56 protein-coding genes (1 of these 56 running past the window's edge) are annotated in these 57,126 nt (G+C 53.5%); 18 read left to right on the forward strand and 38 right to left on the reverse strand.

Annotation, left to right across the window (positions count from 1 at the left end; translation table 11 throughout):
* The 4 genes from DFO56_RS17315 to DFO56_RS24835 all read right to left on the reverse strand — a co-directional run.
* On the reverse strand, positions 1–1,517 hold the 5' end (the start) of the coding sequence (locus DFO56_RS17315) for a filamentous hemagglutinin N-terminal domain-containing protein (protein ID WP_045512200.1). It extends 2,248 nt beyond the left edge of the window; only the first 1,517 of its 3,765 coding nucleotides appear in the window; the start codon lies at positions 1,515–1,517; its stop codon lies beyond the left edge, outside the window.
* A gap of 682 nt (positions 1,518–2,199) precedes the next feature.
* Complete coding sequence (gene pstS, locus DFO56_RS17320; protein ID WP_370447820.1) at positions 2,200–3,231, reverse strand: phosphate ABC transporter substrate-binding protein PstS; 1,032 nt, start codon at positions 3,229–3,231, stop codon at positions 2,200–2,202.
* Positions 3,232–3,681: 450 nt separating this feature from the next.
* Complete coding sequence (locus DFO56_RS17325) at positions 3,682–5,238, reverse strand: MFS transporter (RefSeq protein ID WP_045512197.1); 1,557 nt, start codon at positions 5,236–5,238, stop codon at positions 3,682–3,684.
* Between the two features lie 422 nt (positions 5,239–5,660).
* Positions 5,661–5,828 carry a hypothetical protein gene (locus tag DFO56_RS24835; RefSeq protein ID WP_020455223.1) on the reverse strand — a complete coding sequence of 56 codons (168 nt, stop codon included), beginning with the start codon at positions 5,826–5,828 and terminating at the stop codon, positions 5,661–5,663.
* A 165-nt stretch (positions 5,829–5,993) separates the two neighbouring features.
* On the opposite strand from DFO56_RS24835, the gene DFO56_RS17330 reads away from it, so the two are divergent.
* Positions 5,994–6,686 (forward strand): class I SAM-dependent methyltransferase, encoded by a 693-nt coding sequence (locus tag DFO56_RS17330; RefSeq protein WP_082071792.1) that lies wholly within the window; start codon positions 5,994–5,996, stop codon positions 6,684–6,686.
* A 4-nt stretch (positions 6,687–6,690) separates the two neighbouring features.
* Here DFO56_RS17330 and DFO56_RS17335 read toward each other — a convergent pair whose 3' ends face one another.
* From DFO56_RS17335 to budA, 4 genes are all read right to left on the reverse strand, one after another.
* On the reverse strand, positions 6,691–7,458 hold the full coding sequence (locus DFO56_RS17335; RefSeq protein WP_045512194.1) for a class I SAM-dependent methyltransferase: 768 nt from the start codon (positions 7,456–7,458) through the stop codon (positions 6,691–6,693).
* A gap of 130 nt (positions 7,459–7,588) precedes the next feature.
* Positions 7,589–8,359, reverse strand: coding sequence for a (S)-acetoin forming diacetyl reductase (locus tag DFO56_RS17340; RefSeq protein ID WP_020455226.1), 771 nt, complete (start codon positions 8,357–8,359; stop codon positions 7,589–7,591).
* Between the two features lie 16 nt (positions 8,360–8,375).
* Complete coding sequence (gene alsS / locus DFO56_RS17345; RefSeq protein ID WP_020455227.1) at positions 8,376–10,055, reverse strand: acetolactate synthase AlsS; 1,680 nt, start codon at positions 10,053–10,055, stop codon at positions 8,376–8,378.
* A 22-nt stretch (positions 10,056–10,077) separates the two neighbouring features.
* Complete coding sequence (gene budA, locus DFO56_RS17350) at positions 10,078–10,857, reverse strand: acetolactate decarboxylase (protein ID WP_045512191.1); 780 nt, start codon at positions 10,855–10,857, stop codon at positions 10,078–10,080.
* A 107-nt stretch (positions 10,858–10,964) separates the two neighbouring features.
* Here budA and DFO56_RS17355 point away from each other — a divergent pair, with 107 nt between their 5' ends.
* Positions 10,965–11,837: a LysR family transcriptional regulator gene (locus DFO56_RS17355; RefSeq protein WP_045512188.1), complete on the forward strand. Its 873-nt coding sequence runs from the start codon at positions 10,965–10,967 to the stop codon at positions 11,835–11,837.
* 31 nt (positions 11,838–11,868) lie between these two features.
* Here DFO56_RS17355 and DFO56_RS17360 read toward each other — a convergent pair whose 3' ends face one another.
* Genes DFO56_RS17360 through DFO56_RS17370 form a run of 3 tightly spaced genes read right to left on the reverse strand, consistent with a single transcriptional unit; the run spans position 11,869 to position 12,930 of the window.
* Positions 11,869–12,225: a DUF1971 domain-containing protein gene (locus tag DFO56_RS17360; protein ID WP_020455230.1), complete on the reverse strand. Its 357-nt coding sequence runs from the start codon at positions 12,223–12,225 to the stop codon at positions 11,869–11,871.
* A gap of 23 nt (positions 12,226–12,248) precedes the next feature.
* Positions 12,249–12,587 carry a DUF1869 domain-containing protein gene (locus DFO56_RS17365; protein ID WP_045512185.1) on the reverse strand — a complete coding sequence of 113 codons (339 nt, stop codon included), beginning with the start codon at positions 12,585–12,587 and terminating at the stop codon, positions 12,249–12,251.
* 10 nt (positions 12,588–12,597) lie between these two features.
* Positions 12,598–12,930: a DUF1971 domain-containing protein gene (locus DFO56_RS17370; protein WP_045512182.1), complete on the reverse strand. Its 333-nt coding sequence runs from the start codon at positions 12,928–12,930 to the stop codon at positions 12,598–12,600.
* 210 nt (positions 12,931–13,140) lie between these two features.
* On the opposite strand from DFO56_RS17370, the gene DFO56_RS17375 reads away from it, so the two are divergent.
* Complete coding sequence (locus tag DFO56_RS17375; protein WP_020455233.1) at positions 13,141–13,728, forward strand: flavin reductase family protein; 588 nt, start codon at positions 13,141–13,143, stop codon at positions 13,726–13,728.
* Positions 13,729–13,766: 38 nt separating this feature from the next.
* Here DFO56_RS17375 and DFO56_RS17380 read toward each other — a convergent pair whose 3' ends face one another.
* Both DFO56_RS17380 and DFO56_RS17385 read right to left on the reverse strand, forming a co-directional pair.
* Positions 13,767–14,843, reverse strand: a complete 1,077-nt coding sequence (locus DFO56_RS17380; protein WP_045512179.1) for a pectinesterase family protein — start codon at positions 14,841–14,843, stop codon at positions 13,767–13,769.
* A 10-nt stretch (positions 14,844–14,853) separates the two neighbouring features.
* Positions 14,854–16,437, reverse strand: coding sequence for a rhamnogalacturonan acetylesterase (locus DFO56_RS17385; RefSeq protein ID WP_045512176.1), 1,584 nt, complete (start codon positions 16,435–16,437; stop codon positions 14,854–14,856).
* Here DFO56_RS17385 and DFO56_RS17390 point away from each other — a divergent pair.
* Positions 16,436–16,663: a hypothetical protein gene (locus DFO56_RS17390; RefSeq protein ID WP_045512173.1), complete on the forward strand. Its 228-nt coding sequence runs from the start codon at positions 16,436–16,438 to the stop codon at positions 16,661–16,663. The genes DFO56_RS17385 and DFO56_RS17390 overlap by 2 nt on opposite strands.
* Before the next feature lie 13 nt (positions 16,664–16,676).
* Here the strand turns inward: DFO56_RS17390 and DFO56_RS17395 are convergent, their stop codons facing one another.
* The 3 genes from DFO56_RS17395 to DFO56_RS17405 are packed head-to-tail and all read right to left on the reverse strand — an operon-like array spanning position 16,677 to position 20,325.
* Positions 16,677–17,711, reverse strand: a complete 1,035-nt coding sequence (locus DFO56_RS17395; RefSeq protein WP_045512169.1) for an ABC transporter ATP-binding protein — start codon at positions 17,709–17,711, stop codon at positions 16,677–16,679.
* A gap of 1 nt (position 17,712) precedes the next feature.
* Positions 17,713–19,287 (reverse strand): iron ABC transporter permease, encoded by a 1,575-nt coding sequence (locus DFO56_RS17400; protein ID WP_045512164.1) that lies wholly within the window; start codon positions 19,285–19,287, stop codon positions 17,713–17,715.
* A gap of 21 nt (positions 19,288–19,308) precedes the next feature.
* The gene (locus DFO56_RS17405; RefSeq protein WP_045512161.1) at positions 19,309–20,325 is read right to left on the reverse strand and encodes an iron ABC transporter substrate-binding protein; all 1,017 of its coding nucleotides are present in this window, start codon (positions 20,323–20,325) and stop codon (positions 19,309–19,311) included.
* Positions 20,326–20,666: 341 nt separating this feature from the next.
* Here DFO56_RS17405 and DFO56_RS17410 point away from each other — a divergent pair, with 341 nt between their 5' ends.
* Positions 20,667–20,894: a hypothetical protein gene (locus tag DFO56_RS17410; RefSeq protein WP_020455240.1), complete on the forward strand. Its 228-nt coding sequence runs from the start codon at positions 20,667–20,669 to the stop codon at positions 20,892–20,894.
* A gap of 311 nt (positions 20,895–21,205) precedes the next feature.
* Positions 21,206–23,395 carry a TonB-dependent siderophore receptor gene (locus tag DFO56_RS17415; RefSeq protein ID WP_020455241.1) on the forward strand — a complete coding sequence of 730 codons (2,190 nt, stop codon included), beginning with the start codon at positions 21,206–21,208 and terminating at the stop codon, positions 23,393–23,395.
* A 284-nt stretch (positions 23,396–23,679) separates the two neighbouring features.
* On the opposite strand, the gene DFO56_RS17420 is transcribed toward DFO56_RS17415, so the two are convergent.
* On the reverse strand, positions 23,680–24,159 hold the full coding sequence (locus DFO56_RS17420; protein ID WP_233500414.1) for a hypothetical protein: 480 nt from the start codon (positions 24,157–24,159) through the stop codon (positions 23,680–23,682).
* Positions 24,160–24,595: 436 nt separating this feature from the next.
* On the opposite strand from DFO56_RS17420, the gene DFO56_RS17425 reads away from it, so the two are divergent.
* The 4 genes from DFO56_RS17425 (at position 24,596) to fucR (ending at position 27,921) form a co-directional block, all read left to right on the forward strand.
* Positions 24,596–25,153, forward strand: a complete 558-nt coding sequence (locus DFO56_RS17425; protein ID WP_020455243.1) for a thioredoxin domain-containing protein — start codon at positions 24,596–24,598, stop codon at positions 25,151–25,153.
* 66 nt (positions 25,154–25,219) lie between these two features.
* Positions 25,220–26,083, forward strand: a complete 864-nt coding sequence (gene yghU / locus DFO56_RS17430; protein WP_020455244.1) for a glutathione-dependent disulfide-bond oxidoreductase — start codon at positions 25,220–25,222, stop codon at positions 26,081–26,083.
* A gap of 132 nt (positions 26,084–26,215) precedes the next feature.
* The gene (locus tag DFO56_RS17435; protein WP_045512155.1) at positions 26,216–27,202 is read left to right on the forward strand and encodes a sensor domain-containing diguanylate cyclase; all 987 of its coding nucleotides are present in this window, start codon (positions 26,216–26,218) and stop codon (positions 27,200–27,202) included.
* Positions 27,199–27,921, forward strand: coding sequence for an L-fucose operon activator (gene fucR, locus DFO56_RS17440; RefSeq protein ID WP_045512152.1), 723 nt, complete (start codon positions 27,199–27,201; stop codon positions 27,919–27,921). The genes DFO56_RS17435 and fucR overlap by 4 nt, the downstream gene beginning before the upstream one ends.
* On the opposite strand, the gene hybG is transcribed toward fucR, so the two are convergent.
* The 11 genes from hybG to yghX form a co-directional block, all read right to left on the reverse strand.
* Positions 27,912–28,166, reverse strand: a complete 255-nt coding sequence (gene hybG, locus DFO56_RS17445) for a hydrogenase maturation factor HybG (protein WP_017457498.1) — start codon at positions 28,164–28,166, stop codon at positions 27,912–27,914. The two genes, fucR and hybG, sit on opposite strands and share 10 nt — an antisense overlap.
* A gap of 7 nt (positions 28,167–28,173) precedes the next feature.
* Positions 28,174–28,512 (reverse strand): hydrogenase maturation nickel metallochaperone HypA, encoded by a 339-nt coding sequence (gene hypA / locus DFO56_RS17450; RefSeq protein ID WP_045512150.1) that lies wholly within the window; start codon positions 28,510–28,512, stop codon positions 28,174–28,176.
* The gene (gene hybE / locus DFO56_RS17455) at positions 28,505–28,984 is read right to left on the reverse strand and encodes a hydrogenase-2 assembly chaperone (RefSeq protein WP_045512147.1); all 480 of its coding nucleotides are present in this window, start codon (positions 28,982–28,984) and stop codon (positions 28,505–28,507) included. The genes hypA and hybE overlap by 8 nt, the downstream gene beginning before the upstream one ends.
* Positions 28,974–29,471: a HyaD/HybD family hydrogenase maturation endopeptidase gene (locus DFO56_RS17460; protein WP_045512143.1), complete on the reverse strand. Its 498-nt coding sequence runs from the start codon at positions 29,469–29,471 to the stop codon at positions 28,974–28,976. The genes hybE and DFO56_RS17460 overlap by 11 nt, the downstream gene beginning before the upstream one ends.
* The gene (gene hybC, locus DFO56_RS17465) at positions 29,471–31,174 is read right to left on the reverse strand and encodes a hydrogenase 2 large subunit (RefSeq protein WP_045512141.1); all 1,704 of its coding nucleotides are present in this window, start codon (positions 31,172–31,174) and stop codon (positions 29,471–29,473) included. The genes DFO56_RS17460 and hybC overlap by 1 nt, the downstream gene beginning before the upstream one ends.
* The gene (hybB, locus tag DFO56_RS17470) at positions 31,171–32,343 is read right to left on the reverse strand and encodes a Ni/Fe-hydrogenase cytochrome b subunit (RefSeq protein WP_020455251.1); all 1,173 of its coding nucleotides are present in this window, start codon (positions 32,341–32,343) and stop codon (positions 31,171–31,173) included. Before hybB ends, hybC begins: the two co-directional genes overlap by 4 nt.
* Positions 32,333–33,310 (reverse strand): hydrogenase 2 operon protein HybA, encoded by a 978-nt coding sequence (gene hybA / locus DFO56_RS17475; RefSeq protein ID WP_020455252.1) that lies wholly within the window; start codon positions 33,308–33,310, stop codon positions 32,333–32,335. The genes hybB and hybA overlap by 11 nt, the downstream gene beginning before the upstream one ends.
* Before the next feature lie 2 nt (positions 33,311–33,312).
* Positions 33,313–34,431: a hydrogenase 2 small subunit gene (gene hybO / locus DFO56_RS17480; RefSeq protein WP_045512138.1), complete on the reverse strand. Its 1,119-nt coding sequence runs from the start codon at positions 34,429–34,431 to the stop codon at positions 33,313–33,315.
* Positions 34,432–34,671: 240 nt separating this feature from the next.
* On the reverse strand, positions 34,672–34,959 hold the full coding sequence (locus tag DFO56_RS17485) for a DUF2623 family protein (RefSeq protein ID WP_025263833.1): 288 nt from the start codon (positions 34,957–34,959) through the stop codon (positions 34,672–34,674).
* Positions 34,960–35,027: 68 nt separating this feature from the next.
* Positions 35,028–36,677: a methyl-accepting chemotaxis protein gene (locus tag DFO56_RS17490; RefSeq protein WP_045512135.1), complete on the reverse strand. Its 1,650-nt coding sequence runs from the start codon at positions 36,675–36,677 to the stop codon at positions 35,028–35,030.
* A gap of 992 nt (positions 36,678–37,669) precedes the next feature.
* Complete coding sequence (gene yghX, locus DFO56_RS17495) at positions 37,670–38,557, reverse strand: YghX family hydrolase (protein WP_045512131.1); 888 nt, start codon at positions 38,555–38,557, stop codon at positions 37,670–37,672.
* A gap of 166 nt (positions 38,558–38,723) precedes the next feature.
* On the opposite strand from yghX, the gene DFO56_RS17500 reads away from it, so the two are divergent.
* Positions 38,724–39,764 (forward strand): aldo/keto reductase, encoded by a 1,041-nt coding sequence (locus DFO56_RS17500; RefSeq protein WP_045512128.1) that lies wholly within the window; start codon positions 38,724–38,726, stop codon positions 39,762–39,764.
* 41 nt (positions 39,765–39,805) lie between these two features.
* Here the strand turns inward: DFO56_RS17500 and DFO56_RS17505 are convergent, their stop codons facing one another.
* The gene (locus tag DFO56_RS17505) at positions 39,806–40,300 is read right to left on the reverse strand and encodes a TIGR00645 family protein (RefSeq protein ID WP_017457486.1); all 495 of its coding nucleotides are present in this window, start codon (positions 40,298–40,300) and stop codon (positions 39,806–39,808) included.
* An 87-nt stretch (positions 40,301–40,387) separates the two neighbouring features.
* Positions 40,388–40,894, reverse strand: coding sequence for an ESA_00282 family adhesion-associated protein (locus DFO56_RS17510; RefSeq protein ID WP_017457485.1), 507 nt, complete (start codon positions 40,892–40,894; stop codon positions 40,388–40,390).
* Positions 40,895–40,996: 102 nt separating this feature from the next.
* Between DFO56_RS17510 and DFO56_RS17515 the strand changes: the two genes are divergently transcribed.
* From DFO56_RS17515 to DFO56_RS17525, 3 genes are all read left to right on the forward strand, one after another.
* Positions 40,997–41,401, forward strand: a complete 405-nt coding sequence (locus DFO56_RS17515; RefSeq protein ID WP_020455259.1) for a hypothetical protein — start codon at positions 40,997–40,999, stop codon at positions 41,399–41,401.
* Positions 41,394–41,837 (forward strand): hypothetical protein, encoded by a 444-nt coding sequence (locus DFO56_RS17520; RefSeq protein ID WP_045512126.1) that lies wholly within the window; start codon positions 41,394–41,396, stop codon positions 41,835–41,837. The genes DFO56_RS17515 and DFO56_RS17520 overlap by 8 nt, the downstream gene beginning before the upstream one ends.
* A gap of 116 nt (positions 41,838–41,953) precedes the next feature.
* Positions 41,954–42,850, forward strand: a complete 897-nt coding sequence (locus DFO56_RS17525) for an SDR family oxidoreductase (protein WP_020455261.1) — start codon at positions 41,954–41,956, stop codon at positions 42,848–42,850.
* Positions 42,851–42,899: 49 nt separating this feature from the next.
* Here DFO56_RS17525 and exbD read toward each other — a convergent pair whose 3' ends face one another.
* A complete protein-coding gene (gene exbD / locus DFO56_RS17530) occupies positions 42,900–43,325 on the reverse strand; it encodes a TonB system transport protein ExbD (protein WP_045512123.1) in 426 nt (141 codons plus the stop codon).
* Positions 43,326–43,331: 6 nt separating this feature from the next.
* Positions 43,332–44,063, reverse strand: a complete 732-nt coding sequence (gene exbB, locus DFO56_RS17535) for a tol-pal system-associated acyl-CoA thioesterase (protein WP_044489488.1) — start codon at positions 44,061–44,063, stop codon at positions 43,332–43,334.
* Between the two features lie 251 nt (positions 44,064–44,314).
* On the opposite strand from exbB, the gene metC reads away from it, so the two are divergent.
* Complete coding sequence (gene metC / locus DFO56_RS17540; protein ID WP_045512121.1) at positions 44,315–45,502, forward strand: cystathionine beta-lyase; 1,188 nt, start codon at positions 44,315–44,317, stop codon at positions 45,500–45,502.
* Positions 45,503–45,618: 116 nt separating this feature from the next.
* Positions 45,619–46,278, forward strand: a complete 660-nt coding sequence (locus DFO56_RS17545; protein WP_020455265.1) for a DedA family protein — start codon at positions 45,619–45,621, stop codon at positions 46,276–46,278.
* Positions 46,279–46,313: 35 nt separating this feature from the next.
* Here the strand turns inward: DFO56_RS17545 and DFO56_RS17550 are convergent, their stop codons facing one another.
* Entirely contained in the window at positions 46,314–47,213 is a 900-nt protein-coding gene (locus tag DFO56_RS17550) for an AraC family transcriptional regulator (protein ID WP_017457477.1), read from the reverse strand.
* Between the two features lie 195 nt (positions 47,214–47,408).
* Here DFO56_RS17550 and yqhD point away from each other — a divergent pair, with 195 nt between their 5' ends.
* Positions 47,409–48,572 carry an alcohol dehydrogenase gene (yqhD, locus tag DFO56_RS17555; protein ID WP_045512118.1) on the forward strand — a complete coding sequence of 388 codons (1,164 nt, stop codon included), beginning with the start codon at positions 47,409–47,411 and terminating at the stop codon, positions 48,570–48,572.
* A 101-nt stretch (positions 48,573–48,673) separates the two neighbouring features.
* On the forward strand, positions 48,674–49,501 hold the full coding sequence (gene dkgA, locus DFO56_RS17560) for a 2,5-didehydrogluconate reductase DkgA (RefSeq protein WP_020455267.1): 828 nt from the start codon (positions 48,674–48,676) through the stop codon (positions 49,499–49,501).
* Between the two features lie 89 nt (positions 49,502–49,590).
* Here the strand turns inward: dkgA and DFO56_RS17565 are convergent, their stop codons facing one another.
* The 5 genes from DFO56_RS17565 to DFO56_RS17585 form a co-directional block, all read right to left on the reverse strand.
* Positions 49,591–51,774, reverse strand: a complete 2,184-nt coding sequence (locus tag DFO56_RS17565) for a YgiQ family radical SAM protein (protein ID WP_045512115.1) — start codon at positions 51,772–51,774, stop codon at positions 49,591–49,593.
* 121 nt (positions 51,775–51,895) lie between these two features.
* A complete protein-coding gene (gene ftsP / locus DFO56_RS17570) occupies positions 51,896–53,308 on the reverse strand; it encodes a cell division protein FtsP (RefSeq protein ID WP_020455269.1) in 1,413 nt (470 codons plus the stop codon).
* Between the two features lie 71 nt (positions 53,309–53,379).
* Positions 53,380–54,117, reverse strand: a complete 738-nt coding sequence (gene plsC / locus DFO56_RS17575; protein ID WP_020455270.1) for a 1-acylglycerol-3-phosphate O-acyltransferase — start codon at positions 54,115–54,117, stop codon at positions 53,380–53,382.
* Positions 54,118–54,359: 242 nt separating this feature from the next.
* Complete coding sequence (gene parC / locus DFO56_RS17580; protein ID WP_020455271.1) at positions 54,360–56,618, reverse strand: DNA topoisomerase IV subunit A; 2,259 nt, start codon at positions 56,616–56,618, stop codon at positions 54,360–54,362.
* Positions 56,619–56,736: 118 nt separating this feature from the next.
* Entirely contained in the window at positions 56,737–57,126 is a 390-nt protein-coding gene (locus DFO56_RS17585) for a YgiW/YdeI family stress tolerance OB fold protein (protein ID WP_020455272.1), read from the reverse strand.

Genomic DNA, 57,126 nt, shown 5'->3' on the forward strand with positions numbered 1-57,126 from the left:
TTGACCGAGACCTCCACGCCTTTCTTGCCGCCGATGCCACCGTAGTCATTACGATAGGAGTCGCCCTTCACAATCACTTTGCTATTGGAAAGAAGATTGCCGGAATCGTTATTGACCAGCCCCTTGCTGTTTAGCGAAACATCGCCATTTGATGCGATCTGACCACCGCTGTTATTGATGCTATTAGCATTGATCTCCACACTGGTATCGCCCGCGATGCCTAAGGAGTCGGAACTGACGGTATCCGCTGTTTTGGTGCTACTGTTGTTAACCGCGCCACCAGCAGCGATTTTGATATGGCCGCCAGCAGAGCGGATTAAACCTTTGTTGTTATCGATGTTGCCAAGGCTGGCAATATCCATGTCGCCTGATGTTTCCAGAATACCGCTATTGTTGTTAATCGCGCCGGTATCCAGCCCCAGATAGCCACCATGTATCTGGCCGTTACTGTTATTTAACGTACCCGTTTTTAAGGTGACAATCCCCGCTTCAATGCCGACATTGTTCCCTTTACCGGCATTGGTAAAGGTATTGTTATTGGTATCGACGGCCAGCATACCGCTGGCGGCAATTTTGCCGTTGGTGTTATCAAATGCGCCGCTATTAACGTAGATATCTGCCGTAGTGGAAATCGTACCTGAACGGGCATTAACAATTGCGTTCTTATTGGTATCGAGATAAATAGCACCAGCAGAAGTAATAACGCCCGTAGTGTTATCCAACTTGCCGTTGGTATTAATCTTTGTTGAACCGATCGATTGAATCTGCGCATTACTGTTCAGTAGCTGGCCATTGGCATCAATGCTGATGCCGCCAGTACCACCGGCAATAACCCCCTGATTACGCACACCGACGCCGCTTTCGGTACTGATAAGATTAATTTTGTTCGCGTACATACCGCCAACTTGCGCAACGTCAACGCTATAGCTGTTACGTGAACCTGACGCAGTGACAGTGCCGGTCACCTGGCCGTCTGTATTAACGTAGTTATTACCCGCAACAATATTCAGTTCGTCAGCGGTAACTTTCCCGCTTAGCACTACATTGCGTGACAGAATTTCAGTTGGACTGGCGTTATCCAGTTTACTGATAGTAACGGTGCCGCCGTTTACGGAATAACCCGCAAGTTTGTCGTTCTGAATATCTGGCGTGCCGGTGGTCAGTGTGAGTTTATCGGTATTGATCGTACCGCCACCATTAACCGTAATGCCATTAGGGTTGGCGATAATCAACGCGGCTTTATCGCCCGCCACTTCCATCATGCCGTTGATCGTCGATGCATTTTTAGAGGTGACTTCATTGAGAATAACTTTTGCCGACCCGGATGTCAGATTGCTGTTACCCTGGATGGTGCCGCCCAATACTGTATTGGATGCTGAACCGCTGTTATTAAAAATAACACCGTTTTTATCGACGTTCAGGTTGTCCCAGACATTATGTGACAGGCCATTGCTGTTAGGCTTATTAATATCCACGACCGGCACGCCATTCGCATTATATAGCGTGCCATTTTTCATATTTAAACCAGCGGAATGCGCAGCAGCAGGTAATGCCAATATCATTACTACCGTCAACGGGGCCAACTGAGTTCTCACAAGGCGTTGAACTTTCTTTTCCGTATTAATCACGCTTTTGCTTCCCTTTAATTAACTTTCAGAACCAATTTGAAATAAAACGTTCTCGACCTTGCTTCATGAACCAGGATTGTATTTTATTTATTCGAACAAATTCACCGGTAAACAACACTATGGATACCAGTTCGGAATAAAAGTGGAAACCTGGCACCTCGCAAGAAATCTGAATTTCTATAAAGCCTGTGAAAGCAAAAGCATCAGGATTGAATAGAACAGTACCCGCAAGCAGGGGAATAAAACAAGGCCGCGTGAGAAAATAACAGGGGTTGAGAACCAGAACAATACACGACACTTCAAAATCAGAGGATTCAGCTAGCGTGTCGGGTGATAAATAAACATTCAACGCGCATCATTTAGAATATTTTTAAAAGCATTAAGAGAATGGAAATATCGATACAGAACTGTCTTTTAAGCCAATATAAGAAACGTCAATATTAATAACCTCCTTAATACAACTCTTCATCGATTAACTTAATAAAATAAACAACGTTACGTAAGAAAATAGCTGCGGGCTAATAAAAAAAACCCGGTAGCGTACCGGGTTTATTTTTAAGAGATAGTGAGATTAGAACAGCGGTTTACCAGAAGCGTCCTGTACATTGGCTTTCCATGCAGCGCGAACCTGAGCGGTAACGGAATCCGGCAGCGGCGCGTAATCCAGATCGCTGGCGATGGTGTTGCCATTTTTGTAAGACCAGTCGAAGAATTTCAGCACTTCGGCGCCTTTCGCTGCATCATCCTGTTTTTTATACACCAGGATAAAGGTAGTGGACGAAATCGGCCATGCATCTTTGCCTTTCTGGAAAGTGAGATCCTGAGCGAACGATTTGCTCCAGTCTGCCCCTTTGGCACTGTTGCTGAAACTCTGCTGCGACGGCTCAACCACTTTGCCATCGGCGTCAAACAGCTTTGTCCAGGTCAGGTTGTTCTGCTTAGCGTAGGCGTATTCAACATAGCCAATGGAGCCCGGCAGACGCTGCACAAACGCGGCAACACCATCGTTACCTTTGCCGCCTAAGCCAACCGGCCAGTTCACCGTTGAGCCTTTACCCACTTTGCTTGCCCAGTCAGCATTCACTTTTGATAAATAGCTGGTGAAAACAAAAGAGGTGCCGGAACCATCTGCGCGGCGCACCACGTTAATATTCGTATCCGGCAGTTTGACTTTCGGGTTCAGTTTGGTGATTTCCGGGTCGTTCCACTTTTTAACGTTGCCCAGATAGATATCGCCCAGCGTTTTACCGTCCAGCGTCAGTTCGCCGGATTTTACGCCAGGGATATTAACCGCCAGCACCACGCCGCCAATGACGGTCGGGAACTGAAACAGGCCATTTTTCGCCAGATCATCATCACTCATCGGGGCATCGGAAGCGCCGAAATCCACGGTTTTCGCAATAATCTGTTTGATGCCACCGGAAGAACCGATCCCCTGGTAGTTCACCTGAGATCCTGTCTGTTTCTGGTATTCAGCTGCCCATTTTGCATACACAGGCGCCGGGAAAGTACCACCAGCACCCGTCACATTCGTTGCCGCGAAAACAGTAGTCGTAGAAAGTGCAAGAGCAGCAGCCATCAGGCGAACTGACGCATTAAGCATTGCCATAGTCTCTCCGAATCGAAATAGTGATTAAATTTTTGAATAATATTAAGAGCCACGGCAGCATAGAGCGAATTTGTGACAATTTTGTGTCAACGGTGAAAAATAAAAAAAGGCGGCACAACAAGCAAAAAAAGACCTCCGGATCGCAATCGGGAGGTCTAAGCAAACCTTATAAAGATGAATTAACCTAACGGTTAAAATTTGCAACTCTGCGCGCTCTGAAGGAACGCACTGAGTTACAGTAGCCACGGCTATTAAACACGAAAACCGCAGCCCTCATATGACAGATATGCAACATTATGTAAGTTATTTTTTCTACCCACTAAATTACCCGCACCGAGAATTTTCCGCTGACTCAAAACGATATTGCTTCATCAATGAATGACTTTGAAAAATAGCCAATCCGTTTTTAAAGACATCAGCACAATATATAGCGAAAAATTAATCTTATTTCGGCATATAACTTTTACTTAATCCGGCAGTGGATATCACCTCACCGTCTACTGTTGCATCAGTCCAAAGCGTGTCGTAACGGTAACCTGTCAAATCTTCGACAACTTTACGTGCTTCAGGCGTCACACTCTGTTTATTTCCGTTAGCTTTCAGGCGGTCAAGTTCATCGACAAAAATACGGTGCGTGCGCTTATTGAGATGGAAGGTCAGCGCTTGCCACATTGCCACCAGCAGAAGCCCGGCGGTGCCGATAAACAGCAGCATCACAATGGTAGTGATTGCTTCCTGAGGCTGTTGCAGACTGCCTTTCACAAAACCGCCGCTCTGCAATAGTAACCCCACGGCAAAGGTTGCAATTGCTACCGTAGTTTTACGTGAAAACGTCATCACGGCAGCAAACAGCCCTTCGCGGCGTTGACGCGTAACCATTTCGTCAATGTCCGGAATAAACGGGAACACGTTCCACGGCGTGAATTCCAGAACGCAGCGCCCAACCTGGTAAAGCCCGGCAAGGATCACCAGCAGCACCACTTTGTTTTCCGGGGGGAATTGATACACCAGGAAGAAACCGCCCAGGCACAGCAACATCATGCTGTAGGCAAAAACATAAAGCCGGGATGGGCCATATTTAATAATGGCGAAGCCCGCGGCGAGCGTTACCGGCAGCCCGACGATGCTCATTGACAGCAAGGTTCCTGCCAGAGAAGACGAGACATGCAAACAATAGACACAGAAAAAGACAAACACCGTGTTATAAATGTCTTTCGCCGTGAAAGAGAAAAGATAAATAGCCAGATGCTTGCGGAACGCACGAATTTTCAGCGTCGAGGCATAATCCTTAAATAACTTAATCACGCCGGTAAGTGTTTGCGCCGCATTGCCAGTTTGACGTTTTTTCTCCATCTCCTGCATCATTTCTGGTATTATTTCGCGCTCCCAGCTTACTTTCCAGGAAATAAATACACAGACCATAAACAACACAGCAAAGACCACACCGTTAATCAAATAAGCATCGGCGTTTTTTTCGCCCAGCCAGCCGATTAGCACACCGGGAATAAAGGTCGCGAGAAACGTGCCGGACGCAGAAAGAAACATGCGGCAAGTGGAAAGCTTGGTGCGATCGTTAAAATCTTTGGTCATTTCCGAGGGCAATGTTTCCCACGGGATTAAGACCATGGCAGCAATAATTTCAAACGCCAGGTAAACGGCGAGATAAAACCAAAAATTCATGCCATTAAGCCATAACAAAATATAAACCAGCATCAGCGGCGCGCCGATAAGCAAAAAGAAACGGCGGCGGCCAAATTTCTTGCCTAAAAAGTTCTTATAAAAATGATCGGTAAAACTGCCCATAAACAGGCTCACGATAGCATCAACAATCCTTGCAATCGCGACAATGGACGCTGCCTGAATCGGTGATAAACCGACAAAGGTGGTGTAATAAAATAGCAGCCAGGCACCAATTACCGTAAAAGCGCCACCGCCCATTATGTCTGTCATGCCATAACCAATGCTGACAGGAATCGTCACTTTTCTGTTTTTACGGGTCATAGCCACCCCCCGCAACTGCTCAGCTTTATAAGCCTCTCAGGCTGTAAATGTTCTTTATTTATCATGGACATAAAAACTCCACAGAGAATTATTTGTGCCAGAACGGCTCCGCTAATAACGGCCGCCTGTTGCCACCGGAAAACATCGCAGTCTTCACGTTATATCCCTTGGGGAATTTATGTCTACTACCATACAAGTTGAATTGTCGAAAATGTGACCTCAGGCATAAGCCAGAAAAAATCGCCTTCGCAAATTCTAAAAAAGTGAGAAATGGGATCGAAAGAACAGTTAAAAAAATACACTTGTGAAGTGACGAAAATCCTGCGCAGCGCAAACAAAAAACCCGTCTGATATCAGGCGGGTTTTACGCTTCAGCGCACAGTTCATTCCAGTAGCTATAGCGCATCACCAGGTGAAAGCGCTCATTTTTCATCGTAAATCCATACAGAAGGATGATAATCAAGACCATAAAGCAGGCCGAACGGGATCAGCAGCGCAACATGGCGCCCCGAGTCATATTCCCCCTCTTCTGTCTGTAATGGCAGCGTCGGGGTAAGGCGATTAAGCCACTGTTGCAGCAATGTCTTCATCAGCGCGTTCTCCAGCAAAGGTTGACGAGCTCAGTTAAACGCAAAGCGCGCCATAACCAAAACGATCATTTTTGCACTGGTTTGCCGAAAAACGCATTTGGCTTGCGCAATCCCATTTCATGTAATATTTTAAGTTACATGATAGACAGCTATCCCGGAGATAACGTGGCGCAGAATACGAACGACATTTTTAACAGCGAATTCTCGCGCCAGTACGATGCTTACAACGAGCGGCTGGGCGAAATTGCCAATAATCTGCACCTGCTTATCTCTTTGTTGCTGAAAAAAATGCCGCATCAAGCGCGAATTCTCTGTGTTGGTGTCGGCACCGGCAGCGAAATCATCCGCCTTGCGCAGCACCATCCACAATGGCGCTTTACCGGCATTGATCCCTCACCGGATATGCTCGCAGTCTGCCAGCAAAAGCTCGACCAGGCGGGCATTGCCGACCGCTGCACATTACATGAAGGTTATCTTAATGAGCTTCCCGCCAGCGGCGATTATGATGCGGTACTCTGTCTGCTGGTGACTCACTTTATTCAACATCCGCAGCGCGATGGCATCTATTCACAAATGGCGAGCCAGTTAAAACACGGTGGACGTGTGATCACGGCAGAAATCGCCGGAGACATGCACAGCCCGGCGTTTGATGAACAGCTCGAAGTGTGGACATCCATGCACGAAACCGCCAGCCAGGCACCACGCGATATGGCGGAAATCAAAGCGCAACTGTCGCAGCGCCTGCTGCTGTTGCCCGCAGAAACCACGGAAGCACTGATTGAACAGGCTGGTTTTACCCCGCCACAGCGCTTTTTCCAGTCGCTGCTGATCCATGGCTGGACGGCACGCAAAAGCTGAGGTGTTACGCCTTGCGCGAACAGCAGGCAATGTAGTTTAACTGGCGGCGATTTGCGCGGAAAAAGCGGAACATGCCGAGAAAACGCATCCGGTTATCACGTGTCCGTAAGCCATTAAAAACTATGCGCAGCGTACGCGCGAAACCTTCATCACGGATCAGCCCAACGGGCGACATCAACGACATTGCCCCGTGGCGCGTATCTACCGCGGCAAAACCATTGTCGATAAACAATGTTTTCCATGCCGCTTCTGTCAGCGGGCTGACATTCGATTTCACGACCTGCTCCAGTTGTGACTGGTTATCTGTCGCCAGCCCGCTGCGCATAAACATAATGTCGTGCGTCAATAAACGGCCGCCGGGTTTCAGCACGCGATAATATTCGCTGATGAGTTTTGCTTTCGCTTTGTCCACATACATGGTCAGCATTGCTTCGTTAATCACCACATCAAAGGTGTTATCGTCGAACGGCAGCTTATTCGCATTGGCTTCGCTAAGATGTATAGAGTTGTCGAGACCGGCAGAAATCACATTTTGCCGCGCCTGTGCGAGCGCGTTTTTATCCATGTCGATGGCGTCGACCATACAGCCAAAACGCTGTACCAGTTCAATCGAGGTGGTGCCCATATTGCAGGCGACTTCCAGCACCCGGCTCTGCTCATTTAGCGGTACCTGGTTAAACAACCATTCGGTTGCTTCCACCCCGCCGGGGCGCAAACGCGTTTTCCCGAGGCTCGCCAAAAAGGTATGCCCTGCTTTATCACTGTCGGCCATCGGACTCTCCTCACCATAACATGCATTTTACATGCAACTTATCACAACAGTGTGGAGATGAGAATGGCTTTCATCAACAAAAAAGCCCCTGCGTTTTCGCAAGGGCAAGGCTGTGTCCGAGCCATAAAAATTAGTTAAAGACCATACCGCCATCGATCAGCAAAGATTGACCGGTCATATAGTCGGAATCCGGCCCGGCGAGGTACGAGACGCAGGCGGCAACGTCTTCTGGTTCCGAAAGACGCCCAAGCGTAATGCGTTTGGCAAACTCCTCCGTGCCATACCCCAACGGTTTACCGGCCGCTTCCGAGACCTGGCGGTCAATCTCCGCCCACATCGGTGTTTTCACGATGCCCGGGCAGTAGCCATTAACGGTAATGCCAAGCGGCGCGAGATCCCGCGCGGCGGTTTGCGTGAGCCCCCGTACGGCGAACTTGCTGGAACTGTACACGGCCAGTTCCGGGTTGCCGACATGCCCGGCTTGTGAACAGGCGTTGATAATTTTGCCGCCGTGTTTTTCCGCTTTGAAGGCTTTTACCGCTGCCTGGATACCCCAAATCACGCCTTTTACGTTGATGTTATAAACCTTATCCACCACTTCTGGCGTGATGGACTCAATCGGTGTCGAAGGCGCAACACCGGCGTTATTCACAATCACGTCAAACCCGTTCAGTTTGGTTCTGGCCTCCTCTACCGCCGCAAACACTTTGTCGCGGTCAGAGACATCCACCGTCACCGCAATCGCGCTGCCATTGCTGCTATTAATTTCGTCAGCCACCGCTTTTGCCGTTGCGGCGTTGTAATCGGCAACAGCGACGGCAAAGCCATCTTTCGCCAGACGCAACGCAATGGCTTTACCAATTCCCTGACCCGCTCCGGTCACGAATGCAACTTTTTTCATCATATCTCCTTGGTTTTCAAAGAATCTGGCTAAGATTGAGCTGGCCCATCAGCAGAGGGTTATCGCTGTAATCAACCGGGATGGCGACCACCGCCGGGCCGTCCGTATCCATTGCCGCACGTAGCGTGGGTTCCAGTTCTGCCGTGCTTTCGACCGCGAACCCTTTAGCGCCAAACGCTTCGGCATAGGCTTTAAAATCGACCGGACCAAAATTAACGCCAGAAAGGCGCTGGTATTTTTTCTCTTCCTGAATGGCCACCATGTTGTAGGCGTTATCGACCCAGATGATATGCAGCACATTCGCCCCGAGGCGCACAGCGGTTTCCAGCTCCATGCTCGATTGTAAAAAGCCACCATCGCCGGAAACCGACACCACTTTGCGCCCCGGGTTGACCAGCCAGGCGCCAATCGCCCATGGCAGCGCAACGCCCATGGTTTGCTGACCGTTGGAAATCATCACCTGACGGGCGCGGAAGCTATAGAGATAGCGCGCAATCCAGATATGGAAACTGCCCATATCGACGGTCAGCGTGACGTCGTTATTCACGATGTCCTGCATCGCCCGCACAATACGCAGCGGGTGAATAGCGAACTGGCAGAGCTGTGCGCCCTTACGGCTGAGTAGTTCCCGCTGGTTGCGGCGCTCAATCAGGATTTCTGAGGCGCGCGGCGTGAGGATCAGCGGTTTTTCGATTTTCGCGGCCAGTTTGTCGAGCGTGCTGGCAATGTCGCCAACCAGTTCGCAATCCGGCACGTAATTGCGTTCTTCATAAGCAGGAAGCACATCGATATGGACCAGTTTCGCGTCACCGGTGTTCCACATTGATGGCTCATATTCCACCGGGCTGTAACCAATACAGATAATCAGATCCGCCAGGTGCAGCAGCCGATCCCCGGCCTGGTTATTAAATAACCCCACGCGTCCGGCAAAACGGGTGAAATGTTGCTGATTAACCGCGCCTGCCGCCTGATACGTGCTGGTAACCGGAATATGGCTTTTTTCCAGCAACTGATGCAGCGCCGAAATATTCTCTTCACGGCTTGCCATCAACCCGAGCAAAAACACCGGGTTTTGCGCCTGCGCGATAAGTTTCGCCACCTCGTCAATCGCCGCATCCGGCGCGGCACCTAACTGCGGCACACCGCTGGCGGGCAAGATAGTGCCGCTCGCCGGTTGGTCGGCAATATCTTGCGGCAGACTGACAAACGCGCTGCCCGGCCGCCCCTGCTCGGCGGCGCGAAATGCATTGGAGACCACTTCGGCAATCGCGTCGGAGGAGGTTATTTCTACCGCATATTTAGTGACGGGGTTAAACATCGCCACCGTGTCCATGCTCTGGTGCACCAGCTTGGCTTTATCCGCGCGTTTCACCGCGCCGCCCAGCGCCACCACCGGGTCGCCTTCGCTGTTGGCGGTCGCCATACCGGTAATCAAATTGGAACAGCCGGGGCCGGAAGTGACCAGCGCGACGCCAGCTTTACCGGTGATACGCCCGACCGCCGCCGCCATAAATGCCGCGTTCGCTTCGTGGCGCACCGGAATAGTTTGAATGGTTGAATCAAGAAGCGAATCAAACACTTTGTCAATTTTGGCACCAGGAATGCCAAACACATGTTTCACTCCCTGCGCTTCCAGTTGTGCCACCACCATATCCGCACCGTGCGACCATTGATGTTTACGGTTTTCTTTGTTCATCATTTACTCCTTTAAATGGCTCTCAGCTCTCAACCGAACGGATGGCAGCATCCAGATTATCCGGGTGTAAATTCGCGCGAAGAAACGCCGCATCTGCAGGCAGGTCGATCATCAAATGGTGGATTTCTCCAAATGTCAGCGTGCCGCTTTCAAGCTGGTAATCCAGCAGGTGTCCGCCGCCGTGACGATCGTCCGTAATAAAGTGCTCGTGATAGCCTGCCACATTAATGCCCTGCATATGCTGGGGTGTGCGGAACCCGACCAGCACGCCATCGCGCCCGTTAAAACGGAACACCGGTTGATCATCAAGCACATCGGTCATAGCGCGATAAGGCGGCGTCTGGCGTGGAACGGTACGGGTATGCGCATGGCGAAAATGGCCATCAATACGCAGCGCGCAGAAAATGTTATCGGAGGGGATCGCTTTATCGATGATGTCGTGCAGTTGCTGGCGGCTGGCTGGTTTGTCGAGCTCAACGCGATGCTGCGGTTTAAACCAGGTCATTACCGCGAACGGCGTTTTTTGCTGTGGGCTAGCCTCACGGGCACTGCCATCAGCACGCAACTGGTAAACCTCACTGTTGAACGCAATTAATTCGCCATCCAGCTCGTTAAAGGTGCCAAGACCAAAATCACCGTGATTAAGTAAATCCTCAATCGTGGTATTTCCTTCGTAAACACCGCTTAATAGCGCACTCATTAGCGATGTTTGATATATCACACATTCTGGGCGAGTTTCTGAAAAGGCACGAAATGTTTCCCGTAGACTTTCCTCGCAAGAACAACCGGTTAGATGACTCATTATCCTTTACCTCGCTGAGCAGTCGTTTAGAAAAGCTGATTAATTATTGACGCGATTCAGCGATAGATTCCAATATACAAAGCATCAGGGTTTGAGATGTTTTTAATATGGAACTCCGTTATCTACGCTATTTTGTTGCCGTTGCGCAGACGCAACATTTCACCCGTGCCGCAGAAATGCTGGGCATGTCGCAACCGCCATTAAGTCAGCAAATTCGTCGTCTTGAGCAGGAAGTGGGCACACCGCTTTTTTACCGGCAAACTCGCGGCGTTGAGCTCACCGAAGCGGGTGAAGCGTTTTATGAAGATGCCTGTCAAATCATCGCATTGAGCGATGCGGCAATGGAAAAAGCGAAAGGAATTGCGCGGGGAATTAATGGAAAATTGTACCTTGGCGTGACCAGCTCCAATGCGTTTCACACGCAGATTTTTTCCGCGCTTCGCCAGTTTCAGCAAAGCTATCCGCAGGTGGCGCTGTATCAAAAAGAGGACAATATGGCGACGCTGATGCAGGAGCTGGAAGAGGGGCTGATTGATGTCGCCTTTGTGCGCCTGCCATGCGAAAACAGCAAAATGTTCAACCTGAAATTGATCGATGAAGAACCGATGGTGCTGGCGTTACACCGCTCGCATCCGCTTGCTGCAAAAGCAGATATCTCGCTTAACGAATTGCAGCAAACACCGTGCATTATCTTCCCTCAGCAGGTCGCACCGGGTCTGTATGAACTGGTGTACAACGCCTGTCTGCGCGCGGGTATTGATATGGAAAATCAGCAACAAGCGTCGCAGTTCTCCTCTTCGCTGAGCATGGTGGCCGCGGGTTTCGGTTTCGCTATCGTTCCGCAATCCATGGCCTGTTTCAGCCACCCGCAAGTGACATTTCACCGGATGGCGGAACAGACATTAAAAACGGATGTGGCGCTGGCGTGGCGCAAATTCGAGCGATCGCCTGCTGTAAAACGGTTTATTGAGAACTTTTAAAAACGCCCGCCGCAAAGCGGGCGTGAACTGTTTAGCTGCGATGGGTATTCACAACCTGGCCAATCCCCTTCCCTTCCAGCGCTTCGTTGGGGTCGGCAAAGAAATCGATATTGAAGTAGGTGTCATCGGTTAACAGTTCAATATGGTGCCAGTATTGCGGCGGGCTAATGCCAAAATGCCCGGCTTCAATCACCACTTCCACTTCCGGCGTGGTGTCATGCTCACTGGCAAAACCAAAATATTTCACGGCCCCCTGCATCACCGACAAACGGCCATAGACCCCTTTTTTGGTGTTGTGATGGGTGAGCAGCGCCTGTGGAACCGTCTCTTTCGTCCAGAAAGGCGTTGAGCGGGTATGACGGAAATGAACAGGAATTTGATGCGCCATAATACCTCCTGAGGCCGCTTCGATTACCAGCCGCACACGTTAGTTTCTTCGTCCGATTCATAGCCGCGAACGATATTAATCAACTCTTTCACCGCGTCTGCGGCATTAAGCGGATCTTTCAGCTCATTAAGCGAGGAAAACTCTTTATCCACTGAAACCCCGTTATTATTGTTAGTCACCGTCAGGATAAATTCACTGGAACTTTCTTTAGCGTCAGTAAGACCCGCAATCAGTTCCGCAACCGCCTGTACAGCAACATCAGGAACATATAACGACATTGGCTTGAGATAGACCTTTTCCTGCGTCTCATTGTTAGCACGGTTAGAAACTGCTAAAGAATAACCTTTGTTTTCAGTCGTCATCAGAATTACCTCAGCCTTCAATCAAAATTTTCGGGTCAACATAGAAATCGACGCTAAATATCGTATCGTCGCTTAATGCTTCAATGTTGTGCCATTTTTCCGGCGGGAAAACGCCAAATTCACCGGCATTAATCGTTAATGTCTCTACCGGTTGCGGGCTGGTTTCATCGGCGTAACCGTAATAGCGGATCGCCCCTTGCAGCACACTCAAACGCGGGTAGACGCCCTGGCGTGTTCCGGCATCGAGATGGCGTTTCCAGATGGACGCCGGGGCGGTTTCTTTGGTCCAGAACGGCGTCGAACGGGTGTGGACATAGTTCGCGGGTATCGCAATTCGTTGCATGTTTCATCCTCTTTGTGTCTCAGCAAAGCAGGTTTGCCGGGAGGGGGAAAAGCATTTGTTGCATATGATATACCTGTTTTATAATTTGTGGACTACTTTTTTTAGGGGTTATTTCCGCTGAATTTTATTACTCAGAAAGGGTTATTGATAAATACACCATGACGGGGGAAAAATGACAGATAATTATTTATAAGCAGGAATCAACGCGCAATGAAAAGCAAATCCAAACTCAATTCTTTTTATTATGGCTTTCCCGTTTTTTTAGTCACCACGCAAGATAAAGATGGCAACACAAATATTTCAGCGGCATCCTCCTCTATTTCTCTGGGCGAGAAACTGATTATTGGCATCAGCAAAGGCGGTAAAACCTACAATAATTTATTGGCCGGTTCAGACGCCGTGATCAATATTCCCGATCACACGCTTTGGGAAAAAGTGGAGCAAATCGGCAAACTTACCGGCGGCGATAGCCTGTCGGAAAACCAGACCAAGTGGGGCGTTGAAATCTGCCACGATAAATTCGCCAAAGCCGGGTTACACACAGAAGCCTCTGTCGATGTCGCGCCGCCGCGCGTTGCCGAGTGCCCAATCCAGGCGGAATGCCGCTTAGTCTCCACCAGCGATAAAGGCCGTTTTATGTTGGCTGAGCTGGATATCGTGAACTTATGGGTTGAAAACGCGCTGTTAAATGAAAATGGCATTGTTAATTCAGGCAAATGGAAACCGCTGATTTTCAATTTCCGTGAATACACTACCGTTGGCGATACGCTCGGGTTTAACGTGAAATACGGCAACTGATCTTCATAAATTGCCCCCGCTCACGGGGGCATAATCCTTTACTCCAGCAGCGCGTTATCCCAGCCGCTGAAAATCGCCGCCAGATTATATTGCGCGGCGTCCGCCTTGCTTAACTGGTATTTTGTACCGCCCTGTCCGGCGCCCGGACCACGGTTATCAAACTCATAAAAACGGCTGTCTTCCGGATAAAACCAGATCTTCTCCCCGGCTTTATCTTTGCCGGACATTTTATCCCAGCCATAAATATGGTCGTCGATTTCGCAGTTGATAAATGCCGCCAGGCCAATGGCGTTCGGATCGGCATAGCGCCCGTCGCTGAATTGTGTTGTCGGATGCCACGGGCGACCCAGCGCGAAACTTTTCGCCGGAACGCCCGCTTCTTTGCTGAGCTTGCTGTTGATGATCAACAAGCCAAACTTCTCATCTGCCTGCGTCGCGGGCGCGGTGATATAGCCATACGGCGGGGCAATATCATTGCGGTTACGGGCGATAATCTCGCAGCGGTCAAACACCGCAATGCCGGGGCCAAAGATAAAGTCAACGTGCCCGCTCACTTCGCAATCGGTGAAATAACTGCGGCTTCCGCTCTTGCTGTAAAAGGTGTCCTGGTAACCTTCGAGCCGGACATGGCGGAAACGCGCTTTATCGACATTTTCCGACACCATCAGCGCCACCGCCTGCGTGTCTTTCAGCTTCTTCGCATCACCATCCGCCAGCGCGGCATTGGCCGGGAAATCAAAGCTATTGCGAATGGTCAGGTTTTCAATGGTCACGCCAGAGGCACGCACTTCCACCGTGCTGGTACGCCCGGTGCCAAGCTTCTGCCCGTCACTGCCTAATGCACCGGCGGGCGTATTCGCTTCAATCTGCGTTTGCTCTCTGGATTGCCCCACCAGCGTGACCGGTTTTTCAATCACCAGCCGTTCGTTCCAGCGCCCCTCTTTGACCAGGATCCGCCACGGCGTACCGCTGTCAGGCGCGGCGGCCAGCGCCTGGCTGATGGTGGCGAACTCACCGGCTTGCGGCGCGGTGGAGACAATGGCGTTCCACTCGCTCGCCTGAGCGGAAACGCTGATACACGCCAGCAACAGCGCGGAATAGTGCAGTGTTTTCATCGGTCTCTCCTTAGGGTTTTAGTTTGTCAGCAAGCGAGGTCAATTCAGGTGTGGTCCGGATTAGATCAGCTACCATCGATGCGACAGCTTCTGCACCTTGTTGCTGGAAATGGGTGGTATCAGGATTGCTGCGAATCCCGGAAGTTTGCGTTTTATACCAGGAGTAGCGCGGGTCGTTCACATCCACAGCCAGCCAGTAATTCATCCAGTTACTGGCGTGCGCATTGGCGAAATCGATGGTCGCTTTTTCCAGATCAATAAGCGGCACGTGGTTGCGTTGGGCGGTCTGTTTGATGGTGTCGATGTAGTTTCCGGCAAAGCGGTAACCCGGCTTTTTCACCGTGTAATGACTGCTGACCACCACATCGTCGGCACCCTGCTGAAAAGCCGTTTTCCCGGCGCGGTTTTTTACCCGCGTGGTTGGTGTCAACAGCACCGGCGTCGCGCCCGCTGCACGCGCCAGCGTGATATAGCGCTCCAGCGAGTGCTGGAACGACAACAATGGTTCCCCCGGCGGAAACTGCGGATTGCCGCTGGCATCATTGGGATAGGTGCAGAGGTTTTTCACGTCGGCCGCGCCGCGCACCGCTTTATCGCCATCGCAATTTTGATCGTTATGACCATGGGCGATAAAGACATAGTCGCCAGGGCGCAAATCACGCGCCATTTGCTGGTACCAGCCTTCGTTGTAGAAATCGCGGCTGGAGCGCCCGGAACGCGCACCGTTAAGCACCACAACGCCGCTGTCGGCGCGAAACGCGTGCTGGAAAACTTGCCCCCAGCCCATGCGCGGTAAACGGGCGACTTCATAGGTGGCGGCGGTGGAGTCACTGACCAGCAAAATACGCGTTTTCGCGCTACTGATAGCCTGCCGGTCGCGTAGCGCACGCGGCAAATCTAACGGTTCCCACGGCCCGCTGTTCTGTAAACCGACAATCGGACGAAAGGCGCTGTCGGTCAGCACTGCCGCGCCCGCCTCGCCGCTGTTGTTGTCATAGTTACGATTGTGGTTAATCACCGACAAAATCCGCGCCATACCGTTGCCGGTGCGAATGGGGGTCTGCACCGGATCGGCGGTTTGCGCACTCAGGCCAGATAAACGCAACGCGTCGGCCATGCCATGCCGAAAGTTAGCCAGCGGCCCGGCCAGCAAACCGGCATTCAGCTTGCGGTTATCACCGCGTTCAACCCACTGCTGTGGGCCGATATAGCCCAACTGACCGGCCACTTCGGAGACTAGTCTGTCGGTAAAGGGGGTGATATTAGCGGTATTACGACGCTCTTTTTGCAGCGTAATCCGTAGCGAGGCCATGCAGCGTGCACGCGGTTCATCGCTTCGCAAACACGACTCAGCGCCGCCCGTGCTCTGAGTCGTGGAAAGGGTTAACGGCGGTGTGAGGGCATCAACCGCCAGCGAATAGCGTCCATCGCTGCGCGTTTTGGTGGTAAGGCGCTTGCCTGAACTGTCGGTCACCGTTACCGGAGCGCCCGCCAGTGGCGCGTCGGCGAAAACCGCGCCTTCAAGTATCGTTGCCGCATTCGCCATCGCTGGCAGGCAACAAAACAGCACACTAAGTCCCAGAGGGTATTGCATGGATCATTCTCCTGAAACAGGTTCTCCCGGCAGGCTGCACCGGTGTAATCGCGCGTTTCTGTTTCTGGAAAATGTGGCCAAGAGTGAACGCCATCAGGCATTACGGGTCAACAAAGGCTTTTATTTTTATGGCGATACAAAACGAAACGAAGTTTTACACATGCGAAAACATCGTTTTGAGATCGGTCTCAAGAATATGACAATTGATAAACAAACCCGGCGTTAACCGGGCATTACATTCAGCGGGGGAATACGCGGGCGCTACCGTTAACCTGCAGATTCACTTTCATGCCAGGTCGCCAGTCCGGGCGGGTGATGGCTTGTAATGTCAGGCGTTCGCCGGTTTGCGAAAACAGCAGCGTCAATGACGAAAGGTATCCGGCAAAATCCATATCGATAATTTGTGCCTGCGGGTAGGTTTGATGCTCATCGCACGGCACCACACTTACCTGCTCCGGGCGCAACATAATGCGATGAGCGCCAGAAAGCGCCGGGTTATCCACCGCCACATCGCCAAGCAGACAGTGCGCACGCCCTTGTGCCACATCGGCAGATAGAATCAGCGCATCACCCAAAAACAGCGCCGTCTCCTCATCAATCGGTTGCGAATAGACCGCGAACGGCGATCCCACCTGCGCAAAGCGGCCGTGGCGGATCACCACAATCTGGCTGGCGAAGGAGAGTGCTTCTTTCTGATCGTGAGTAACCAGAATGGATGCAACGCCGGCTTCAGTCAGCAAATCCGCCGTGGCTTTACGCGTGGCGGCGCGCAGACCAGTGTCCAGCGCCGAAAACGGTTCGTCGAGCAACATCAGCGCCGGTTTCTGCGCCAGCGCTCTGGCCAGCGCCACACGTTGTTGCTGACCACCGGAGATCTCATGCGGCCAGCGCGCCGCCAGCTTGCTGTCCAGCGACACCATCGCCATTAACTCGTCGACACGGCGTTGCTTCTCGTGGCGCGAACCTTTAAGCCCCCAGGCAATGTTTTCTCCGACGCGAAGGTGCGGAAACAGCGCGCCTTCTTGCGGCACAAAGCCAATGTTGCGTTGGTGAGCCGGGACAAACTGGCCATCGCCAAACAAGGTTTTTCCCTGCAACTCGATACGCCCGCTGTCCGGCATTTCAAACCCGGCGATCAAACGCAACAGTGTGGTTTTCCCCGACCCGGACGGGCCGACAATCGCCGTGCGGCTACCCGCAGGAATCACCAGATTGACATCATCCAGCACGCGCGCAGCGGCAAAGCTTTTCGAAATTGTTGCCAGTTCTAACATCTTAAAGACCCGAAAGTTTTTGTGATTGCTTATACAGCAGGCCGGTCAACGGCAAGGAGATCAAAATCATCAGCAACGCATAAGGTGCCGCCGCCACGTAGTCGATCTCGCTGGTCAGCGCCCAGAACCCTGTCGCCAGCGTGCGCGTACCAAGCGGGGAAAGCAGCAGCGTGGCGGTCAGTTCCGTGCTCACACCCAGAAAGACTAATGCCGCCGCGGTGGAAGCACCCGGTGCAGCCAGCCGCAGCGTAACACTCACCAGCGCTCTGCCAGGCGAGGTGCCAAGGCTTTGCGCCACCTGCTCAAGCTCGACCGGCGCTTGCGCAATCCCGGCGCGTAAGTTGATTAATGCTCTGGGCATAAACATCAACAGCCAGGCGAGAAACAGCGTCACTTCGGTCTGGTAAATCGGGCGCGCGTAATGAATGGTCACGGTAACCAGCGCCAGCGCCACCACAATGCCGGGCAATGCGCTGGTGATGTAATTACAGCCTTCGAGAAAGCGAAATACGCGGCGCGGATGGCGCACCGAGAGCCACGCCGTCGGAATGGCGAACGCGGTGGTGATCAGCGCCCCGCAAACGGCCAGAAAAAGAGTCTGGCGCAGTGAAAGCCAGAGATCCGCGCGATACCAGTTATCGAACCCACCGAGCCACAACCAGCGGCCGAGCACGGCAATCGGCGTACCGAATGACAGCGCCACCGTGCATGCCGCCAGCAATAACCCCAGCCCACAGCCCCAGCGCCCAAGTGCGCGGCGTTGTTGCTTGCGCGCTGACCCTGAGCCCACCCGCGCATAGCGCGCTTTGCCGCGCGCCGCCGTCTCCAGCAGCAGCAACGCCAGGCAGCAGAGCGCCAGCACACCGGCGAGCATATTGGCGGCCGGGCCGCTGAACGTTGACTGAAACTGATCGTAAATCGCGGTGGTGAAGGTATCGAAGCGGATCATCACAAACAGGCCATATTCCGCCAGCAAGTGCAGCGCCACCAGCAGCGCACCGCCACAAAGCGCCAGCCGGAGCTGGGGCAAGATCACGCGAAAAAAGATCCGCCACGGCGGAGTGCCAAGCGATGCCGCAACATCCTCAAGGCTGGGATCGAGGCGGCGCAACACCGCCGCGACCGGCATATAAATAAACGGAAAATAGGCCAGCACGGCGATAAACACTGCCGCGGGTAATCCATTAAACCCAGGCAAAACGCTCACCCAGGCATAGCTTTGTACAAACGCCGGGATTGCCAGTGGCGCAACCGCCAGCACGGCCCATATGCGCCGGCCGGGCAGCGACGTCCGTTCGGTGAGCCACGCCAGCGACGTGCCAAGCGCGACGCTGGCGGGTACAGCAAGTGCAATGAGCCAGAAGGTGTTGACGAGCAACTCACCCACACGCGGGCGAAAAATGAGCGCCTGCACCGTCGCCCAGCCGGTATCAATACCGACACCGATGACAAAACCAACGGGCAGTAAGGCCAGTGCCGCGACAAAAAGGGCAAATATCACCAGCACCCACGAAGGGCGGTGCCGGGCGGCATGGCAGGCCGCATTGCTAGCCGCCGGGAGACTTAAACTGGACATCAGGCACTCTTTCCTGCGTGATTACAAAAGACCGGCTTCGGTCATTAACTCGCTGACTTTTTTGCTGTTAAGCGCAGAGGGTTCCACTTTCGGTGCGTCTAATTGCGCCAGCGGAACCAGTTTTGCGTTAGATGCCGCGCCTTCCCCTACTGCGTATTCAAACGCATTGTTGGTACGCAGCATCTCCTGGCCCTGCTTGCCGGTTATCCATTTGATAAACGCCTGCGCCTGTTTCTGATGTTTGCTGGACGCTAAAACGCCGCCGCCAGAGATGCTGACGAACGCGCCCGGATCCTGATGTTTAAAGTAGTGAAGCTGAGTGTTTTTGCTGTTCTCGCCGGTTTTCGCCTGATCGACAAAGTAGTAGTAGTGATAAATCACGCCGCCGTCGATTTGTCCGGCATTGACCGCTTTCATCACCGTGCTGTTGCCTTTGTAAGGCACAAAGTTGGTTTTCATCGCTTTCAGCCAGTCGAGCGTGGCTTTTTCACCTTTCAGGGTCAGCATCGCGCTGACAATGGCCTGGAAATCAGCGCCTGAAGGCGACGCCGCCCAGCGGCCTTTCCATTCCGGTTTGGCTAAATCCATGATCGACGCAGGTAACTGCGAGGCGGAGAGTTTCGCCGGGTTATAGACAAAAACAGTGCTGCGCGCGGCAATACCAGTCCAGCGACCATGCGCCGGACGAAACTGCGCCGGAACTTGTTTCAGCGTATCCGCATTGAGCGGCGCAAAAAGCCCGGCGTTGTCGACCAGCGTCATCGCCGGGGAGTTTTCCGTCAGAAACACATCCGCTGGCGAAACGTTGCCTTCCTGCACCAGTTGATTACCCAGCTCCGTGTCGCCGCCGTTACGCAACGTGACTTTGATGCCGGTTTCTTTGGTGAATTCGTCGACCCAGGATTTTGTCAGGTTTTCGTGCTGCGCGTTATAGACCACGATACCGTCGTCGTTATCGGCGGCGAGCGCCGCGGGAGCAGCAAAAACTGAAGAGATGACCAGTGCAAGTGAACAGAGCGGCAAAAAGCGGTTCTTCATCATCATTCCTTTTAAATTATGTGTAACAGTCAGCACATACGAGCTGGGCTGGATTTTAATCGTAGCGGAAATGAAATGAGAATCAAAACTATTATCAGAAGAATGAGTTTGAAATTAAATATCATCAAAAATTAAAAAATGAATTAATCCACTAATTCACAATTGCAGGATACGCAGAAGATTAAGACAACCTTAACATCAGGTTAAATGTTTCATATATTATCAATCCAGCGAATCAGACAACCGTGGCTATCTTTTCCATGAATAACAAATTAACATCAGATTGAGTGGGTTTAATACCAAACATCGCAAAACAACCTGCACAGGTAAGACAAATTATTATGAAAAATAAAAAGATAGATACAATGGCAAAAGTGGCTATGCGCAGCAGGGGATTGTCTGTAAAAGAAAAGCGCGTGCGTTATCAGGGTAAGATATTTACCTTTAAATATGTTTCAGGCCACTATGAAATCTTTTTCGAAGGCGAAAAAGTGGACGCCATCGAAACAGATAACATCAATCAGGCGATTGCGGATTTTAAAGAAAAGCATAACAAAACGAAGCGCTAACCCCCGCTAAAATACCTTTTCACTTGCCGTAAACGCATCAAGCAATAAATACCAGCAACCTTATTATACCGGGCGGTATCGTTATCGAACCCGGTGCCCTCCCCGCCCTTTGTCTGTTCAGATTCACGGTCAAAAACCCTAAAAATCTCATGGAAATCACCGGGTTATTCCAACATTTTTTTACATAAAGCGTTTACATGGTAACGATAATTCATATCATCTTGATAATCGCTATCAATAAATAGCGATATTGCTTGCGGCCGGGAGGATCAGCGCCGCCGTACTTCTGTTAAATCAGGATCACCATAACAATGAAATCTCGTTATCTTTGGGCATTAAATCCTTGTTTATTGATGATGTTTTCCGCTCACGCCTCGGCGGAAGGTCAAAAAGAAGAGACACTGGTGGTTGCCGCCAGCCGCGCAAACCACAGCGTTACGGATATGGCGCAAACCACCTGGGTCATTGAACAGGCTGAAATTGAGCAGCAGGTTCAGGGCGGAAAAGAGTTAAAAGAGGTGCTGGCGCAGCTAATTCCCGGGATGGACGTCAGCAGCCAGGGACGCACCAATTACGGTATGAATTTGCGCGGCCGTTCAATGATGGTGATGGTCGACGGCGTACGTCTGAACTCGTCCCGCAGCGACAGCCGCCAGCTCGATGCTATCGATCCGTTTAACATTGCGCGCATCGAAGTGATTTCCGGCGCGACATCGCTGTACGGCGGTGGCAGTACCGGCGGTTTAATCAATATCGTCACCAAAAAAGGCCAGCCGGAAACCGAGGTTGAATTCCAGACCGGCACGAAAAGCGGTTTTAACAGCCATAACGATCACGACGAGAACATCGCCGCTGCGGTCAGCGGTGGTAACGATAACGCGTCGGGTCGCCTCTCTGTGGCGTACCAGCGCTATGGCGGTTGGTACGACGGCAAAGGCAATGAAGTGATCATTGATAACACGCAAACCGGTTTGCAGTATTCAGACCGCCTGGATGTAATGGGTACCGGCACGCTGAATATCGACGATCATCAGCAGTTACAGCTCACCACGCAGTATTACAAAAGCCAGTCTGACGGTAAGCACGGCCTTTTCCTTGGCGAAAACTTCTCGGCGGTGCGCGGCTCCGGCAACGCTTACAACAAAAGCAATCTTGATTCCGACCGCATCCCCGGCACCGAACGCCACTTAATTAACCTGCAATACGCCAACAGCGATTTCTGGGGCCAGGATTTACTGGCGCAGATTTACTACCGTGACGAAAGCCTGACCTATTATCCCTTCCCGACGCTTTCCGGCGGCTCGGTGACCAGCATTGGCGCATCACAGCAAAAAACCGATTTCTACGGCGGCAAACTCACTCTCAACAGCAAACCGCTGGAAGATCTGACCTTGACCTGGGGCGTGGACGCCGAACATGAAACGTTCGATGCCAACCAGCAATTTTTCAATCTCAGCAACGCCGCCGCCAGCGGTGGGATGAAACTGGATAACGCTTATAACGTCGGGCGCTATCCCGGCTACAGCATCACGAACCTCGCGCCGTTCCTGCAAAGCAGCTATGACATTGCGGCCATCACCCTGAGCGGTGGCGTGCGCTACCAGTACACGGAAAACAGAGTCGACGACTTTGTGGGCTACGCGCAGCAGCAAGCCATCGCCACCGGCAAGGCGACCTCGGCAGACGCGGTGCCAGGCGGCAAAACGGATTACAACAATCTGCTGTTCAACGCCGGTATCCTCGGTCATCTGAGCGAACGCCAGCAGGTGTGGTTTAACTTCTCGCAAGGCTTTGAAATCCCGGACCTGGCGAAATATTACGGTTCCGGCACCTACAAGCTGGAAAACGGCCACTACCGTCTGGTTAACAGCGTCAACGTGAACGATTCGAAGCTGGACGGCATTAAAGTGAATGCCTACGAGCTGGGCTGGCGCTTCACCGGCGATAGCCTGCGTACGCAGATCGCCGCGTACTACTCGCTTTCGGATAAAACCATCAACATCAACAAAAGCGACATGACCATCAATATTGAAGATGATCAGCGTCGTATTTACGGTGTGGAAGGTCAGGTCGATTACTTCTTTAGCAACAGCGAGTGGAGCACCGGTGCAAACTTTAACGCCATCAAGTCGCAAACCCGCGTCGATGGCAAGTGGCAGAAACTGACCGTGGATAGCGCCAGCCCGTCGAAAATGAGCGCGTGGGTCAACTGGGCGCCAGGCGACTGGACGTTACGCCTGCAAAGCACGCAGACCTTTGATCTTTCTGACGCCGATGGGAAACATATTGACGGGTACAACACCGTTGACCTGCTCGGCAGCTACCTTCTGCCCGTCGGTAAGTTGAGCTTTAGCGTTGAAAACCTGCTGGACGAAGATTACACCACCGCGTGGGGACAACGCGCACCGGGTTTATACAGCCCAACCTACGGCGCAGCGGGTTTATATACCTATAAAGGCCGCGGCCGTACGTTTGGCCTGAATTATTCCGTTCTGTTCTGATGAGATGTGCCGCCTGTATTTCAGGCGGTACATTGCGTTTTATTCATGCCCAATAAAACGCAAACAAGCCGATATCCTCAGCCATTATTTTGCTGAAAATATATCGTGCTATTTTTGCCTTAAGCCAAATAGATGACTGAGGCTATTCTATTTTCCGGTCAGCGAATGCGTAATATAAGATATATTTAATCAACAACCGCTAAATATAAGGTCCAGATATAGATACCGGATTTCTACCGCTAACGTTAATGCCCCTGAAATAAGACAGGTTTTACGGGAGATCTTTATTGCATATCCGTCGGTTCAGATTCGCCCGCCGTTATCTGCTCTTGCTGCACGACCGCTTTCGCGTCCTGTTTGTGCTGTTCAGCCACGCGTTTCTCTTTCTGTAACTGCGCGGTGGCTAACTCTTGTTGCGTTACTTTTTTACCCGAAAACGCATCAACCATTTCCGTTCTGCCGTCCGGATATTTAACAATGGTCACCAGCCGTCCGCCGAATTGCGGAATACCGGTCATCGCCAGTGAATAATCAATTTCATGATTTTCCACCTTTTTCTTTTCCTGAACCTGCTGCTCGGCTTTTATCTCGTTGCTGTGTTTGTGCTTTTCTGCGCGGCTGGAGAGCGTCACTTTGGTGCTCTCATCATGCGAAGCGCTATTTGCCGCGCCGTTATCCGTATGAGCCGCCGATTTATGGTTTGTGTTTTCTTTTGTTGTGGCAAGGTGCGGGCTTGCCTGAATCGCCTGAATCTCCTGCATCATTATCTCCGCTATCAATGACCAGATATTCCGCCAAATGACTCTGCCTGAGCCGAAAAAAAGATCCTCATAACGATTATCGACAGGCAAAAGAAACAGATTAATAACAAATAGCGCTGAAGCTGGATGATTTACATACAAAAATTAAATAAGCACGCGATATTTAATAAAACAATAATTTTACTTAAATCAGTTGGATATTAAAAAATATACGTTAAGTCAGGGCATATAATTAAAAGCAGAAGCGCCGCCCATTTTTATCACTAAATTTTAACAAACGAATGTCCATGTCAGCGCGCAACGTTTTAACACCCGCATCGGCAAAATAACGCAACCGCTTTACTGCTTAACCGCATCGGCGGCAAAGCGACTTTCCCCTGCCTGCGGCATGCTGCTACTCTTTGAAACGCGAAAAAATATAAAATATCAGGAGTGAAAAATGAGCCAACAACCGCTACATGCCGCCCCGCTCAGTTGGGGTCACGGCCCACGCACGTTCGAGGTATTTATCGAACCTACTTGCCCTTTTTCTGTACGCGCGTTTAACAAACTGGACGCGCTGCTTCAACAGGTCGGCGAGGATAACGTCACGGTAAAAATCCGCCTGCAATCACAGCCGTGGCACCTGTTTTCCGGTGTGATTATCCGCTGCATCCTCGCGGCCTCAACGCTTGCGGACGGCAAAAACGCCGCGCGTAAAGTGTTGCAAGCGGTTGCCGATCATCGCGAAGAGTTTGAATTTACCGACCACTGCAGCGGCCCGAATATGCACGCCACGCCCCAGCAAATTATTGAACGCATCGAACAGTACAGCGGGGTGAAGCTGGCAGAGGCTTTTGCCCGCCCGGAACTGCAAACCGAGATCAAATGGCACAGCAAATACGCGCGCCAGAATGGCATTCATGTTTCGCCAACCTTTATGGTCAACGGGCTGGTGCAGGCCGACCTCGGTAGCGGCGACGATATCAACGTCTGGGCGCAGCGTATTCTCGCCTGAGGCGACTGCTACACTGCTTTGCAGGCGCTTAACTTCTTCAACACATCAACGAAAAGGCAGGCCAAAATGTCAGACAACTATCAGCCCCCCAAAGTCTGGACGTGGGATAAATCCGGCGGCGGCGCGTTTGCCAATATCAACCGCCCGGTTTCCGGCCCAACGCATGACAAAACATTGCCGGTCGGCAAACACCCGTTACAGCTCTATTCGCTCGGTACGCCGAACGGCCAGAAAGTGACTATCATGCTGGAAGAGTTACTGGCGAAAGGCGTCAGTGCCGCAGAGTACGACGCGTGGCTGATTCGCATCGGTGAAGGCGATCAATTCTCCAGCGGTTTTGTCGAGGTTAACCCGAACTCCAAAATCCCGGCGCTGCGCGACCACAGCACTACACCGCCGACGCGGGTGTTCGAATCCGGCGCGATCCTGCTCTATCTGGCGGAAAAATTCGGTCACTTCCTGCCAAAAGATCCGGCAAAACGCACTGAAACGCTGAACTGGCTGTTCTGGCTGCAAGGTTCCGCACCTTTCCTCGGCGGCGGTTTTGGCCACTTCTATAACTATGCGCCGGTGAAGATCGAGTACGCGATCAACCGCTTTACCATGGAAGCCAAACGCCAACTGGACGTGCTGGATAAGCAACTGGCACAGCACACATTTGTAGCCGGGGATGAGTACACCATCGCCGATATGGCCATCTGGCCGTGGTACGGCAACGTGGTGCTGGGCAATGTCTATAACGCGGCGGAATTCCTCGACGCGGGCAGCTACCAAAACGTCCAGCGCTGGGCGAAAGCGATTGCAGAGCGCCCGGCGGTGAAACGTGGGCGCATGGTTAACCGCACCTTCGGCGAGCCGAGTGAGCAACTGCACGAGCGCCACGACGCCAGCGATTTCGACACGCAAACTGAAGATAAACGCAACGCCTGATCTTGCCCACCGGGCGGCATTCCGCCCGGTTTCTCCCGCCTTTCTCCACACCTTCTGCTCTTTTTTTCACACCATATTTACATAACAGAAATAACTCGTAAGAATGCCTTTTATTTACCCGTAGCCCGCCAAATGTCTGAAAACGCGCTAAAACAGCAGATCCAGAATCTGAAGAAGCACAACGCCCGGCTGGTGCGGATCGCGCGCGATGCGCGCAATAAACTCAGCGCCGCGCTCGACGGCACCGGACTCTGTTTGTGGCAACTGGATGTGCCAAGCGGCAAGCTCATCATCTTTAACCGCCGCTGGGGAGCGATGCTTGGCTATCAACCCAAAGCACTGAGCGCCCATTTTGATGTCTGGCGTGAACACCTGCATGAAGATGACCGGCAACGGGTGCTGGATGCGTTTTATGACCATTTGCACGGCAAAACCCCGTTTTACGAAGCGTTGCACCGCATGCAGCATAAAAATGGCACCGTGACCTGGGTGCTCGATCGCGGTCGCGTCACCGACCGGGACGCCAGCGGCGCGCCGCTGAAAGTGACCGGCACGCACATTGATATGACCAAAGAGAAGCAGTACGAAGAGCAACTGGCTCTGCTTGCAAACCACGATCCGCTGACCGGCCTCGCGAACCGCCACGCACTGTTGCAACACTTCGCTGAACTCAATCTCGCCGGGCCGCTGTGTGTGGCATTTATCGATCTCGATGATTTCAAAGCGGTAAACGATACGTTTGGTCACCGCAGCGGCGATGAGTTGCTGATCCAGCTCAGCCAGCGCCTGCGTGCTTCCTGTCCGGAGGGAACCGTCATCGGGCGGCTTGGCGGCGATGAATTTGTTCTGTTGCTGCCCTTTGCGCTCAACAGCCTGCTGATTAACAGCACAGCGCATAGCTGTTTGCGTGCCATTCTCAGCCCCTTCGAGCTGGATAATGGCGAGGCGTCGGTAGGCGCATCGATAGGCATTGATGAAGTGCAAGCCGGGGATGATTTTGTTAATGCGCTGATGCGTGCCGATCGCGCGATGTATCACATTAAGCACACCGGTAAAAACGGCGCGGCTATCGGCAAAATCCTGATTTCGCTCTCGCCACGGCATGAGGAAACGCCATGAAGCACGCGCGCCAGCAAGCGATTCTGCAGCTTCTCACCAGCCAGCACAGCATCACAACCCAGGCGCTGGCGGCGCAGCTGAATGTCAGTATTGAAACCATTCGCCGCGATCTCAACGCGCTGCAAACGGCGGGGAAAATTGTGCGTCGCCACGGTCTGGCGCGTACATTGCACGCAGCATCGCATGATGGCGGGGAACCGTTTCGCACCCGGCTAAAAAGCCATTATGCGGATAAAGCCGACATCGCCCGCCACGCACTGAACTGGATAGAAGCCGGGATGACGCTGGCGCTGGATGCCAGCTCTACCTGTTTTCATCTGGCGCGGCAGTTACCGGATATCCCGTTGACGGTGCTGACTAACAGTCTGCCGGTGTGCCAGGAGATGGCGCGCCGCGAACAGATTGAACTTATCTGCTCGGGTGGCCGTCTGGCGCGCACGGAGCGCTGCTATGTGAACCCGGCTCTCGCAAGCCTTCTGAAATCGCTGGAGATTGATCTGTTTATCTTCTCCTGCGAAGGCGTGGATGCGCGCGGCGATATGTGGGATTCCACCCGCCACAATGCGGCGTTCAAAGCCCAGCTGTTACGCCGGGCGCAGCAATCATTGCTGTTGATTGATAAGAGTAAATTCTATCGCGCCAGCGAAGCGAAGATCGGCAATCTGGCGCAGGTCACGCAGATGGTGACCGACGCGAACATCGACGCGCTTCAGCGCTGAGGGGCAAACGCTTCGATCTCCATGTTGCGCAACGCTTCCAGCGTCGCCAGCGCTTCGTGTTCATCAATCACGCTCATCGCGAAACCGACATGCACCAGCACCCATTGTCCCAGCAATTCACGCGGTGAATCCTCGCACACCAGCGCGATATTGACGTCGCGGCGCACGCCGCACACATCCACCTGCGCCAGTTGATGAAAATCGTCGCCAACGGCCACCACCTGCCCCGGTACGCCTATACACATCGTTGCTTTACTCCACTTCGATACTTTTGATCTGCACGCCGTCGCTGCGCTCAATATGCAGCGTCGGGCAGTGGCAGAGCGGGCATTCATCGTGCCGCTCGGCTTCCACTGTCTGGCTGCAATTCCAGCACCAGGCCTGCGCCGGTTTATGGAGGATATGCAATGTGCAACCCTGCGCCAGCGTTTCGCGGCAGGCGATATCAAAACCAAACCGCAGCGCGCTCTCTTCCACACAAGCCAGCGCGCCCACTTCCAGCCATACGCCCGTCACGCGCCGCGCGCCGTTTTGCCGCGCCTGCTGTTCAATGATCTCCACCGCGTTCTGGCACAGGGATAACTCATGCATGCGCTTTGTCCCGTAGCCCTTGCAGTAACGCGCGACGGCTTAGCGCGGCATCGGTGACCGGCAACGAAAGCGCCATTTTCAGGCAGTTATCGGCAAGCGTGATGCCAGCATCAACAGACAATCCCCGATCGAGCGGCGACATCAGCGAGCAGCTCAGGTATTGCCCCAATGCGGGTAATTCGCCGACGGTAAAGGTCATTTCGCCATAGGGCAATCGCAGCCCCAGCCGCTGGCTCACCGGGCGGCGAGGCCAGCACTGCTGCGGGCCGGGGTAGATTTGCAGACTCAGCATCCACGGTGTCAGCACACAGCCCAGCCACTGCTCTTCAAAGCGGGTAAACGGCGTGACATACACCGGCATGGTTGCATGGACAAACGGCAGACCCTGCATCTCCTGCTCGGCTATCGCCATAAAAGCCGCCTGCACTTCGCAGTGCGGCGAAACGTCGAACCCCATCACCTCATCCTGCATGTTCAGTCTCCCGTAAAACAGGCTCCACGCCGGATTCACGCAGCGCCGCCAGCACCGCCTGTAGCGCGGTGTCCAGGCTCGCCGCCACCACCGGTGTCATGCCGATATGTGGCTCCAGCGAGGATGGAATAACGCCAATCAGCGTCAGTTTTTTCGGAAACTCGTCGGTGAAACGCAGCGCCGACAGCACATCCGATAGCCCCAACTGGTGCGGCGAAATTTTATTGCTGAACAGCGTTGGCACGTCGTCATCGCGCAGGCAAATTACTGTACCCGGCTCGCTTTTGCGGCTGACCACCGCATCGGCGATGATCAGATGATCGCGGTTAGCCATCGCCTCAAGCAGCTCCATACCCGCAGTGCCGCCGTCCAGCACCTCGACATGCGCGGGCAGGTGGTAACGCTGCTCAAGCGCTTCCACCACCCGCACGCCTATCGCTTCATCGGTGAGCAAAATGTTGCCCACGCCTAACACTAAAATCGACATCACAGCACCTTCACCGCGACAACATCGTTGCCGTCGGCATCCACCACGTGGACCGCGCACGACATACACGGATCGAACGAGTGAACGGTGCGCACCACTTCCAGCGGTTTTTGCGGATCGGCAATTGGCGTTCCCACCAGTGACAGCTCGTATGGTCCGGCGTCGTCGTTGAAGTTGCGCGGACCGGCGTTCCAGGTTGACGGCACTACCGCCTGGTAGTTATCGATTTTGCCGTCTTTGATAACGATCCAGTGGGAGAGCATGCCGCGCGGCGCTTCAAGGAAGCCGACGCCTTTAAACTCGCCGCTGGTCGGGATTTCCGTATGGGCGATAGTTTGCACATCGCCTTTGCCGATATTGTCTATCAATGCCTGATACTGCTGCTGCAAGACCTGATGTAACTCGCAGGCATGAACCGTGCGGCCGATAATGCGCCCCAGCGTGGAGTGCAGTTGCTCCACCGCCACCGTTTTACCGGTGAGTTTCTGGTAAATGGCGGTGATATCGTGCAATTTCTCCGTCGTTGCCGGGTGTTTCGCTGCCAGCTTGCAGAGCATATTGGCGAGCGGCCCCACTTCGACCGTTTTGCCGTAAAAGGTGGGCGATTTAACCCAGGAGTATTTGCCCTCTTCCTGCCAGCCGGTGTACTGCGGCAGCGTGGTGCCCTGCCACGGCTCCTGTGGCGCCTCGTCTTTATACCAGGCATGTTTCGCGCTCTCCTGAATGCCTTTAATCAGGAAAGGATCGGTGTGGGTGTTGATTTCACGGTAGGTCGCAAGATCGGCATTTTCAATGTAGCCACCAGCAAACAGGAAGCTGCCGTTGTTGGCATCGGTGGGGAATTCCGGCGTGCTCAGGTAGTTCACCGCGCCTTTACCGAGCGTGAGCCATTCCGGGTAAAACGCCGCAATCACCGCCGTGTCGACTTTATAAACCTGCTCGATAAACCCTTCCAGCTTGTCGATAAACGACTTGAGATACATCAGGCGTTCAAGGTTCAGCACTTCGATGCCATCAAGATTGATCGGGTTGGCAACCCCGCCCACCGCCAGGTTCTGAATGTGCGGCGATTTACCGCCGAGCAGCGCGACAATGCGGTTAGCGTCGCGCTGACACTCCAGCGCTTGCAGGTAGTGCGCGACGGCAATCAGGTTCACTTCCGGCGGCAACTTCATTGCCGGGTGGCCCCAGTAGCCGTTGGCAAAAATGCCCAGTTGGCCGCTGGCGACCAGCGCTTTGATCTTCTCCTGCACCGCTTTGAAGTCGTTTTCACTGTTAAGCGGCCAGTCGGAAAGCCCCTGTAACAGCGCGGCGGCTTTCGCCGGATCGGCATTCAGCGCGCTGGTGATATCGACCCAATCGAGCGCCGAAAGCTGATAGAAATGGACGATATGATCGTGAATCGAGTGGGCGGCCAGAATGATGTTGCGGATGTACTGGGCGTTGCGCGGCACCTTCACCTCCAGCGCGCTTTCTACCGCCCGCACCGAGGCAATGGCGTGGATCGTCGTACAAACGCCGCAAATGCGCTGCATGATGATCCATGCGTCGCGCGGGTCGCGGTTTTTGACAATCTCTTCCATCCCGCGCCACATGGTTCCTGACGACCAGGCCTTTGATACAACGCCGTTTTCAATTTCGCAATCAATGCGTAAATGACCCTCAATACGGGTAACCGGATCAATGGTGATACGTTGACTCATGCTTTACTCGCCTCATGTCGCGCAGATGTTTTTAACGGAGGAATAATCGGCAACAGACGTATCAGTAAGATGTACGCACAGACTTCAATTGCCACAAAACCGATGGAAATCAATAACTCTTCCGCTGTCGGGAAGTAGTGGTAGCCGTTGCCAGGATTAAAGGCCAACAGCGAATAAGAGAGCCGCCACAGCGCACAGCCGAGCAGCATGCTCAACGCGCCAAGGAACAAAAAGCGGGAATCACGGCGCAAACGCGGCGCGCGCAGGATCAGCAGCGGCAAGGCCAGCAGCGCCATTTCCAGCCAGAACATCAGGCTGTAAAAATCACCGGCAAAGGCGTAATGCCATTTGTCACGCCACGTGATCTCTCCCAACCGCAGCACCAGGAACAGCGCTAACAGCACGCTCAGGATGTTAATCAGTTTGCTAAACAGGCGTTTTTCATCCGGCCCGTTGCCGCGCAGGCTGGCCTGCATTAATGAGCCTTCGAAAATGACAATCGAAAAACCCATAATAAACGCGGTCAGCAGCGAGAAAACCGGCAACATTTCATAGCTCTGCCACAGCGGGTAAACCTTATATCCGGCGGCAATCATTAACGAGCCCATCGACGACTGGTGCATGGTCGGCAGCAGCGCGCCAAGTGCGATAATGAAAAACATCACTTTATTGAGACGGCGCAGCGAAACCTTCCAGCCAAGCCTTTCCAGCAGCGCCGGGGCGAACTCCAGCGCCATCACGCCGATGTAAATCGTCATACAGACCGCGGTTTCAAACAGCACTGAATTGACGTTGAAATGGCCGGGAATATAGAAGTAAGGCAGATTCCAGTAACGTCCGACATCGATGGTAATGGACAAGCCGCCCAGCGAATAACCGAACAGGCTGCACAACAGCGCCGGGCGCACCAGCGGGTGATAATCGCCCCGGTTAAAGACATACACCGCCCACGCCAACGCCCAGCCGCCACAGGCAAAGCCAGTGCCGATCAGCAAATCAAACGCGATCCAGATCCCCCACGGATAACCACCGTTCAGATCCGAGACCGATCCGAGCCCGAAGATCAAACGCTTGAGGATAAAGATCGCGCACAGCACGATCAGCGGGGCGAACAGCAGCACCGGTTTACTCAGCAGTTTGCCGCCCATCGCTTGTGGATCATGACTCATGATCGCCTCCGTCATGGTTGTCCCGCGTATTGCGGCGTACCAGTGCAGTCAGCCCAACCAGCACGGCGAGCGGCAACATCATGCCTTTGTAGACCGTATGTTGAACATGCTCAGAGCGTGCGCCGGTTGCCAGGTCGTCCAGCTCCGGCAACCCCAGCTCCTGATAAGGAACCCCGGTCAACACCAGCACCTGCGTGCCGCCGCCCTCTTTCTCGCCGTACAGATGCGGGTAGTAGCTGGGCACGTTATGCACGTAGGTGTCGTTGGTGTTCAATGTCTGGCGCGGGTAGCGGTACTCAGAGCCGGGTTTCATCGCGAGACGTTTTTTGGCTTCGGCGAGCAGTTCTTCGCGCGTGCCGAAAATCACCGCGCCCGCCGGGCACACTTCCACACACCCGGGCAGCTCGCCGTTATCCAGCCGCGCCACGTCTTTCTGGTTGCAGAGCTCGCACTTATGCAGCGCGCCGAAGGGGTTGTTGTAGTCATACTTCGGCACATCGAACGGACAGGCGACCATGCAGTAGCGGCAGCCGGTACAGACGCTGGCGTCGTAGTGAACGATGCCGGTTTTGGCGTCTTTTTTCAGCGCCTGCACCGGGCAGACGGAAACACAGTTGGCATCCACGCAGTGCATGCACTGCTTTTTGATATAGGCATAACCGTCGCGCAGCTGGTCTTTGTTCTCGCCGCTGCCGCTGTGCCAGACCTGAATAATGTTATTGGTATAAGGCGAAAGTTTGTCGTTATTCGACCAGGTTTGCTCGCCCTGAGGGTTACGCTGCGGCGTGTTAATTTCCTGGCAACGCGTCACACAGGCCTGACAACCGACACAGAGCGTGGAGTCGTACAACATCCCCAGCGCGCCGGGGATCGGCGGGCGGTTTTGCGCGGCGGCAAAACTCGCGGACGATCCCCCCACCAGCAGCGCCCCGCCGGACGCCACTTTGAGAAAATCACGTCTGTTCACGGCTAGCCTCCCTGTGAATCCGTGTCGTTTTTCTTCTGCTGGCGACCCAGTTCACGCACGGTCATCACACCGACGCCCGCCACCAGGCCGACGACGCCACCCAGCAAACCGACTGCGCTTGCCGACACGGTGCCGCCCTCTTTCAGGTTGACGTCTGGTTTCGCGGCGCGCGGCGTAGGGTTATCCACATGCGCAAGCTGGGAGATGCCTTTGTGAAAGCCAACCCCTTCTTCGTTACAGCCGTAGCACGGGTGACCAATGGCAACGGGCCAGACACCGCCCACATCGCAAAACTGCAACGTTGAGCAGTTGCCCCAGGTTTCCGGGCCTTTGCAACCTAAGTGGTACAAGCACCAGCCTTCGCGATGCCCCTGATCGCCGTACGCTTTCGCAAAGCGCCCGGCGTCAAAATGCGGTCGACGTTCGCAGTGCTCGTGAATTAAGCGTCCGTAGGCAAAGCGGGGACGGTTTTTGGCGTCAAGCGCCGGAGGTTTGCCGAAGGTGATGATATGCGCCACCGTGGCAAGGAAGTTTTGTGGGTTCGGCGGACAGCCGGGAATGTTGATCACCGTTTTGCCAGGCAGCACCTCTTGCAGGCTGACGGCACCGGTCGGGTTAACGCCCGCCGCCGCCACGCCGCCCCAGGCGGCGCAGGAGCCAATAGCGATAATCGCCGCCGCGTTTTCTGCCGCTTTACGTATATGATCGACAATCGGTTCGCCGGCGACCATGCAGTAAACCCCGCCGTCTTTCATCGGAATCGAGCCATCGACCACCAACACGTACTGGCCTTTATACTGCTCCAGCGCCCGGTGTTTATTCTCTTCAACCTGGTGACCAAACGCGGCAGAAAGCACTTCGTGGTATTCCAGCGAAATGGTTTCCAGCACAAGGTTTTCTACGGTGGGGTGCGTCGCGCGAAGCAGTGATTCAGTACAGCCTGTGCACTCCTGCGCGCCAATCCAGATAACGGGTGGACGCTGAGGGTGACTGACAGCTTCGGCCATTTCGGCAGCGGCTTTACCGCTTAACCCCATGGTCGCCGCCAGTGCAGCACACAGTTTCATAAAATCACGACGGCTCACGCCATGAGACGCAAATTGTTGGTTCTCTCCTGCCATTTATTGTTATCCCTTAGCCTGGACTAGGATTATTCTCCACCCATTTGGCAGATGAATGCTGCGATCGCCCCGACAAATAATCACATAAAAAACAAGGGTATTATGCAAAAAGGCGGAGAGTGTTGCAGTAGTCACAGAAAAATGAGGGGCTTAGGAGCACAAAACGGCAAAAAAATGAAAGTCACCCTCGACAAAAGTGACCTTCACAAAAGAGAACTACATTTTGAGCAAAGCTTATTTTTAGATTTCGAGACGGTAACCCGCCATAAAAAATCGGATCACAGTGCTGGAGTGGCTCTCGCGAAAGAAATCCATCACCATGTCCTTATCCAGCCCGTAGCGACGCGTAAGAATGCCTGCTTCCCACGCGCTGAGTTGACGATCGCCGGTTTTTTCAAACATACGATGCGAAAACCCGAGTACAAAACCACGCTTATAGTCCGGGCAGAAATGCGCCACGTTACTGGCGCTGTCCGCCTGCGCCGCATTCAGCCCGGCCATCAAGCCTTTACCAAAATGGTTGTCCATCGTTATCACCTCCACAATCGCTATATAAAAAATTATATATCGATCTTCCGTGGCGGCGATAGCGCTGATTAAAACGCGACCCACTCATCCGAAGAGGTTGATGCTTTACGCGATCCTCCGCGTGATAAATCCGGTTTTACCAGCGCGGTGGCCGCAGGTTTCTGCTGCTCTTCACTGGAAAGGCGGAACTGCTGAACGGAACGCTGCAACTCTTCGGTCTGGCGCTCCAGCGCGGCGGCGGCGGCGGAAATCTCTTCCACCAGCGCGGCGTTCTGCTGCGTTACGCTGTCCATCTGGGTAATCGCCACGCCCACCTGAGAGATACCTTTGCTCTGTTCATCCGTCGCAGAAGCGATCTCTTTCATAATGGTGGTCACCTCTCTCACCGAACGCAGAATGCTTTCCATGGTGGTGCCGGTGTCATTGACCAGTTTCGCGCCTTTCTCCACGCGGGAAACGGAATCCGCGATCAGCGTTTCGATCTCTTTCGCTGCGCCGGCACTGCGGCTGGCGAGATTACGCACCTCACCCGCAACCACTGCGAAACCACGACCTTGCTCACCCGCACGCGCGGCTTCCACGGCGGCGTTAAGCGCAAGAATGTTGGTCTGGAAGGCGATGCTGTTAATCACGTTGGTGATTTCGGCGATTTTCTTCGAGCTGTCGGAGATGCCGTCCATCGTGCTGATCACTTCTTTTACCAGCGCGCCGCCTTTGCTGGCGGTGGTCGACGCCACTTCAGCCAGTTCGCTTGCCTGGTTGGCGTTATCCGCGTTCAGTTTTACCGTTGAGGTCAGCTCTTCCATGCTGGCAGCGGTTTGTTCCAGTGCGGCGGCCTGCTCTTCCGTGCGGGAAGAGAGATCGTTATTACCGGTAGAGATCTCGGACGCGCCACGCCAGATATTCTCGCTGCCGTGGCGGATGCTGCTCACCGCTTCGCGCAGGCTATCCTGCATTGCTAACAGCAGCGGGATCACCTGCCCCACGCAGTTGCGCCCCATATCTTCCAGCGGCTGGCTGAGATCGCCCTGCGCCATCAAACGGAAGTGCGCGCGAATGCGGTTCAGCGGTTTCACCAGCATGGCGACCAGATAGCGGTCGGTGAACAGCAGGATCAGCAAGCCAATCACCATCGCAGTAATAATCGCGACGCGCGTGGTGCTGGTGCGCGCATCGACCATCACGCGTGTTTCATCGAGGCTGCTGCTGGCCGCTTTATTAAAACTTTCTGTCGCCGTACCAAAGCTGCGGCTCAAACCCGGCGTAACATTATTAGCCTGCTGGCGGTATGCGTCTGGCGTACCTTGCTGCGCCAGCTGCATCTGCGGAGTTACCCCTTGATCCAGCAGCGCCTGCCAGGCGGCAATCACTTGTTCAGATACTTTGGGATCCATCGGGCCTGGCGATACGGCTTTAAACTCCGTCAATTTACGCGACATGGTATCCAGCGCCTGTTTCACCGGTGCCATATCTGGCGAGCCACCCGCAGCTTTGGCTTCCATCACACGGCTAAGACGAGTAACAAATCGGAAGTACTGATCATTACCCTGGCTAAGAAGGGTCATTTGCGTCACCAGCTGGCGATCAACGTCATTGCCATCAGCGACTTTTGACAGAGAAAAAACACTATATAAGCCGACGCCAGACCACAGCACGCCGAAGATCCCGAGGATCACCAGCATCACGGCTCGTATAGTAAAGTTACGAAGCATATTCATAATATTGTCCTTGCGGTAATGGTGCTTTCTCGCCTGCGGGCGAGAGTTATCTCCATTTATCGGCAAGGTGCGGAAAATATTAAATGTCTGGCTAAAAATTTTTGTATGAGAACAGCGTTGACCTTTTCTCCTTCTTCTGCCGCTTGAGTCGCCGCTAAAACGCTTATTCTGCTAACTTTACTTCAGCATGAATTTTGTTAACAGCATTGCAATGCCGCTTATAAAAAAGCGCATAACCAGCTAATAATAAAAGACATTTCTTTTGATAAATCTATTATCAAAAGAACCACAAATATCACAAATGCGGAAACATTCAATTATTAAAACGCCGTGCCAAAAAATTAAAAACCACAATTATCAAATAATTTCATCAGCGGATGACGATATTAAAAAAGCGATTGAACAGAGCGATAATAGTTATTATCACCGTTTGAAAAACACCGATAAATATCACTAATCATTGGGCAGAAAAGTCAAAAAAATAAGAGTTAAGTAACCTTTAAACACCTGTGAAGTGATGTTAAAAAAGATGTTTTTTTACGCAACACAACCCGATAGTCAGGCAGCTAACGGTGCAGGGTGAAAGGGTAAAACCCAGTCATATAGCGCTCTGTAAAGGTACGGCACCTTACGCACTTTGCCATGCCCTGCGTTAGCCGTTGGGACAAAACCTCTACAGAAGGTTATTTTTGTATACATTGATAAATATTATGAATAGCCCGCAACGATTTATGTCATGCCGATTTTTTAGCCGCTTTCCCAGGAATTTTCGCAGAAAGAACGGAAGCCTAACGTAAATTAAAGACGCGATTTTGCCTGCCAGTAAAAGCCAGAAAACCAAAGGCATTGCGTTAATTATCGGTTCTTCTGCATTTACGACGTAAAAACCTGGTAAGTATGGCTTATGCCGTTAACTCACACAGATAAATAAACCCAATACGACATATTCATCTTTTTTATGTTTTCCGGCATCCCTGCCAGTGCAGTAGCCGCTAGGTGAGATACTTTTTGAACCAATCGAGGGTGCGTTGCCAGGCCAATTCGGCAGCGGTTTTATCGTATCGGGGCGTCGAATCGTTGTGAAAACCGTGGTTAACGCCGGGATAAATCCACGCTTCGTAAACTTTTTGCCTGGCCTTTAACGCCTGTTCATAGGCCGGCCAGCCGTCGTTGATGTTCTTGTCCAGCGCCGCGTAATGCAGCAACAGCGGCGCGTTGATTTTCGCCACATCCGCCGCTGGAGGCTGTCGGCCATAAAAAGGCACCGCGCACGCCAGTTCGGGGTAAGCCACCGCCGCTGCGTTTGACACGCCGCCGCCATAGCAAAAACCGGTGATCCCCACTTTGCCCGTCGCCTGCGGATGCTTTTGCATAAACTCAATGGCGGCAAAAAAATCATTCATCAGCTTTGTCGGGTCAACTTTCTGCTGCAATGCGCGACCTTCATCATCGTTACCGGGATAGCCGCCCACAGAACTTAAACCATCCGGTGCCAGCGCTATATAGCCTGCTTTGGCGACGCGGCGAGCCACATCTTCGATATACGGGTTCAGCCCGCGATTTTCATGCACCACCACCACTGCCGGCACGTTGCCCTGCGTTTTTGTCGGTTTGACCAGGTAGCCACGCACATCGCCATGCCCGTTTGGCGACGGATAAGTGATGTATTCAGGATGAATGTCCGGATCGGTAAATTCTACTTGCGTTGCCAGCGCGTAGTTCGGTTTCAAGAGATTGAACAGCGCCAGCGCCGTCATGCCGCCCACCGCATATTTGCCCGCCAGTTGTAAAAACTCTCGCTTATTGATCTTGCCGTGTGCGTAGTAGTCGTAGTAATCGAGCAACTCCTGCGGAAAATCTTTCGCCGTTAAACGCGTCATCGGTTATCTCCCCCTTTTTATGCCTCTCTAAGCAAAGCATAGCGCTCCGCTTTTCGCTCAAAAAACATCCAGACACAACCTCATCTTTTGATGTGCAGAAAACAGACGTAAGATAGAAACGTTGTTTCGAATTTTCATCGATAAGATTAAAAAGAAAGGAGACATCATGCCTGGCTTCGCCAACCCGAATCGCTACGAACAGATGCAGTACCGATATTGCGGCAAAAGCGGCCTACAACTGCCCGCGCTTTCGCTCGGTTTGTGGCACAGTTTTGGTCACGGGCACGCCCTGGACTCACAGCGCGCCTTACTGCGAAAAGCATTTTCCCTCGGCATTACCCACTTTGATTTAGCCAATAACTACGGGCCGCCAGCCGGCAGCGCGGAGGAAAATTTTGGCCGCTTGCTGCGTGAGGATTTTGCCGCATACCGCGACGAAATCATTATCTCCACCAAAGCCGGTTACGATATGTGGCCAGGTCCGTACGGTTCCGGCGGTTCACGTAAGTACCTGCTCGCCAGCCTCGACCAGAGCCTGAAGCGGATGGGCGTTGAGTACGTTGATATCTTTTATTCGCATCGGGTTGATGAAAAAACGCCAATGGAAGAGACGGCATCTGCGCTGGCGCAGGCGGTACAGAGCGGTAAAGCGCTGTATGTCGGCATCTCTTCCTATTCCACTGAGCGTACACAACAAATGGCAGCCCTGCTGCGCGAGTGGAAAATCCCGCTGCTTATCCATCAGCCCTCTTACAACCTGCTGAACCGCTGGGTGGATAAAACCGGCCTGCTGGATACGCTGGAAGATAATGGCGTGGGTTGCATCGCCTTTACCCCGCTGGCACAAGGGCTGCTGACCGGCAAATACCTGAACGGCATTCCGGAAGGGTCACGTATGCAGCGTGAAGGCAAAAAAGTGCGTGGTCTGACGGAGAAAATGCTGACAGAGAGCAACCTCAACAGCTTGCGCTTACTCAATGACATGGCGCAGCGCCGTGGTCAGTCGATGGCGCAAATGGCGCTGAGCTGGCTGTTAAAAGATGCGCGGGTCACGTCGGTGCTGATTGGCGCAAGCCGTCCGGAACAGCTGGAAGAGAACGTTCAGGCGTTGAACAACCTGAGTTTTAGTCGCGAGGAGTTAGCGCAAATCGACAAGCACGTTGCCGATGGCGAGCTGAATCTGTGGCAGGCTTCTTCAGATAAGTAAAACGGTAATGCCGGGCGGCAGAACGCGGCCCGGCAATGAACTCAGTGTTGGTGGCGGGTTAATCGGTCCAGGTAGCCCATCACAAAAGCGGAAAGTACAAACGTCAGGTGGATAATCACATACCACATCAGTTTGTTATCCGGGACATTTTTAGCATCCATAAACACGCGCAGCAGATGAATCGACGAAATGGCAACAATCGACGCCGCCACTTTGTTTTTCAGCGATGTGGCGTCCATTTTGCCAAGCCAGTTCAACTTCTCTTTATGCTCGGCGATATCGAGCTGCGAAACGAAATTTTCATAGCCGGAAAACATCACCATCACCAGCAAACCACCCACCAGCGTCATATCCACCAGCGACAGCAGTGTCAGGATCAAATCCGCTTCCGCCAGATTGAAGATATTGGGCAGGACGTGAAAAATCTCCTGGAAGAATTTTACCGTCAGCGCAAGCAGGGCGAGGGAGAGGCCGAAATAAACCGGGGCGAGCAACCAGCGCGAAGCGTACATTGCGTTTTCCAGAAAGCGTTCCATGTTGCGTAAAGTCTCTTCAGATTGCTAAACCGGCGTTCAGTATATCCCAGCCAGGCAAACAATTTGCAACACTAAAGCAACACGGCGCTACACCTCTTCGGGATTGACCCAGGGACGTTGGTTCTCTGGCCATACCAGCACGACCAGCGCGGGATACGCTTCCATACTGAATTCACGAAAACACTGGCGCAGGTTGAGCACATCCAGATCCGAATGCGGTACTTTTTCACCATTTACGCAGCGCTTTTTTATATTGTCGTAATACTTATACACCGCTGAATTGAGATCGCTGCAGCGACGCTGCGCTTCAAATAACCCAGGCGTACTATTTAATTCCGCCATATTCATGCGCTTAATTGTCGCATGAAGAAAATCTATATATTCATGATTAACGCGCCAGTACCACACTGGAGTAATCGCATTCATTAACGCGGAGAAATGATCTTCCCCCTCCTCTTTTGACAACGGTTGCGGTGGTAAAGGCGGATTGTCAATTTCACTAAGGGGAGCTTTTTTATTGTACTCACGCATCAATAAAAGAACGCCGCCCGTCAGCAGCAATAAAGCAATAACAGAATAAAAAATACTGTTCATGAGCAGGCTCCTTTTTTTTGATTTTAAAAGTGCGCCATGATATTGTCAACGAACCTCACGCCTGAACACCCTCTTCCCTGTTGATATTAAAGGACATTGGAAATGCTTCCCGAGAATCTTGTCCCGGCACGATTTCACATTTCTGCCGTTGAAACCAAGCCTGGAGAAGAAGGAAAAGAGCCTAATTTAACTCAGGGTAAAAGAACACTCGCTGAACATGCTAACGATATATTAGCGAATGCCAACCGTACCGGGCAGTCGAGAAATATGCTGCTGGAAGAACGCGACCGCCATATAAAAGAGCGGCTATTGCGTGTGGTAAAAATCGAGACCTTCGCGCGTTTACTTAATGATTTACAAGCGGAAGGCGAGATAGATGCCCAAACATTAAGCCAAATAATTGCGGATAAAACTCAGCAAATAAATGAAGCAGGTAATGAGATTTGGCTTAACCTCATTACCCGAGAAAAAGATACGCCAATGTTTTATAAGTTCGGGGATGAATAACGTGAACGAGGTCGATAATAATAACGTTTATTTAGCTTTGGAAGAGAAAAAAAGCGATGAATTTATCTTAAAGCAAAATAAAGAAGCCCTGATATTAAGTAAAAACGAGACTATTCAGCGAATCGCGCATGAACTGGTTTCTATTCCTGCGGCGCTGGTGCGCCTGAAATGGCAGAACCGTCGCGACATTTATCCGCTGCAGGTGAAAGAAGAGATTTATGGTGCGGTGATCGACGCCATCATCGCGCAAAAACCAGAGTTACGGGACAAAATCATGGGTCGCCTGGAGGCGAACTATCAGTACATTCTGAGCCGCGAAACCGCGACGTTACGCCTGAGTCGCAAACTAAGCGATGGCGAATTCCGCACCTCGAATGTAACGACCGTGGCACTGGAAGAAGAAGCGGCGGCAAAGCGATCCGCTAACACAAAATAGCCCTTTACCTTTCCCTCGCTTGTACACCTTTGCCTCAAGATAATCCTGAATTAGTCTGCATTTTCAGCTCAGGCTTCTAACCTTAAGTACTCAACAACCGATATGGAGGGTACGTAATGGCGAATAACCAGACGAAAATGCAGGATCCCACCACGCAGTATTACACTGGCGAATACCCGAAACAGCGGCAACCAACGCCAGGCGTACAGTCGAAGATGGATCCCGTTCCCGACTGCGGCGAGAACAGCTACGTCGGTAGCGGGCGGCTAAAAGATCGCAAAGCGCTGGTGACCGGCGGCGATTCGGGCATTGGTCGCGCGGCGGCTATTGCCTATGCGCGAGAAGGCGCAGATGTCGCCATCAACTATTTGCCTGCGGAAGAGGAAGACGCGCAGCAGGTGAAGGCGCAAATCGAAGCCGCCGGGCGCAAAGCGGTGTTAATTCCCGGTGACCTGACCGATGAGTCTTTTGCCCGCTCTTTGCCGCACAAGGCAAAAGAGCAGCTTGGCGGGCTGGATATCCTGGCGCTGGTGGCAGGTAAACAGACTGCTGTGGAAGAGATTGCCAACCTGACAACGGAGCAATTTACCCAAACCTACACCGTTAACGTTTTTGCACTGTTCTGGATCACCCAGGAAGCCGTGCCGCTGCTGCCACCGGGCGGGAGCATCATCACCACCTCGTCTATTCAGGCGTATCAACCGAGCACGCATTTGCTGGATTACGCCTCAACCAAGGCGGCAATCCTCAATTACAGCCGGGGACTGGCGAAGCAGGTCGCGGAAAAAGGGATTCGGGTTAACATCGTAGCCCCGGGGCCAATCTGGACAGCGCTGCAAATTGCCGGGGGTCAGCCGCAGGAGAAACTGCCGCAGTTTGGCCAACAAACGCCAATGAAGCGTGCCGGCCAGCCTGCGGAACTGGCACCGATTTATGTCTATCTGGCGAGCCAGGAATCAAGCTACGTTACCGCCGAAGTGCATGGCGTGACGGGCGGCGAGCACCTTGGATAACAGGCATAAAAAAAGCTGGCATCCGCCAGCTTTTTTGTTGTGTTAGGCATTACTTCGCTTTCGCAACTTCCTCACCCACCAGACCGATCTTCAGATATCCCGCCTGATGCAGCGTATCCATCACCTTCATCATTGTTTCGTAATCCACGGTTTTATCCGCGCGGAAGAAGATGGTGGTGTCTTTTTTACCTTCGGTTAGCGTATTCAGCGCGTTAACCATCGTTTCATCGGTAACCTGATTGTTACCAATAAACATGGTGTTATCTGCTTTTACCGACAGGTAAACAGATTTTTCCGGGCGCGGTTGCGGCTGGCTGGTCGATGCCGGCAGGTTAACTTTTACATCAACCGTGGCAAGCGGCGCGGCCACCATAAAGATAATCAGCAGCACTAACATCACGTCGATAAACGGCGTGACGTTGATTTCGTGCATTTCGCCGTTATCGTCCAGGTTTTCATTAAGACGCATTGCCATGACGAATCAACCTACTCGTAATTTTTGCGCGGTGCGAACCGGCTGAGCGTTGCTGGCGGCCAGATCCAGATCGCGGCTTTGCAGCAGCAGAACCTGCGCGGCAACATCGCCAAGGATCGCTTTATAGCTGCCGATCATACGGGCGAAGATGTTGTAAATCACCACCGCCGGGATAGCTGCAACCAGGCCGATAGCCGTTGCCAGCAGCGCTTCCGCGATGCCCGGCGCGACAACCGCCAGGTTGGTGGTTTGCGTCTGCGCAATGCCGATGAAGCTGTTCATGATGCCCCAGACGGTACCAAACAGACCAATAAACGGCGAGATCGCGCCAATCGTTGCCAGATAGCCATTCCCGCGCCCCATATGGCGACCGGTGGCGGCAACGCGACGTTCCAGACGAAAACCGGTGCGCTCTTTAATGCCTTCGTTATCTTCGCTGCCAGCAGATAACTCCAGTTCGTTCTGGGCTTCGTTGATTAACATTGTGCTCAGGCTGCGGGCGTGGAAAGCGGAAGCAATTTCACTCGCCTGATCCAGAGAGCGGGCTTCAGCCAACTGCTGCTGCTCACGCTTGAGGCGGCGCTTGTGCGAAATCATCTCAACACTTTTGCTGAAGAAAAGCGCCCACGTGACGACCGACGCCAGAATCAGGCCGATCATCACCACCTTCACAACGATGTCGGCATGCTGGTACATGCCCCACACGGATAGATCCGTCTGCATCAAATTATTACCCACAGTGTATCTCCGAGACGCAAATCACAAAATCTGTGCGCCATGATATCAAAAAGTCGTCGAATTGATAGTAGTTCTCATTAGTATTTGCAGAGTGCCTGAATTAAAAGTCATTTTCTTTGCGCTTACGCAGTAAACAGACACCATTGAACATTTTCTGGAAAAAATTCACTCACCGGCATAACACTGCGAGGCATCCGCCAACAATCATGGTAGTCTGGACATCCAGACGTATAAAAACAGGTTGAGCGAGAATGACAGCAAAGCATCTTGATACCGCTCTGATTAACGCAGGGCGCAGCAAAAAATACACGCAAGGGTCGGTGAATAGCGTCATCCAGCGCGCCTCTTCACTGGTATTCGACACCGTTGAAGCCAAAAAACACGCGACGCGTAACCGAGCCAACGGCGAGCTGTTTTACGGGCGTCGCGGCACGCTCACGCACTTTTCGCTGCAAGACGCGATGTGCGAACTGGAAGGCGGCGCGGGCTGCGCGCTTTTCCCCTGCGGCGCGGCGGCGGTGGCAAACACCATTCTGGCGTTTGTTGAACAAGGTGATCATGTGTTGATGACCAATACCGCTTATGAACCCAGCCAGGATTTTTGCACCAAAATTCTCACCAAACTGGGTGTCACCACCAGTTGGTTCGACCCGATGATCGGCTCCAGCATCGTGCGGCTGATTCAGCCGAACACCAAAGTGGTGTTCCTGGAATCTCCCGGCTCAATCACCATGGAAGTCCACGATATTCCGGCGATTGTGCAGGCGGTGCGAAGCGTTGCGCCAGACGCCATCATTATGATCGACAATACCTGGGCGGCGGGCGTGCTGTTCAAGGCGCTGGAATTCGATATTGATATCTCCATTCAGGCAGCGACCAAATACCTGATTGGCCACTCCGACGGCATGATTGGTACGGCGGTGTCCAACGCCCGTTGTTGGGAACAACTGCGCGAAAACGCCTATTTGATGGGGCAAATGGTGGATGCCGACACGGCGTATATGACCAGCCGTGGCCTGCGTACGCTGGGCGTTCGTCTGCGTCAGCACCACGAAAGCAGCCTGAAAATTGCCGAATGGCTGGCGGCACATCCGCAGGTGGCGCGCGTGAATCACCCGGCGCTTCCCGGCAGTAAAGGCTACGAGTACTGGAAGCGGGATTTTAGCGGCAGCAGCGGCTTGTTTTCGTTTGTGCTCAATAAACGTCTGAACAATGAAGAGTTAGCGAACTACCTCGACCACTTCTCGCTGTTCAGCATGGCGTATTCGTGGGGCGGTTACGAGTCGTTGATACTCGCCAATCAGCCGGAGCAACTGGCAGCGATTCGCCCGGACGGCGAAGTGGATTTCACCGGCACATTAATCCGAGTGCACATTGGTTTAGAGAATGTTGACGATCTGATTGAGGATTTAGTGGCGGGCTTCCAGCGCATCGTGTAAACCTGGCTTACGGGCGTAAGTATTCAGAAAATTCTCGTTTCTTGCGCCCCCGATCAAGGTGTTTCAGGCGAACTGGAGTACAATAGCCTCCTCTACGCGGTTCCACGGGAAAGTCCATGGCTGTTATTCAAGATATTATTGCTGCGCTCTGGCATCACGACTTTGCTGCGCTGGCAAATCCACATGTTGTGGGTGTTGTTTATTTAGTAATGTTTGCCACCCTCTTTTTAGAAAACGGCCTGCTTCCTGCTTCGTTTTTACCCGGTGACAGTTTGCTGCTGCTGGCTGGTGCGCTGATTGCGCGCGGCTGCATGGATTTCGTCGCGACGTTAGCCATCCTCACTTCCGCCGCCAGTCTCGGCTGTTGGCTGAGCTATATCCAGGGTAAGTGGCTCGGGAATACGCGCGTGGTGAAAAGCTGGCTATCGCAGTTACCGGTGAAATATCACGAGCGGGCGACCTATATGTTTGACCGTCACGGTCTGCTGGCACTGCTGGCGGGGCGTTTCCTGGCCTTTATCCGCACTCTGCTGCCGACGATGGCGGGCATCTCCGGCCTCTCTAACCGCCGTTTCCAGTTATTTAACTGGCTCAGCGGGCTGCTGTGGGTCGGCGCGGTGACCTCGCTGGGCTACGCCATCAGCATGATCCCGTTTGTGAAGCGTCATGAAGATCAGGTCATGACGTTCCTGATGCTGCTGCCGGTGTTCCTGCTGGTGGTCGGCCTGGTTGGCGCCGTCACGGTAGTGCTGAAGAAAAAGTACTGCAACGCGTAACGCGTTTCCCCTCTTCGCCATGAAGAGGGGACGTTTTACATTCCCTGCATCATGCGAATTCTCGCCACATCTTCTCCCGGCGTCAGGCCAAAATAACGCTTAAACTCACGGCTGAATTGCGACGGGCTTTCATAGCCAACGCGCATGGCCGCCGCCCCGGCTTTCATACCATCATGCACCATTAACATGCGCGCTTTGTGCAGGCGGTAGGTTTTCAGGTATTGCAGCGGCGACGTGCTGGTCACCGATTTAAAGTTATGGTGAAACGCCGAGACGCTCATATTGGCTTCCGCCGCCAGTTGGTCAACGCTGAGGTTTTCCGTGTACTGGCTTTCAATGCGTTTGAGCACACGACTTATCAGGCTGAAATGGGTCTGGCGGCTAACTAACGCCAGCAGCGCCCCGCCGCGCGGCCCGGTTAGCACGTGGTAGAGCATTTCGCGGATAATCTGTTTGCCAAGGATACGCGCATCCAGCGGACGCTCCATCACATCCAGCAAACGCTCAGCGGCACAGAGGATCTCTTCTGAAAGCACTGCCGAGTTAATACCGCTTGCCGCCACATCCGGGCGAAAATGTTCATCTTCGCCGATATCCATCAACAGCTCCTGCAGTTGCAGGATATCGACATTCAAACGGATCCCCGCCAGCGGCACTTCCGGCGTGGCGAAGGTTTCACACTCAAACGGCAACGGCACGGTCAGCAGTAAATATTCATTGGTGTCATAACGAAAGACCCTTTCATTGATATAACCAATTTTGTGACCAGAAAAGAGAAAAACGATGCCCGGCTGATACATCACCGGCGTACGGGTTCCCGGTTGAGTACCGTACAGCAAGCGGATATCCGGCAGCAGTGCATTGAGCCTATTTTCATTCACTTTCAATCGTTTAATCTTTTCAGTGAGCTGCAGGCAAATCTCTTCACGCTTCATTTTTCGCCACTCCGGTAGACTATTTCGACCCGTACAGTGTGCAAATTTTTGGGCTTTTTCTCCAGCCACAAGGAGAAACAGGCAAGACATCGGCAGGAATGTGCATTGAGAGCGCGCGTGCCCGCGCCCACAATAATCGCCATTGGGCAAAACACCGCCGCACTTTTTTTCACCTCAATAAGAAGGGAACGAGCAATGAACAATTTTAATCTGCATACCCCGACCCGCATCCTGTTCGGCAAAGGTGCCATTGCCAATCTGCGTGAGCAAATCCCGACTGGCGCACGCGTGCTGATCACCTACGGTGGCGGCAGCGTGAAGAAAAACGGCGTGCTCGACCAGGTTTACAGCGCGCTGCAAGGGCTGGATGTGCGCGAATTCAGCGGCATCGAACCGAACCCGACTTACGAAACGCTGATTAAAGCGGTACAGGTCGTTAAAGACGAAAACATCACCTTTCTGCTGGCGGTAGGCGGTGGTTCCGTGCTGGACGGCACCAAATTTATCGCCGCAGCGGCTCACTATGCCGAGGGCGTTGATCCATGGCATATCCTGCAAACGCGGGGCGGCGAAATTAAAAGCGCCATCCCGATGGGTTCCGTGCTGACACTGCCGGCAACCGGCTCCGAGTCCAACGCCGGCGCAGTGGTGTCACGTAAAGCGACCGGCGACAAACAGGCGTTCCACTCCCCGTTCGTTCAGCCGGTCTTCGCGGTACTGGATCCGGTCTACACCTATACCCTGCCGCCGCGTCAGGTGGCGAACGGCGTGGTCGACGCCTTTGTTCATACCGTTGAGCAGTACGTCACTTATCCGGTTGATGGCAAAATTCAGGATCGCTTTGCCGAAGGTATCCTGCTGACGCTGATTGAAGAAGGCCCGAAAGCGCTGCAGGAGCCGGAAAACTACGACGTGCGTGCCAACGTGATGTGGGCGGCGACACAAGCGCTGAACGGCCTGATTGGCGCTGGCGTGCCACAGGATTGGGCTACGCATATGCTGGGTCATGAACTGACCGCGATGCATGGTCTTGACCACGCCCAGACGCTGGCGGTGGTTCTGCCTGCGCTGTGGAATGAGAAGCGCGATACCAAACGCGAAAAACTGCTGCAATACGCAGAGCGCGTCTGGAACATCAAAGAAGGTTCCGATAACGAGCGCATTGACGCAGCTATCGAAGCCACGCGCAACTTCTTCGAGCAGATGGGCGTTCCGACCCGCCTTTCCGGTTATGGTCTGGACGGCAGTTCCATTCCGGCGCTGCTGGCGAAACTGGAAGAGCACGGCATGACGAAACTGGGCGAACGCCAGGATATCACGCTGGATGTGAGCCGTCGTATTTACGAAGCGGCAAGTTAAGGTCTCATTGCCCCGCCTTCCGTTTTTGGTTTTTTCGACCACACTTAATGCACATCACCTTACCGGGCGCGTCCCGGTAAGCTTATTCAAAGGAGAAATGCATGACACATCCAACCGTGATTAAGCTTTCTGACGGCAACCTGATGCCGCAACTGGGTCTTGGCGTGTGGAAAGCGAGCAACGAGGAAGTGATAACCGCCATCCAAAAGGCGCTGGAGGTGGGATATCGCTCCATTGATACCGCCGCCGCCTATAAGAACGAAGAGGGCGTTGGCAAAGCCTTAGCCAATGCAGGGGTGCCGCGTGAGGAATTGTTTATTACCACCAAGCTGTGGAATGACGATCAAAAACATCCCGCCGAAGCGCTGAAAACCAGCCTGAAAAAGCTGCAACTGGATTACGTCGATCTGTATCTGATGCACTGGCCTGTTCCGGCTATCGATCATTACGTTGAGGCCTGGCAAGGCATGATCGAGCTGCAAAAACAGGGGCTGGTAAAAAGTATCGGCGTGTGTAATTTCGAGATCCACCATCTGCAAAAGATCATTGATGAAACCAGCGTGATCCCGGTTATCAACCAGATCGAACTGCACCCGTTAATGCAGCAGCGGCAACTGCATGCCTGGAACGCGACGCATAAAATCCAGACCGAGTCCTGGAGCCCGCTGGCGCAGGGCGGCGAAGGGGTATTTGATCAGAAAATTATTCGCGATCTGGCGGATAAATACGGCAAAACGCCTGCTCAGGTGGTGATCCGCTGGCATCTTGATAACGGCCTGGTGGTGATCCCGAAATCGGTTACACCTGCACGTATCGCCGAGAACTTTAACGTCTGGGATTTCCGCCTGGATAAAGACGAGCTGGCGGAGATCGCCAAACTGGATGCCGGTAAACGGCTGGGGCCGGACCCGGATCAGTTTGGGGGTTAAGTTTTTCTAAAAGGCCATAACGCTGTCGTTGTGGTCTTTTTGTTTCAAGAAAATAAAAATCCCGGCATCTCGCCGGGATTTTTATATGCTTAGCGCACGCGGGAGGCTTTTTTCTTCGCTGGCGCAGCGCCAGTGTTTTTGCCGTTGCTGCGCTGATGCACAATCGGTGTGTGCTTGGTTAGTGCCGGGCGCGACTGGCGATTCTGGCGACGCGCTTCGCGCATTTCATCAAGCGTAGGCGCCGGCACCAGGCATTCACGGCGCGAACCAATCAGGTGCTTTTTACCCATCGCTTCCAGTGCCTGGCGCAGCAGCGGCCAGTTGGCCGGATCGTGATAACGCAGCAGCGCTTTATGCAGACGGCGCTGTTTATCCCCTTTCGGCACCACCACTTCTTCGCTCTTGTAATCGATCTTCGACAGCGGGTTTTTACCGGTGTAATACATGGTCGTCGAGTTAGCCAGCGGCGACGGATAGAAGTTCTGCACCTGATCCAGACGGAAGCGGTGACGCTTGAGCCACAGCGCCAGGTTCACCATATCTTCATCGCGCGTGCCGGGGTGCGCAGAGATAAAGTACGGGATCAGATACTGCTCTTTACCCGCCTCTTTAGAATAGGTGTCGAACAGCTGTTTAAAGCGATCGTAGCTGCCCATCCCCGGTTTCATCATCTTCGACAGCGGCCCCTCTTCGGTATGCTCCGGGGCAATCTTCAGATAACCACCAACGTGATGCGTCGCCAGCTCTTTCACATAGCGCGGATCTTCCACCGCCAGATCGTAACGCACACCGGAAGCGATGAGGATCTTCTTGATACCTTTCAGATCGCGGGCACGACGATAGAGATCGATTGTCGGCTGGTGGTTCGTGTCCATGTGCGGGCAGATATCCGGGTAAACGCAGGAGAGACGACGGCACGTCTGCTCGGCGCGCGGTGATTTGCAGCGCAGCATATACATGTTGGCGGTTGGCCCGCCAAGATCGGAGATAACGCCGGTAAAACCGGGCACCGTGTCGCGAATCGCTTCGATTTCGTTGATGATCGAATCTTCGGAACGGCTCTGGATAATGCGCCCTTCATGCTCGGTGATCGAACAGAAAGAACACCCCCCAAAGCAGCCGCGCATGATGTTAATCGAGAAGCGGATCATCTCGTAAGCCGGGATACGGCTGTTACCGTATGCCGGATGCGGCACGCGCTTATAAGGCAGCGCAAAAACGCTGTCCATCTCTTCGGTTGAGAGCGGAATCGCTGGCGGGTTGATCCAGATGTAACGGTCGCCGTGCTTTTGCATCAGCGCACGGGCGCAACCAGGGTTCGTTTCGTGGTGCAGAATGCGTGACGCGTGCGCGTAGAGCACTTTATCGGCTTTCACCTTCTCAAAAGAAGGCAGCAGCACGTAGGTTTTTTCCCACGGTTTCGGGCGCGGCGGCTGAACGGTAACACGTTTTGCTTCCTGCGCTTTCGGTTCAACCGGTTTGTTATCGGCACACGGCAGATCGTCGCCGTACGGATGTGGGATCGGATCGATTTTGCCCGGCGTATCAAGGCGCGTGGAATCAACGCCGCTCCAGCCCGGCAGCGCTTCTTTGACGATGATCGCGGTGTTACGCACGTCGCGGATTTCACCGATCGGTTCACCGGCAGCGAGGCGATGCGCCACTTCCACCAGCGGGCGCTCGCCGTTGCCAAACATCAGCATGTCAGCTTTGGCATCGATCAGCACCGATCGACGCACGGTATCGGACCAGTAATCGTAATGCGCGGTACGGCGCAGGCTGGCCTCGATGCCGCCGAGGATCACCGGCACATCTTTCCACGCTTCTTTACAGCGCTGGGTATAAACCAGCGTCGCGCGATCCGGGCGTTTACCGGCTACGTTATCCGGCGTGTAAGCGTCGTCATGGCGCAGCTTACGATCGGCGGTGTAGCGGTTGATCATCGAGTCCATGTTGCCAGCGGTCACGCCGAAGAACAGGTTCGGTTTACCGAGGCGCATAAAGTCGTCTTTGCTGTTCCAGTCCGGCTGGGCGATGATGCCAACGCGAAAGCCCTGCGCTTCCAGCATACGGCCGCAAATCGCCATGCCGAAACTCGGGTGGTCGACGTAAGCATCACCCGTCACCAGAATGATGTCGCAGCTATCCCAGCCAAGTTGATCCATCTCTTCGCGCGACATTGGCAAAAACGGCGCGGGGCCGAAGCAGGCCGCCCAGTACTGGGGCCATGAGAAAAGGTCACGATCCGGTTGGATCAGGGATATTGCGCTCATCTTGCTTCCAAAGGTGGTAAAAAAATCATCAAAGGGCGGCGATTATACGCCGTAAACTTGCATGAAATGAAGGAGGATTTTGTCAAGGCCTGATAAGCGCGCAGCCACCAGGCCTGCTCAGTTATGGCGCGGGGTTCACCAGCAGTTGCCCCATCGAACCACGATCGGCCATTTCCAGCGTCTGGCTGTGATACTGGAACGGGAAGTGCGGCCACGAAGGCTGACCAAACCACACCAGCAACTCAACCTGCCCGTCAATCCAGACCGTATCTTTCCAGCCCCGATCTTCCGGGAAAGGCATCGCGCCATTCACGTTACGCACCAGGAACATGACGCCTTCAATATGGAACGACTGCGGCATCTCCGCTCGCACCGTCCAGCGCTCCCAGGTGCCCTGCTGGGCGGTAATATCGATACGCTGCGTATCCCACAACTGGCCGTTAATGCCCGGATCGCTGCCCAGGGTAATGTCGCGGTTGCGGGTTGGCGTACCGGCCTGAATGTCGGACGGCAACAGGCGCATCGGCAGCGTGTCGGTGACCAGCGGCAGCAGGCCGGTCGGTCGCAGCGTCAATACCAGCGTGGAGATCAAAATGCTCGACGGCTCAAAGAAGCCGCGCAGGCGGTCCATAATGCTCGCCGCTTCACCGCAGGTGATCGACACTTCATCGCCGTTGGTCATATCCACCAGCACTTCGCGCCGCTCACCCGGAGCCAGCGAAAGCTGTTTAACCGAAACAGGCGCGGGTAAAAAACCCTGATCGCCGGCGATCACATGCAGCGCACGACCATCGCTCATTTGCAATTGATAACGGCGGGAGTTTGAGGCATTTAACAGACGCAGACGCACCCAGCCGCGAGAGACTTCGACATACGGGCTTTGCGCACCGTTGACCATCAGCGTATCACCGACAAATCCACCGCTGCCCGGCTCGCTGTATTCCGGCGTGCCGAAATTATCCAGCCGTTTGTCCTGAATAATGACCGGGAAATCATCCACGCCGTAGTGCTTAGGAATCGGTAGCGATTTGCTGATCTCATCCTCGACCAGCCACATTCCGGCCAGGCCGTTATACACCTGCAGCGCGGTACGGTTCGGCGTATTGGCGTGATACCACAGCGTCCCCGCGCTCTGGCGGATCGGCAGTACTGGCGCCCAGTCGTTATTGGCGGTCATCATGCGCGCCGCGCCGCCGATAAGCGGGCCTGGCACCTGCAAACCGCTCACGGTCATTGCCACGTTTTCCGCCAGCCGGTTGCTGTAAATCAGCTTAACGTCATCGCCGTTCCAGACGCGGATCGTCGGCCCGAGATAACGCCCGTTAATGCCGGAAACCTGCGCCCGCGTGCCGGTGGCAAACGACCAGTGCGCGCGTTGTAAGGTCATAAACAGCGGCTGACCGCGCCGGGATTCCAGCAGCGGAGGAATGGGTAACGGCGGTTGCGGCCCGGCAGCATTTGCCCTCAGCGGCACCGCGCCTGCACAAAGCGCAACCCCGGATGCCTGAAGAAACTGACGCCGACTGAGTGACATATTTGCTCCGTGTAAAACTGACTCAATGCGCCGGAGGTTTTCGCTCCTCCGGTGTTGCGAAATAAAACAGATTAAACCCGGCCGGTTGCTTCGCGTTCTGCAACTTCTTTATCGAGCTCTGCAATTTTTGCCGCCATCAGTTCGCGACAGTGCGTCGCCAGCTGGCGTACCTGATCTTTACCAAATTGCGAAACATCAACCGGCGGCAGCATCTCGACAATCACCAGCCCGTTGCGCAGGCGGTTAAGGTTAACTTTGTTTGCGTTGTTGGAAACACACACCGGAATGATTGGAACACCGGCGGCAATCGCCGCATGAAACGCGCCGGTTTTAAACGGCAGTAAACCGCGACCGCGGCTGCGGGTGCCTTCCGGGAACATCCAGATGGAAATATTGCGTTTCTGGATCTGTTTCACCACTTCGGCAATGGTGCCGTGCGCTTTTGCGCGGTTATCGCGATCGATGAGCAGGTTGCCAGTCAGCCAGTAAAGCTGACCGAAGAACGGCACCCAGAGCAGGCTTTTCTTACCGACAGTGACCGTTGGCGGCAGCACAATGCTGGAGGCGGTCACCATATCGTAGTTGCTCTGGTGGTTAGCAATATAGATAGCGTTGCCAAACTTTTCCGCGCCTGCCGGCAGACGGGTTTCGACTTTCAGACCAAAGACCGGCGCAAGGCGACCGAACATATGGCCGAAGGTAGCAACGTGTTTAGGATTACGCGGACTGAATAAACAATAGAGAGAGCCGAATACGCACACCAGAATGGAGTAGATGACGACAATAATGACGCGAAAAATGAATAGCATAACAAACCTCTGAAGCCCATACCTTTGAGCATTATATACACGCCAGCGCCATCACGCTGAAACTGGCTGTGTCGCCGTCGACCCGCAACGGGCCTGGGCTATTTTTTTAAAGGCCGCAGTAGGGTGTGCGGCCTTTAAAAAAACGTATTGTTAATCGCAATGCACGAATTAACAACGCTTTTACGGGAAATTTTCTCAGAAAGATCTCCCCACCGGGAAGGTGGGGAGCCTGGCGGCGAAGATTACTCTTCGCTGTCGCCCGCACCCGGGCGGGAAGGCGCGTCAATCTCAACGCGATCAATTTTTTGCAGGCCGCGCATCAGCGTACCGCGACGTCCGCGCTCGCCCTGCACTTTTTGCAGCTCTTCCGGACGCAGTTTGATTTTGCGTTTGCCCACGTGGATGGTCAGCGTGCTTTGTGGCGGCAGCAAATAGAGATGCGCAAGATTATCTGCCCCTGTCGCCGCATCAGCGGAAGGGATACCGATAATCTTGTTGCCTTTACCTTTCGACAACTGCGGCAGCTCGTTGACCGGGAACATCAACATGCGGCCCGCCGCAGTAATCGCCAACAGCATGTCGCTGTCGTTCTCGATCTCCAGCGGCGGCATCACTTTGGCGTTTTCCGGCAGGCTGATCAGCGTCTTACCGGCACGGTTACGCGCCACTAAGTCGTTGAAGGTACAAACGAAGCCATAACCCGCATCGGACGCCATCAGCAGTTTTTGGTCCTCGTTGCTCATCATCATATGCTCAACGGTCGCCCCCGGCGGCAGCGTCAGCTTACCGGTTAACGGCTCGCCCTGGCCGCGTGCGGAAGGCAGCGTAATCGGGTCGATGGCGTAGCTGCGCCCGGTGGTATCAATAAACACCACCGGCTGGTTGCTCTTGCCTTTCACGGAAGACTTCCAGCTATCGCCCGCTTTGTAGCTCAGCCCCTGCGCGTCAATGTCGTGGCCTTTGGCGCTGCGCACCCAGCCCATTTGCGACAGCACAATGGTCACCGGTTCAGACGGTTGCATATCGTGCTCGTTCATCGCTTTCGCTTCTTCGCGCTCATGCAGCGGTGAACGACGATCGTCGCCAAATGCGTCGGCATCGGCTTGCAGCTCTTTTTTCAGCAGGTTGTTCATCTTGCGCTCAGAGGCCAGGATCGCCTGCAATTGATCGCGCTCTTTTGCAAGATCGTCCTGCTCGCCGCGGATCTTCATCTCTTCCAGTTTGGCGAGGTGGCGCAGTTTTAACTCAAGGATCGCTTCCGCCTGCGTTTCGCTGAGACCGAAACGCGACATCAGCGCGGGTTTCGGCTCATCTTCCGTACGGATGATTTCGATCACTTCGTCGATATTGAGAAACGCCACCAGCAAACCTTCGAGGATATGCAGGCGCTTGAGCACTTTATCCAGCCGGTGATTCAGGCGGCGGCGCACGGTATCACGGCGAAACGCCAGCCACTCGGTGAGGATCTCCAGCAGGTTTTTCACCGCCGGGCGGCCATCCAGGCCGATCATGTTCAGGTTGATACGGTAGCTTTTTTCCAGATCGGTGGTGGCGAACAGGTGGTTCATCACCTGTTCCATATCCACGCGGTTGGAGCGCGGCACAATCACCAGACGCGTCGGGTTTTCATGATCCGATTCGTCACGCAAATCATCGACCATCGGCAGCTTTTTATTGCGCATCTGGCTGGCGATCTGCTCCAGTACGCGCGCGCCGGAAACCTGGTGCGGCAGCGCAGTAATGACCACTGCGCCATCCTCTTTTTTCCACACCGCGCGCATACGCACCGAACCGCGACCGTTCTGGTAGATTTTGCGTATCTCAGCGCGGGAGGTGATGATTTCCGCTTCGGTTGGGTAGTCTGGCCCCTGCACGATATCCAGCAGCTCATCGAGCGTGGTTTTCGGCTGCTCAATCAGGGTAATCGCCGCGTTGGCTACTTCGCGCAGGTTATGCGGCGGAATATCCGTCGCCATCCCCACGGCAATACCGGTGGTACCGTTGAGCAGGATATTCGGCAGGCGCGCAGGCAGCATTTTCGGCTCCTGCATCGTGCCGTCGAAGTTCGGCACCCAGTCAACGGTACCTTGTCCCAGTTCGCTCAGCAGCAGCTCGGCGTATTTGGAGAGACGGGATTCGGTGTAACGCATCGCCGCGAAGGACTTCGGATCGTCCGGCGCCCCCCAGTTGCCCTGGCCATCGACCAGCGGGTAACGGTAGGAGAACGGCTGCGCCATCAGCACCATCGCTTCATAGCAGGCGCTGTCGCCGTGCGGATGGTATTTACCCAGCACGTCGCCCACGGTACGGGCGGATTTTTTGAACTTCGCGCTGGCGTTCAGCCCCAGTTCTGACATTGCGTAAACGATGCGACGCTGAACGGGTTTCAGGCCATCACCGATAAACGGCAACGCACGATCCATGATGACGTACATGGAGTAGTTCAGGTATGCGTTTTCCGTAAATTCATGCAGCGCAAGGCGCTCTGCCATATCGCTCATTAATCGTGATTCCTCAACGTATGCGCCCGCCTGTGCGGCGGCAATATTGCCGCAGATACTACCTTATCTGCGGCGAGGAGTCATAGCGATGAGCGATTTTTTCACGCGCGTTTAGCGCTTACTGAGTGACTTTGCGGATCTCTTTGACATCTATTTCTACCGAATTCCAGTCTTTATCGACTTCGCCCTGGATCTCTACCGTATCTTGTGGCCCAACGGTCACGCCGTTCCAGCGCTTGTGGTTGATATCGATATTGATGGTGCCAGTCGAATCTTTAAACAGGTAGGTATCATCAGAGATGCGCTCGACAATATTACCGCGCAGCGTCACCCAGGCGTCGTCGCGCAGTGATTTCGCGCTTTCAACAGTGGCTTTGCTGCCGTTCGGCCCGGTAAAACCGCCGCTCTGCGAGGTTGCGCCCGGCCCGGTGAAACCGCCCGTATTCGCCGCGAAAACGGGTGCGGAACAGAGTGTGAGAACAGCGACAAGTGCAGCAATCTTTTTCAT

Source organism: Kosakonia sp. AG348 (assembly GCF_003337365.1).
GTDB lineage: Bacteria > Pseudomonadota > Gammaproteobacteria > Enterobacterales > Enterobacteriaceae > Kosakonia.

Bases quoted from the DNA above. Each gene is read 5' to 3' on its own strand.
- DFO56_RS17565 (WP_045512115.1), bottom strand. From the start codon at position 51,774: ATGAGCGCAATATCCCTGATCCAACCGGATCGTGACCTTTTCTCATGG.
- DFO56_RS17505 (WP_017457486.1), bottom strand. From the start codon at position 40,300: ATGGAACGCTTTCTGGAAAACGCAATGTACGCTTCGCGCTGGTTGCTC.
- DFO56_RS17325 (WP_045512197.1), bottom strand. From the start codon at position 5,238: ATGACCCGTAAAAACAGAAAAGTGACGATTCCTGTCAGCATTGGTTAT.
- DFO56_RS17550 (WP_017457477.1), bottom strand. From the start codon at position 47,213: ATGAAGCGTGAAGAGATTTGCCTGCAGCTCACTGAAAAGATTAAACGA.
- DFO56_RS17485 (WP_025263833.1), bottom strand. From the start codon at position 34,959: ATGGACAACCATTTTGGTAAAGGCTTGATGGCCGGGCTGAATGCGGCG.
- DFO56_RS17380 (WP_045512179.1), bottom strand. From the start codon at position 14,843: ATGAAAACACTGCACTATTCCGCGCTGTTGCTGGCGTGTATCAGCGTT.
- DFO56_RS17355 (WP_045512188.1), top strand. From the start codon at position 10,965: ATGGAACTCCGTTATCTACGCTATTTTGTTGCCGTTGCGCAGACGCAA.
- hypA (WP_045512150.1), bottom strand. From the start codon at position 28,512: ATGCATGAGTTATCCCTGTGCCAGAACGCGGTGGAGATCATTGAACAG.
- fucR (WP_045512152.1), top strand. From the start codon at position 27,199: ATGAAGCACGCGCGCCAGCAAGCGATTCTGCAGCTTCTCACCAGCCAG.
- pstS (WP_370447820.1), bottom strand. From the start codon at position 3,231: ATGCTTAATGCGTCAGTTCGCCTGATGGCTGCTGCTCTTGCACTTTCT.
- DFO56_RS17585 (WP_020455272.1), bottom strand. From the start codon at position 57,126: ATGAAAAAGATTGCTGCACTTGTCGCTGTTCTCACACTCTGTTCCGCA.
- DFO56_RS17500 (WP_045512128.1), top strand. From the start codon at position 38,724: ATGCCTGGCTTCGCCAACCCGAATCGCTACGAACAGATGCAGTACCGA.
- DFO56_RS24835 (WP_020455223.1), bottom strand. From the start codon at position 5,828: ATGAAGACATTGCTGCAACAGTGGCTTAATCGCCTTACCCCGACGCTG.
- DFO56_RS17390 (WP_045512173.1), top strand. From the start codon at position 16,436: ATGGATCATTCTCCTGAAACAGGTTCTCCCGGCAGGCTGCACCGGTGT.
- hybE (WP_045512147.1), bottom strand. From the start codon at position 28,984: ATGCAGGATGAGGTGATGGGGTTCGACGTTTCGCCGCACTGCGAAGTG.
- DFO56_RS17335 (WP_045512194.1), bottom strand. From the start codon at position 7,458: ATGGCCGACAGTGATAAAGCAGGGCATACCTTTTTGGCGAGCCTCGGG.
- yghX (WP_045512131.1), bottom strand. From the start codon at position 38,557: ATGACGCGTTTAACGGCGAAAGATTTTCCGCAGGAGTTGCTCGATTAC.
- DFO56_RS17425 (WP_020455243.1), top strand. From the start codon at position 24,596: ATGAGCCAACAACCGCTACATGCCGCCCCGCTCAGTTGGGGTCACGGC.
- plsC (WP_020455270.1), bottom strand. From the start codon at position 54,117: ATGCTATTCATTTTTCGCGTCATTATTGTCGTCATCTACTCCATTCTG.
- alsS (WP_020455227.1), bottom strand. From the start codon at position 10,055: ATGAACAAAGAAAACCGTAAACATCAATGGTCGCACGGTGCGGATATG.
- DFO56_RS17490 (WP_045512135.1), bottom strand. From the start codon at position 36,677: ATGAATATGCTTCGTAACTTTACTATACGAGCCGTGATGCTGGTGATC.
- DFO56_RS17375 (WP_020455233.1), top strand. From the start codon at position 13,141: ATGAAAAGCAAATCCAAACTCAATTCTTTTTATTATGGCTTTCCCGTT.
- hybB (WP_020455251.1), bottom strand. From the start codon at position 32,343: ATGAGTCATGATCCACAAGCGATGGGCGGCAAACTGCTGAGTAAACCG.
- DFO56_RS17520 (WP_045512126.1), top strand. From the start codon at position 41,394: ATGAATAACGTGAACGAGGTCGATAATAATAACGTTTATTTAGCTTTG.
- DFO56_RS17365 (WP_045512185.1), bottom strand. From the start codon at position 12,587: ATGACGACTGAAAACAAAGGTTATTCTTTAGCAGTTTCTAACCGTGCT.
- DFO56_RS17435 (WP_045512155.1), top strand. From the start codon at position 26,216: ATGTCTGAAAACGCGCTAAAACAGCAGATCCAGAATCTGAAGAAGCAC.
- dkgA (WP_020455267.1), top strand. From the start codon at position 48,674: ATGACACATCCAACCGTGATTAAGCTTTCTGACGGCAACCTGATGCCG.
- DFO56_RS17525 (WP_020455261.1), top strand. From the start codon at position 41,954: ATGGCGAATAACCAGACGAAAATGCAGGATCCCACCACGCAGTATTAC.
- DFO56_RS17360 (WP_020455230.1), bottom strand. From the start codon at position 12,225: ATGGCGCATCAAATTCCTGTTCATTTCCGTCATACCCGCTCAACGCCT.
- yqhD (WP_045512118.1), top strand. From the start codon at position 47,409: ATGAACAATTTTAATCTGCATACCCCGACCCGCATCCTGTTCGGCAAA.
- exbD (WP_045512123.1), bottom strand. From the start codon at position 43,325: ATGGCAATGCGTCTTAATGAAAACCTGGACGATAACGGCGAAATGCAC.
- yghU (WP_020455244.1), top strand. From the start codon at position 25,220: ATGTCAGACAACTATCAGCCCCCCAAAGTCTGGACGTGGGATAAATCC.
- hybC (WP_045512141.1), bottom strand. From the start codon at position 31,174: ATGAGTCAACGTATCACCATTGATCCGGTTACCCGTATTGAGGGTCAT.
- DFO56_RS17405 (WP_045512161.1), bottom strand. From the start codon at position 20,325: ATGAAGAACCGCTTTTTGCCGCTCTGTTCACTTGCACTGGTCATCTCT.
- DFO56_RS17415 (WP_020455241.1), top strand. From the start codon at position 21,206: ATGAAATCTCGTTATCTTTGGGCATTAAATCCTTGTTTATTGATGATG.
- DFO56_RS17370 (WP_045512182.1), bottom strand. From the start codon at position 12,930: ATGCAACGAATTGCGATACCCGCGAACTATGTCCACACCCGTTCGACG.
- DFO56_RS17510 (WP_017457485.1), bottom strand. From the start codon at position 40,894: ATGAACAGTATTTTTTATTCTGTTATTGCTTTATTGCTGCTGACGGGC.
- DFO56_RS17515 (WP_020455259.1), top strand. From the start codon at position 40,997: ATGCTTCCCGAGAATCTTGTCCCGGCACGATTTCACATTTCTGCCGTT.
- hybG (WP_017457498.1), bottom strand. From the start codon at position 28,166: ATGTGTATAGGCGTACCGGGGCAGGTGGTGGCCGTTGGCGACGATTTT.
- DFO56_RS17545 (WP_020455265.1), top strand. From the start codon at position 45,619: ATGGCTGTTATTCAAGATATTATTGCTGCGCTCTGGCATCACGACTTT.
- DFO56_RS17395 (WP_045512169.1), bottom strand. From the start codon at position 17,711: ATGTTAGAACTGGCAACAATTTCGAAAAGCTTTGCCGCTGCGCGCGTG.
- DFO56_RS17460 (WP_045512143.1), bottom strand. From the start codon at position 29,471: ATGTCGATTTTAGTGTTAGGCGTGGGCAACATTTTGCTCACCGATGAA.
- DFO56_RS17420 (WP_233500414.1), bottom strand. From the start codon at position 24,159: ATGATGCAGGAGATTCAGGCGATTCAGGCAAGCCCGCACCTTGCCACA.
- hybO (WP_045512138.1), bottom strand. From the start codon at position 34,431: ATGGCAGGAGAGAACCAACAATTTGCGTCTCATGGCGTGAGCCGTCGT.
- DFO56_RS17400 (WP_045512164.1), bottom strand. From the start codon at position 19,287: ATGTCCAGTTTAAGTCTCCCGGCGGCTAGCAATGCGGCCTGCCATGCC.
- budA (WP_045512191.1), bottom strand. From the start codon at position 10,857: ATGAGTCATCTAACCGGTTGTTCTTGCGAGGAAAGTCTACGGGAAACA.
- ftsP (WP_020455269.1), bottom strand. From the start codon at position 53,308: ATGTCACTCAGTCGGCGTCAGTTTCTTCAGGCATCCGGGGTTGCGCTT.
- DFO56_RS17410 (WP_020455240.1), top strand. From the start codon at position 20,667: ATGAAAAATAAAAAGATAGATACAATGGCAAAAGTGGCTATGCGCAGC.
- DFO56_RS17340 (WP_020455226.1), bottom strand. From the start codon at position 8,359: ATGAAAAAAGTTGCATTCGTGACCGGAGCGGGTCAGGGAATTGGTAAA.
- metC (WP_045512121.1), top strand. From the start codon at position 44,315: ATGACAGCAAAGCATCTTGATACCGCTCTGATTAACGCAGGGCGCAGC.
- DFO56_RS17385 (WP_045512176.1), bottom strand. From the start codon at position 16,437: ATGCAATACCCTCTGGGACTTAGTGTGCTGTTTTGTTGCCTGCCAGCG.
- parC (WP_020455271.1), bottom strand. From the start codon at position 56,618: ATGAGCGATATGGCAGAGCGCCTTGCGCTGCATGAATTTACGGAAAAC.